This window comes from aff. Roholtiella sp. LEGE 12411, assembly GCF_015206995.1.
Lineage (GTDB): Bacteria > Cyanobacteriota > Cyanobacteriia > Cyanobacteriales > Nostocaceae > Komarekiella.
In genome coordinates, this window is sequence record NZ_JADEXR010000003.1 from 1 (window position 1) to 57,671 (window position 57,671).

Annotated in this window: 52 protein-coding genes, 1 tRNA gene and 2 pseudogenes (1 of these 55 running past the window's edge); 12 read left to right on the top strand and 43 right to left on the bottom strand. The window is 38.9% G+C overall.

What is annotated here, in order from left to right:
• Positions 1 to 155: pseudogene (locus IQ246_RS01255) on the top strand (photosystem II D2 protein (photosystem q(a) protein)); the annotation flags it as partial.
• Positions 139 to 1,530, top strand: coding sequence for a photosystem II reaction center protein CP43 (psbC, locus tag IQ246_RS01260; protein ID WP_193999376.1), 1,392 nt, complete (start codon positions 139 to 141; stop codon positions 1,528 to 1,530). The pseudogene IQ246_RS01255 and the gene psbC, both read left to right, overlap by 17 nt.
• 123 nt (positions 1,531 to 1,653) lie before the next feature.
• Here psbC and IQ246_RS01265 read toward each other — a convergent pair whose 3' ends face one another.
• Positions 1,654 to 2,508, bottom strand: a complete 855-nt coding sequence (locus IQ246_RS01265) for a DUF72 domain-containing protein (protein ID WP_193999377.1) — start codon at positions 2,506 to 2,508, stop codon at positions 1,654 to 1,656.
• Between the two features lie 199 nt (positions 2,509 to 2,707).
• Positions 2,708 to 2,905 (bottom strand): annotated as a pseudogene (locus tag IQ246_RS01270) (cyclic nucleotide-binding protein); the annotation flags it as partial.
• A gap of 920 nt (positions 2,906 to 3,825) precedes the next feature.
• On the opposite strand from IQ246_RS01270, the gene IQ246_RS01275 reads away from it, so the two are divergent.
• Positions 3,826 to 4,092 (top strand): hypothetical protein, encoded by a 267-nt coding sequence (locus IQ246_RS01275; RefSeq protein WP_193999378.1) that lies wholly within the window; start codon positions 3,826 to 3,828, stop codon positions 4,090 to 4,092.
• A gap of 671 nt (positions 4,093 to 4,763) precedes the next feature.
• On the opposite strand, the gene IQ246_RS01280 is transcribed toward IQ246_RS01275, so the two are convergent.
• Both IQ246_RS01280 and IQ246_RS01285 read right to left on the bottom strand, forming a co-directional pair.
• Positions 4,764 to 4,836, bottom strand: a tRNA-Arg gene (locus IQ246_RS01280).
• Positions 4,837 to 4,869: 33 nt separating this feature from the next.
• Positions 4,870 to 6,060 (bottom strand): murein hydrolase activator EnvC, encoded by a 1,191-nt coding sequence (locus IQ246_RS01285; RefSeq protein WP_193999379.1) that lies wholly within the window; start codon positions 6,058 to 6,060, stop codon positions 4,870 to 4,872.
• Positions 6,061 to 6,181: 121 nt separating this feature from the next.
• On the opposite strand from IQ246_RS01285, the gene IQ246_RS30090 reads away from it, so the two are divergent.
• Positions 6,182 to 6,379: a hypothetical protein gene (locus IQ246_RS30090; RefSeq protein ID WP_244141897.1), complete on the top strand. Its 198-nt coding sequence runs from the start codon at positions 6,182 to 6,184 to the stop codon at positions 6,377 to 6,379.
• On the opposite strand, the gene trmFO is transcribed toward IQ246_RS30090, so the two are convergent.
• From trmFO to IQ246_RS01450, 32 genes are all read right to left on the bottom strand, one after another.
• Positions 6,373 to 7,686, bottom strand: coding sequence for an FADH(2)-oxidizing methylenetetrahydrofolate--tRNA-(uracil(54)-C(5))-methyltransferase TrmFO (gene trmFO / locus IQ246_RS01295; RefSeq protein WP_193999380.1), 1,314 nt, complete (start codon positions 7,684 to 7,686; stop codon positions 6,373 to 6,375). The genes IQ246_RS30090 and trmFO overlap by 7 nt on opposite strands.
• Positions 7,687 to 7,826: 140 nt before the next feature.
• Positions 7,827 to 8,075, bottom strand: coding sequence for a Uma2 family endonuclease (locus IQ246_RS30095; protein ID WP_339379246.1), 249 nt, complete (start codon positions 8,073 to 8,075; stop codon positions 7,827 to 7,829).
• Positions 8,076 to 8,228: 153 nt separating this feature from the next.
• The gene (locus IQ246_RS01305; protein WP_193999381.1) at positions 8,229 to 8,837 is read right to left on the bottom strand and encodes a WcaF family extracellular polysaccharide biosynthesis acetyltransferase; all 609 of its coding nucleotides are present in this window, start codon (positions 8,835 to 8,837) and stop codon (positions 8,229 to 8,231) included.
• A gap of 104 nt (positions 8,838 to 8,941) precedes the next feature.
• On the bottom strand, positions 8,942 to 10,282 hold the full coding sequence (locus IQ246_RS01310) for an MBL fold metallo-hydrolase (protein ID WP_193999382.1): 1,341 nt from the start codon (positions 10,280 to 10,282) through the stop codon (positions 8,942 to 8,944).
• 41 nt (positions 10,283 to 10,323) lie between these two features.
• Positions 10,324 to 10,935, bottom strand: a complete 612-nt coding sequence (locus IQ246_RS01315; RefSeq protein WP_193999384.1) for a YdcF family protein — start codon at positions 10,933 to 10,935, stop codon at positions 10,324 to 10,326.
• Between the two features lie 107 nt (positions 10,936 to 11,042).
• Positions 11,043 to 12,005 (bottom strand): hypothetical protein, encoded by a 963-nt coding sequence (locus IQ246_RS01320; protein WP_193999386.1) that lies wholly within the window; start codon positions 12,003 to 12,005, stop codon positions 11,043 to 11,045.
• Positions 12,006 to 12,177: 172 nt separating this feature from the next.
• A complete protein-coding gene (locus IQ246_RS01325; RefSeq protein ID WP_193999388.1) occupies positions 12,178 to 12,948 on the bottom strand; it encodes a glycosyltransferase family 2 protein in 771 nt (256 codons plus the stop codon).
• A 25-nt stretch (positions 12,949 to 12,973) separates the two neighbouring features.
• Positions 12,974 to 13,624: a bifunctional 2-polyprenyl-6-hydroxyphenol methylase/3-demethylubiquinol 3-O-methyltransferase UbiG gene (locus IQ246_RS01330; protein ID WP_193999390.1), complete on the bottom strand. Its 651-nt coding sequence runs from the start codon at positions 13,622 to 13,624 to the stop codon at positions 12,974 to 12,976.
• 8 nt (positions 13,625 to 13,632) lie between these two features.
• Complete coding sequence (locus IQ246_RS01335; RefSeq protein ID WP_193999392.1) at positions 13,633 to 14,826, bottom strand: glycosyltransferase; 1,194 nt, start codon at positions 14,824 to 14,826, stop codon at positions 13,633 to 13,635.
• Positions 14,827 to 15,054: 228 nt separating this feature from the next.
• Positions 15,055 to 16,188, bottom strand: coding sequence for an O-antigen ligase family protein (locus IQ246_RS01340; protein WP_193999394.1), 1,134 nt, complete (start codon positions 16,186 to 16,188; stop codon positions 15,055 to 15,057).
• Positions 16,189 to 16,406: 218 nt separating this feature from the next.
• Complete coding sequence (locus tag IQ246_RS01345; protein WP_244141898.1) at positions 16,407 to 17,537, bottom strand: glycosyltransferase family 4 protein; 1,131 nt, start codon at positions 17,535 to 17,537, stop codon at positions 16,407 to 16,409.
• Positions 17,525 to 18,187: a methyltransferase domain-containing protein gene (locus tag IQ246_RS01350; RefSeq protein WP_193999396.1), complete on the bottom strand. Its 663-nt coding sequence runs from the start codon at positions 18,185 to 18,187 to the stop codon at positions 17,525 to 17,527. Before IQ246_RS01350 ends, IQ246_RS01345 begins: the two co-directional genes overlap by 13 nt.
• A complete protein-coding gene (locus tag IQ246_RS31155; RefSeq protein WP_193999397.1) occupies positions 18,187 to 19,314 on the bottom strand; it encodes a glycosyltransferase family 1 protein in 1,128 nt (375 codons plus the stop codon). The genes IQ246_RS01350 and IQ246_RS31155 overlap by 1 nt, the downstream gene beginning before the upstream one ends.
• 117 nt (positions 19,315 to 19,431) lie before the next feature.
• Positions 19,432 to 20,394: a hypothetical protein gene (locus IQ246_RS01360; RefSeq protein ID WP_193999399.1), complete on the bottom strand. Its 963-nt coding sequence runs from the start codon at positions 20,392 to 20,394 to the stop codon at positions 19,432 to 19,434.
• Positions 20,395 to 20,414: 20 nt separating this feature from the next.
• Complete coding sequence (locus IQ246_RS01365; protein WP_193999401.1) at positions 20,415 to 21,383, bottom strand: glycosyltransferase family 2 protein; 969 nt, start codon at positions 21,381 to 21,383, stop codon at positions 20,415 to 20,417.
• Positions 21,384 to 21,476: 93 nt separating this feature from the next.
• Positions 21,477 to 22,337, bottom strand: a complete 861-nt coding sequence (locus IQ246_RS01370) for a glycosyltransferase family 2 protein (RefSeq protein ID WP_193999403.1) — start codon at positions 22,335 to 22,337, stop codon at positions 21,477 to 21,479.
• Between the two features lie 87 nt (positions 22,338 to 22,424).
• Positions 22,425 to 23,390 (bottom strand): glycosyltransferase, encoded by a 966-nt coding sequence (locus IQ246_RS01375; protein WP_244141899.1) that lies wholly within the window; start codon positions 23,388 to 23,390, stop codon positions 22,425 to 22,427.
• Complete coding sequence (locus IQ246_RS01380; protein ID WP_193999405.1) at positions 23,362 to 24,060, bottom strand: class I SAM-dependent methyltransferase; 699 nt, start codon at positions 24,058 to 24,060, stop codon at positions 23,362 to 23,364. Before IQ246_RS01380 ends, IQ246_RS01375 begins: the two co-directional genes overlap by 29 nt.
• A gap of 46 nt (positions 24,061 to 24,106) precedes the next feature.
• Entirely contained in the window at positions 24,107 to 25,390 is a 1,284-nt protein-coding gene (locus tag IQ246_RS01385; RefSeq protein ID WP_193999407.1) for an ABC transporter ATP-binding protein, read from the bottom strand.
• Between the two features lie 156 nt (positions 25,391 to 25,546).
• The gene (wecB, locus tag IQ246_RS01390; RefSeq protein ID WP_193999408.1) at positions 25,547 to 26,614 is read right to left on the bottom strand and encodes a non-hydrolyzing UDP-N-acetylglucosamine 2-epimerase; all 1,068 of its coding nucleotides are present in this window, start codon (positions 26,612 to 26,614) and stop codon (positions 25,547 to 25,549) included.
• A complete protein-coding gene (locus tag IQ246_RS01395) occupies positions 26,611 to 27,411 on the bottom strand; it encodes a glycosyltransferase family 2 protein (protein WP_193999410.1) in 801 nt (266 codons plus the stop codon). The genes wecB and IQ246_RS01395 overlap by 4 nt, the downstream gene beginning before the upstream one ends.
• Before the next feature lie 210 nt (positions 27,412 to 27,621).
• Complete coding sequence (locus tag IQ246_RS01400; protein WP_193999412.1) at positions 27,622 to 28,617, bottom strand: hypothetical protein; 996 nt, start codon at positions 28,615 to 28,617, stop codon at positions 27,622 to 27,624.
• 147 nt (positions 28,618 to 28,764) lie between these two features.
• A complete protein-coding gene (locus IQ246_RS01405; RefSeq protein ID WP_208491962.1) occupies positions 28,765 to 31,776 on the bottom strand; it encodes a N,N-dimethylformamidase beta subunit family domain-containing protein in 3,012 nt (1,003 codons plus the stop codon).
• A 366-nt stretch (positions 31,777 to 32,142) separates the two neighbouring features.
• Positions 32,143 to 33,801, bottom strand: coding sequence for a glycosyltransferase family 39 protein (locus IQ246_RS01410; protein WP_193999416.1), 1,659 nt, complete (start codon positions 33,799 to 33,801; stop codon positions 32,143 to 32,145).
• A 269-nt stretch (positions 33,802 to 34,070) separates the two neighbouring features.
• Complete coding sequence (locus IQ246_RS01415; RefSeq protein ID WP_193999417.1) at positions 34,071 to 35,366, bottom strand: NAD(P)/FAD-dependent oxidoreductase; 1,296 nt, start codon at positions 35,364 to 35,366, stop codon at positions 34,071 to 34,073.
• Positions 35,367 to 35,469: 103 nt separating this feature from the next.
• Positions 35,470 to 36,453, bottom strand: a complete 984-nt coding sequence (locus tag IQ246_RS01420; RefSeq protein ID WP_193999419.1) for an NAD(P)-dependent oxidoreductase — start codon at positions 36,451 to 36,453, stop codon at positions 35,470 to 35,472.
• 63 nt (positions 36,454 to 36,516) lie between these two features.
• A complete protein-coding gene (locus IQ246_RS01425) occupies positions 36,517 to 36,873 on the bottom strand; it encodes a multidrug resistance protein (protein WP_193999421.1) in 357 nt (118 codons plus the stop codon).
• A 34-nt stretch (positions 36,874 to 36,907) separates the two neighbouring features.
• Positions 36,908 to 37,315: an EamA family transporter gene (locus IQ246_RS01430; protein ID WP_193999423.1), complete on the bottom strand. Its 408-nt coding sequence runs from the start codon at positions 37,313 to 37,315 to the stop codon at positions 36,908 to 36,910.
• A gap of 51 nt (positions 37,316 to 37,366) precedes the next feature.
• On the bottom strand, positions 37,367 to 38,677 hold the full coding sequence (locus IQ246_RS01435) for a nucleotide sugar dehydrogenase (RefSeq protein ID WP_208491958.1): 1,311 nt from the start codon (positions 38,675 to 38,677) through the stop codon (positions 37,367 to 37,369).
• Positions 38,678 to 38,896: 219 nt separating this feature from the next.
• Complete coding sequence (locus IQ246_RS01440; protein ID WP_193999425.1) at positions 38,897 to 39,739, bottom strand: ABC transporter permease; 843 nt, start codon at positions 39,737 to 39,739, stop codon at positions 38,897 to 38,899.
• Between the two features lie 30 nt (positions 39,740 to 39,769).
• Positions 39,770 to 40,198, bottom strand: a complete 429-nt coding sequence (locus IQ246_RS01445; RefSeq protein ID WP_193999427.1) for a hypothetical protein — start codon at positions 40,196 to 40,198, stop codon at positions 39,770 to 39,772.
• 824 nt (positions 40,199 to 41,022) lie between these two features.
• Positions 41,023 to 42,372: a glycosyltransferase family 4 protein gene (locus tag IQ246_RS01450; RefSeq protein WP_193999429.1), complete on the bottom strand. Its 1,350-nt coding sequence runs from the start codon at positions 42,370 to 42,372 to the stop codon at positions 41,023 to 41,025.
• A 1,580-nt stretch (positions 42,373 to 43,952) separates the two neighbouring features.
• Between IQ246_RS01450 and IQ246_RS01455 the strand changes: the two genes are divergently transcribed.
• Positions 43,953 to 46,118, top strand: a complete 2,166-nt coding sequence (locus IQ246_RS01455; protein WP_193999431.1) for a polysaccharide biosynthesis tyrosine autokinase — start codon at positions 43,953 to 43,955, stop codon at positions 46,116 to 46,118.
• Between the two features lie 566 nt (positions 46,119 to 46,684).
• Here the strand turns inward: IQ246_RS01455 and IQ246_RS01460 are convergent.
• The 3 genes from IQ246_RS01460 to tnpA are packed head-to-tail and all read right to left on the bottom strand — an operon-like array spanning position 46,685 to position 48,758.
• On the bottom strand, positions 46,685 to 46,930 hold the full coding sequence (locus tag IQ246_RS01460; protein ID WP_193999433.1) for a hypothetical protein: 246 nt from the start codon (positions 46,928 to 46,930) through the stop codon (positions 46,685 to 46,687).
• Between the two features lie 42 nt (positions 46,931 to 46,972).
• Entirely contained in the window at positions 46,973 to 48,370 is a 1,398-nt protein-coding gene (gene tnpB / locus IQ246_RS01465; RefSeq protein WP_208491959.1) for an IS200/IS605 family element RNA-guided endonuclease TnpB, read from the bottom strand.
• Positions 48,303 to 48,758, bottom strand: a complete 456-nt coding sequence (gene tnpA, locus IQ246_RS01475; RefSeq protein WP_193999435.1) for an IS200/IS605 family transposase — start codon at positions 48,756 to 48,758, stop codon at positions 48,303 to 48,305. The genes tnpB and tnpA overlap by 68 nt, the downstream gene beginning before the upstream one ends.
• 308 nt (positions 48,759 to 49,066) lie before the next feature.
• Here tnpA and IQ246_RS01480 point away from each other — a divergent pair, with 308 nt between their 5' ends.
• The gene (locus tag IQ246_RS01480; RefSeq protein WP_193999437.1) at positions 49,067 to 51,223 is read left to right on the top strand and encodes a Tex family protein; all 2,157 of its coding nucleotides are present in this window, start codon (positions 49,067 to 49,069) and stop codon (positions 51,221 to 51,223) included.
• A 19-nt stretch (positions 51,224 to 51,242) separates the two neighbouring features.
• Here IQ246_RS01480 and IQ246_RS01485 read toward each other — a convergent pair whose 3' ends face one another.
• Positions 51,243 to 52,496 (bottom strand): RNA-guided endonuclease TnpB family protein, encoded by a 1,254-nt coding sequence (locus IQ246_RS01485; RefSeq protein ID WP_193999439.1) that lies wholly within the window; start codon positions 52,494 to 52,496, stop codon positions 51,243 to 51,245.
• Positions 52,497 to 53,055: 559 nt separating this feature from the next.
• Here IQ246_RS01485 and IQ246_RS01490 point away from each other — a divergent pair.
• The 3 genes from IQ246_RS01490 to IQ246_RS01500 all read left to right on the top strand — a co-directional run bounded on the left by IQ246_RS01490 (position 53,056) and on the right by IQ246_RS01500 (position 54,454).
• Complete coding sequence (locus tag IQ246_RS01490) at positions 53,056 to 53,397, top strand: 2Fe-2S iron-sulfur cluster-binding protein (protein ID WP_193999441.1); 342 nt, start codon at positions 53,056 to 53,058, stop codon at positions 53,395 to 53,397.
• A gap of 309 nt (positions 53,398 to 53,706) precedes the next feature.
• Entirely contained in the window at positions 53,707 to 54,105 is a 399-nt protein-coding gene (locus IQ246_RS01495; RefSeq protein ID WP_193999443.1) for a phage holin family protein, read from the top strand.
• A gap of 157 nt (positions 54,106 to 54,262) precedes the next feature.
• On the top strand, positions 54,263 to 54,454 hold the full coding sequence (locus tag IQ246_RS01500; protein WP_193999445.1) for a YqaE/Pmp3 family membrane protein: 192 nt from the start codon (positions 54,263 to 54,265) through the stop codon (positions 54,452 to 54,454).
• A gap of 229 nt (positions 54,455 to 54,683) precedes the next feature.
• Here the strand turns inward: IQ246_RS01500 and IQ246_RS01505 are convergent, their stop codons facing one another.
• Positions 54,684 to 55,484 (bottom strand): histidine kinase, encoded by an 801-nt coding sequence (locus IQ246_RS01505; protein ID WP_193999447.1) that lies wholly within the window; start codon positions 55,482 to 55,484, stop codon positions 54,684 to 54,686.
• 312 nt (positions 55,485 to 55,796) lie between these two features.
• Here IQ246_RS01505 and IQ246_RS01510 point away from each other — a divergent pair, with 312 nt between their 5' ends.
• From IQ246_RS01510 to IQ246_RS01520, 3 genes are read left to right on the top strand one after another with little or no spacing between them, the layout of a single operon-like run.
• The gene (locus IQ246_RS01510; RefSeq protein ID WP_193999448.1) at positions 55,797 to 56,021 is read left to right on the top strand and encodes a hypothetical protein; all 225 of its coding nucleotides are present in this window, start codon (positions 55,797 to 55,799) and stop codon (positions 56,019 to 56,021) included.
• A 57-nt stretch (positions 56,022 to 56,078) separates the two neighbouring features.
• Positions 56,079 to 56,414, top strand: coding sequence for a cytochrome c6 PetJ (gene petJ / locus IQ246_RS01515; RefSeq protein ID WP_193999450.1), 336 nt, complete (start codon positions 56,079 to 56,081; stop codon positions 56,412 to 56,414).
• Positions 56,415 to 56,432: 18 nt separating this feature from the next.
• Entirely contained in the window at positions 56,433 to 57,452 is a 1,020-nt protein-coding gene (locus tag IQ246_RS01520) for an aldo/keto reductase (RefSeq protein ID WP_193999452.1), read from the top strand.
• On the opposite strand, the gene IQ246_RS01525 is transcribed toward IQ246_RS01520, so the two are convergent.
• Both IQ246_RS01525 and IQ246_RS01530 read right to left on the bottom strand, forming a co-directional pair.
• Complete coding sequence (locus IQ246_RS01525; RefSeq protein ID WP_193999454.1) at positions 57,418 to 57,591, bottom strand: hypothetical protein; 174 nt, start codon at positions 57,589 to 57,591, stop codon at positions 57,418 to 57,420. The genes IQ246_RS01520 and IQ246_RS01525 overlap by 35 nt on opposite strands.
• A gap of 62 nt (positions 57,592 to 57,653) precedes the next feature.
• Positions 57,654 to 57,671 carry the final stretch of a phosphotransacetylase family protein gene (locus IQ246_RS01530; protein ID WP_193999456.1) on the bottom strand. Its footprint extends 1,077 nt past the window's final position, so only the last 18 of its 1,095 coding nucleotides appear in the window; its start codon lies beyond the right edge, outside the window; the stop codon is at positions 57,654 to 57,656.

Sequence of the window (57,671 nt, forward strand, 5' to 3'; positions counted from 1 at the left end):
AATTGCGGGCGGCAGAAGACCCAGAGTTTGAAACCTTCTATACCAAAAACATTTTGCTGAATGAGGGCATCCGCGCTTGGATGGCTCCTCAAGATCAACCTCACGAACAATTTGTATTCCCTGAGGAGGTATTACCACGTGGTAACGCTCTCTAATAGACCAAATGTCTTAGACGGTGCTGGACGCGACCAAGAATCAACCGGTTTTGCCTGGTGGTCTGGTAACGCGCGTTTGATCAACCTATCTGGCAAATTGCTAGGTGCTCACGTTGCTCACGCTGGCTTGATTGTATTCTGGGCTGGAGCAATGACTTTGTTTGAAGTTGCTCACTTCATCCCTGAAAAGCCCATGTATGAGCAGGGCTTGATTTTGCTACCTCACCTTGCCACCTTAGGCTGGGGTGTTGGCCCTGGTGGTGAAGTCTTCGACACATTTCCTTATTTTGTTGTCGGTGTACTTCACCTGATTTCTTCAGCTGTGCTGGGTTTTGGTGGCATCTATCATGCTGTCCGTGGCCCAGAAACCTTAGAAGAATATTCTTCCTTCTTTGGTTATGACTGGAAAGACAAGAACAAGATGACCAACATCATCGGATTCCACCTGATCATCCTAGGATGCGGTGCGCTACTGTTGGTGCTGAAAGCAATGTTCTTTGGTGGGATCTATGACACCTGGGCACCAGGCGGTGGTGATGTTCGTATCATTACCAATCCCACACTGAACCCAGCAGTCATCTTTGGTTATCTAATCAAGTCTCCCTTTGGTGGCGAAGGCTGGATTGTCAGCGTCGATAACCTGGAAGATGTCATCGGCGGTCATATCTGGGTTGCCTTTGTCTGTATTGCTGGCGGTATCTGGCACATCTTTACCAAGCCTTTTGCTTGGGCACGTCGTGCGTTTATCTGGTCTGGTGAGGCTTATCTCTCCTACAGTTTAGGCGCTCTTTCCTTGATGGGCTTTATTGCCTCCATCATGGTTTGGTACAACAACACTGTTTACCCCAGCGAATTCTTTGGCCCTACAGGCCCTGAAGCTTCTCAAGCTCAAGCTCTGACTTTCTTGATTCGTGACCAACGTTTAGGTGCTAACGTTGGTTCTGCACAAGGCCCCACAGGCTTAGGTAAATACCTGATGCGCTCCCCCACTGGTGAAATCATTTTCGGTGGTGAAACCATGCGCTTCTGGGATTTCCGTGGCCCTTGGTTGGAGCCTCTGCGTGGACCTAACGGTCTTGACCTGGAAAAAATCAAGAATGATATTCAACCCTGGCAAGCTCGTCGTGCTGCTGAATACATGACCCATGCTCCTCTGGGTTCCTTGAACTCTGTAGGTGGCGTGGCTACCGAAATTAACTCTTTCAACTACGTGTCTCCTCGCGCTTGGTTATCGTGTTCACACTTCGTACTGGGATTCTTCTTCCTAGTTGGTCACTTGTGGCACGCTGGTCGGGCTAGAGCAGCAGCTGGTGGCTTCGAGAGAGGTATCAACCGTGAAACTGAGCCAGTGATGTTTATGAACGACCTCGACTAGGTTGTAAACTTTGTTTCATGATTAGCAATTAAATAGTTTAGAAGCTCTTGTGTCAAAGCAAGAGCTTTTTTTATTAACTGTAGTGAATTGCGGTGATTTTGATTGCTTAGCTGGTAAGTATTATCACCATAAGCTGAGCTGATTGGGGGGATGCTCAAGGTGATTCCAAGGTAAAGGCGGAACTGCCACATCGCTCTGTTCCAATAGCTGTTGGAAGTAATGCGCTGTGCTGGGCGATCGCTCTTCTGTAGGACAATGAACAAAGAAATAAATTCGCACTCCCGCTTGTAACCACTGCCGAATCTGCGTCACCCAATCTTCCATAAAAGGTTGATTGACTGACAAATTCGGATGAGAAATAAACCGAATTAGGCTGAAAGGCGCTGTCAAGCTGAATTGCAACGGTAATTTGGGTTTTCGCCTTTCTGATTGTAGCTGGGGTTCATCATCTCCAGTATAGATAGGGCGCGAGTCTAACAGCACTCGCCCTACGCCTAGCTTTTCTAACACCGCCGTTAAATTACTAGCATGGGGTTCTGTAAACCAGTCAAGATGCCGAACTTCTAGCGCTAAAGGTGTATCTGTACGCGACCAAGCTTTTAGAAAGGTGGTTAAATCGTCGAGCAATCCAGGTGCATAACTAGGTGGTAACTGGGCAAATATCGGGCCAAGACGATTTCCTAAAGGGCGCATCTGTTCTAAAAATTTTAAAGCAGCAGGGATATACGGTTGCAGCAACCCTTGATGGGTTATATCTCGCGGCAATTTCAAGCAAAATTCAAAGCCTGGTGGTGTTTCAGCAGCCCAACGAGTGACAGTTTCTTGGTTAGGCACTGCATAAAAAGTAGTGTTACCTTCTACAGTGGTGAAGCGACGGCTGTAGAGATGAAGAAACTCATTAGTACGAGTTCCTTGGGGATAGAGTTCACCTATCCAACCTTTATATGCCCAAACAGCACAACCAATAAAAAATTTCACAGCGGCCGAAAGTCTTGAGTTTTCATATTTAATTGTACAGTCAGGTTATGGGAATGAATGAGGTGGGCGATTTCTGTAACGGGCTACGCCTAAGCACTTTGCATCCTGCATTGAAAAGTATAGCTAGAAAATAATGAAGACCAGCGTTATGCTGAGCTTTATTGTTCTGATTAGTCTTGATTATGCTGGCTGAAGTGCTCTAAAGCATGTGCTCCACGCGACTCAAGCGTTCTGAGTAGCTTTTCATTACCTTTAGGGAAAACACGGGTGTTTCTTGAACAGCAAAGAGAAACCCTTGCTCATCTAAGAAGGCAAGTTTGCAGTGTGTCTTGGCAATAGCTGTATAAGTTCTATTTTTGACCCCTACAAGTACCCCAACACCAAAAATTTCGTTTGTCATATCCAAGGTTTAGTATGCCTAATAAATCTATTTTTACAGTCCTAATATCCTGAGACAAAGTAAAAAACTTAGCTACTGTAAGTTTCACATTTAAACGTAGTCTTGTATTAATTTATTCTTCAGCAAATAATTAATAGAAAAACTTCCAATTTCCAGACAGAAATCATTTAATTATGTCTGAAAAAAGCCCTTCTTCTATATAAAAATCTTACATATCGTCAGAAAATAAGCTTACTAATAAAGTAGAATTTAAGAGTCAAATTGATTAATGATTTAGAGAGTAAGGTAATGGCTAAAATAGTAATTCCCGACTTTCATCCTAATGATACAGATATATGTGATCTACCTCCAAGAAAAACAGATAATCTGTTAGGAGGTTATATTCACATATACACCATTAATGATGGTGGCGTGAATAACATATCAACTACATACGAAGGTGCTTACAACATCCACGATAACAGATTTTCTAGTATAGACTATTCAAGATCTATTCGCAATTGGATCTATCTATAGTTAATTACTGATACTTAACAGGTTGTATTGCTAAAACACATAGAGAGAGTTAAAGAAAGGCGATAAAGTTGACTGGATGATAGTTTTAACGCTTAAATTTTGGTGAAACTAGGCTAGTTTGTGAGGCTAAATTCGCATTAATGTAATAAATTAATTCATGTTAAAAATCCAAATAACAACAACCTAGATATAGCTAGATAAACTCACCTAAAAAACATTACGTTGATACAAAGATTAAGTTTGATTTTCGGCTTTCTGTAATCAGAACTTTGTGAGCGAATTGTCATCAGATATCACTCTCATTTAGAGAAAAAACAGATTATTCTATCAGTTAATTTGTCGGTAATTTTGCTCCACTAAAGTTACCAAACTGTTCATAACCTGACCTCAAAAATAAGACCATGGCTAAAATAGTTATTTCTGATTTACATCATCTTGATGCGAAGACATTTTTGCATGACTTGTTTTCAATACAAATTGATGCCACATTAGATAATTATCTTCTGCATTTATGGGGTGGCGATCCTGATCTTGAATTAACTAGCATTCAAGATGGTGTAGGTAATACATCATCTACATCTAATGGGCCATTCGGCTTTTATAACAACAAGATTCTTACAATAGATTTCTCACGATTAACTCTCAATTTGATCTTCTTGTTACCCTAGTTCTAAAAGTTTCATAGTTGAAAAGCCTGCATGAGCAGGCTTTGTTTGTATTTAGCTACTTATTATAAAATAATTAATTTTACAGAAAAATATTATTTAATAATGTCTAAAATATTATGCTTTTAGCCAAAACTTTTGCATTTTGCATGCTTAAATTTTAACTATAAATGTACAATTGAAGAGTCAAAACTACTTAAAATTTATAGGGTGAGATAATGGCTAATATAATAGTTTTTGATTTAGATGTTATTGATGTAAAAACATTTACACATAATCTGGCTCCGGTGCAAGCAGGAAATATATTGGGAGGTTATCCTCCTGTTCTTATAACTACTATTAATGACGATGGCATAAATAACATAGACCATACGTATGAAGGGCCATATAATATTCACGACAATAGGTTTTCCAGCGTAGACTATTCAAGATCTCTTCGCAATTGGATCGGATGATTAGTTACTGATAATTAATCTGGTTTTGTTGAAAAAACTTATATATAAAGTTTCTGATGAAGTAAGATGATATGCATTAAATTTGCATTTTTCTTAATTAAGGGGAGCTATGAGTCAAAACAAATAAGCCTCATGACCCCTGAATTTTGTTTAAACACGCAACTTGAATATTAATCAGCTTGGTAGAGTTTATACCTTGCTTGTCTATCTCTTGAAAAACGAGCGCGGAGGGATTTGAACCCCCGACCAACAGAACCGGAATCTGTTGCTCTATCCACTGAGCTACGCGCCCTTATCCCGTTAAACTATAGCACGCTTTTGTTCGCTATAGATAATCGGCGGGATTTACGGGTGTGCCATTCTGACGGACTTCAAAGTGGAGGTGGGGCCCAGTCGATAAACCTGTGGAGCCAACAGCAGCGATCGCTTGTCCTCTTTCCACTGTTTTCCCTTCGGAAACATACAACTCGCTGGTATGTCCATACAGTGTAGTAATACCTTTGCCGTGGTTGATAATTACAGCTCTGCCATAGCCACCATACCACCCAGCAAAAATCACTATTCCTGAATCAGCTGCCTGAATTGTACTACCATAACCAGCGGCGAAATCCAGACCTGAATGAAAGCGGCGATATCCCAGAACTGGGTGCATCCGCCAACCGAAAGGACTGCTAGTGGGTGCATTGCTCGGATATGCCAATACACCAGTTCCTCGAATGATCACACTTGTACGACTATTGGTCTTTGCTTGTGCTGCTGCTACCTTTTGTTGGATCAATACTTCCAAATTTTTGGAATCTTTGTCTAGCTGGTTTTGTGCTGCTTCCAAGGCGAGGCGATCGCCATTTAGGCGTTGAATTAGTTCTGACTGTGACTGCGCTTGCATTTGATAATCGGCTTTTTGTGCTAGTAATTGCTCACGAATCAATGCAATTTCGTTTTTTTGCTGTTCTACATCGGCTTTTTGTTTGTTGAGCAGATTTGCTTGCTCGTTGAGTTTTGCCAAAATTTGCTGGTCTGCCTGATACACTAATTTCAATTGATGACGGCGGCTGATAAAGTCACTGACAGTTTGACTTTGGAGCAGAACGGCCCATCCTATAGATGCTGGCGATCGCTGAAGATATCGCAATCGTGCGACTGTAGCTATCTGACGTTCCTGATATGAACTGTTTGCCGCAACTAAATCAGTTTCTAACTGCTGGAGGTGTTGGTTAGCGAGTCGTAATTGCAACTCGCTGTCTTGAATGTAGCTGTTTGTAGTTTGCACATTTTGCTTTAAACCAGTGAGGTGATTTTGGGCATCATTTTGCAGATTGGTTAAGCGATCGCGTTCCTTAACTACACTCTGACGCTGCTGGTTCATTTGCTGCTGCTGTCGCCGTAAGGTGTCAATTGACCCTGTAGATGTCGCATGTACTGGCAAGGGTAAAGCCAAATAAATACATAAAATGCAGCAAAATGCAATATATAGACAGCAAAAAATATTCTTTTTTTCTAAAAATGGCGCTCTCATAGTGTGAGCCTGACCAAAACGATGCTTCCAAACACTATGAGGATTATTCCCAAAATCCCACTCACTCCAACGTGCTATGTGTCAAATTAGTCTGCCAATTTGTAACACAAGGATTCCGGCTATGCCAGCATTGAGCAAGTATATTAATCAGTTCTATGAACGTACAGTTATAAGTGCCAATGGGGAACTCGATAGCGACAAGCTGGCTCTAGCTTTGAAGACGATTGCTGCGATCGCCTATACTCAGGAAGCTGCTAAACTAAAGACCCCAAAGATGAACAATTGTGTAGCGGTGTTCATCCTATTGGCTGATTACTGACTGGCTTTCCAGTTTGCTAAATCAGCCAAAGAGCGATCGCGATAGCGTCCGTAACGCTCCTGCTTACTTTTGATTTTCGCACCCAGTTCTGGAAAAACTCCAAAGTTGGGCGGCATCGGTTGGAAATGCTTGGGCGAAGCAGAACTGATAAACTCAAACAGCGCCCCCATCATCGTTGTTGGCGGTAAAATCAAAGGTTCTTTACCTAAAGCTAACCTTGCAGCATTCCTACCAGCTAAGCAGCCACCCGCAGCTGCTGCGGTGTAACCTTCAGTCCCAATTAACTGCCCAGCAGCTAACAGAGTTGGGCGCTGCTTAAATTGCAAGGTAGGATGCATTAGCTGAGGAGCATTGATAAAAGTGTTACGGTGCATCACGCCCAGTCGAACAAACTCAGCACTTTCCAAACCTGGAATTAGCTGGAATATTCGCTTTTGCTCACCCCAACGCAGATTAGTTTGGAATCCTACCATATTCCAAAGTTGACCTGCTTTGTCTTCTTGTCGCAGCTGCACTACGGCGTAAGTACGCTCCCCAGTTCGACTATCAGACAGTCCCACTGGTTTGAGAGGGCCGTAGCGCATCGTGTCTTCTCCGCGCTGTGCTAGTTCTTCAATGGGTAAACATGCTTCAAAAAATTTTGCTGTTTCCCGTTCAAAATCTTTGAGTTCTGTTTGTTCCGCTTTACATAATTCTTCTCGAAACCGCAAGTACTGCTCTTTATTCATTGGACAGTTGAGATAAGCGGCTTCACCTTTGTCATAGCGCGATGCCATAAAGGCAATATCGCGGTTAATCGATTCTCCTACGACAATTGGGCTAGCAGCATCGAAAAAGCTGAGATACTCCATCCCCGTCAAGCGGCGCAAATCTTCCGCCAAGTCAGGACTAGTTAATGGCCCAGTTGCCAACACTACAATTCCTTCAGGAATGGCCTGCACTTCACCCCTACGGAATTCAATTAAAGGATGACTAGACAAAGTTTGGGTCAAGTCTTGCCCAAATTGTCCCCTATCTACAGCTAGAGCACCACCAGCGGGAACGGCATGTTCATCAGCCTTAGAAATAACTATAGAACCAAGTTGGCGCAATTCTTCGTGTAATAATCCAGCAGCGCGATCGCTTGCCATTGCACCAAAGGAATTACTACACACTAATTCTGCCAAATGCTCTGTATGATGAGCAGGACTGAAGCGTTTTGGGCGCATTTCATACAGAATTACCGACACTCCAGCTTGAGCTATTTGCCACGCTGCTTCTGTTCCAGCTAATCCACCTCCAATTACTTGTATCGGTTGTTTATCCATAGTTAATTTTTTAATTACTGGTTTTGTTAAAGATAATTTACTGGAAATGTATGTATATCAACAATCATAAGATAATTCTTCGACGATAGATTTCAGTGAGTGGAATTTCTATGTTTAAACTATGCAGAAAAATCGCCCGCTCAAGGTGAGAGTGAACTTGCCAAGTCGCTGTTATACAAACGAAAATCGGTGTCTCTCAGTAAAAACCCCAGGTAAATTAAGAAGTTGCTAGCGATCGCACTATGAGATTCCGAACCTCCCGACATAGTAATAATCTCTCCGTTGCGGTATTCATGGCGTTCGGGGTTTATTTCTTCCATAGCCCGATACTCGTCCAATGTGAGGCGAGTTGTTATTACATCTGAGGAACTGGTTTGAGCAAAGACCACAATCAACCTCTCGAATAATTAGCTCTAAAATTATTATCCGCAACGAAAGGAACAATTGCTAATGATTCCAAATTACGACACGCGGTCACGACTTGATACTAAATGTGATGTTCCGTTTTGGATATAACCTTTCTCTAATTTTTCAAACAGCCTCTAAAACATATTCTTTTCAGAAGAAACATTTTCTAACTGTTCGATAGAGGGTATGTGAGTCAAGCTGCGTTGCTTAATTGCTATTGCCGGATTTCCCGCATATATTGTCATTGGTTGAAGTGATTTGCCAGTCACACTTCCCAGGCTAAGTACAGCACCTCTGCCAATAGTTATCCCTGGCCCTACAACTGCTTTTGCTCCTATCCAACTACTACATTCAATCCGAATCGCACCTAATTTCAGTCGAAATGTTGGATCACTCCAATCATGATTTCCTGTACATAAGTAAGCACCTTGAGAAATGCATACATTATCTTCAATATAAATTTCGGCTGCATTATCAAGCCACGCATCTTGACCAATCCAAACATGATTGCCTATGTGAAGACGCCACGGAAGCTTAATTTTTACTCCCGGTTTAATGAGAACTCCTTGCCCAACACTAGCTCCAAACCAACGCAAAACTAAAACTTTTAGATTGCGTCCAGTTTTTAGCCCATCAAGTAAGTGGTTCTGTATTAATGGCGACCCTATTGCATACCAGAGAAAGACTTTCCAGTAGGGAGCACCCAGAGTAAAAGAGCCTTTATTGTATTGGTCAAGGTACATTTGCTGAGGTTTTAAATAAAAGATTTTAGGTGTAGATTTTTATTCGCCAGCAATTTATATTGTATTCCTAATTATGGATACCTTACTAGAAATATTGTTGGATTTCAATTCGACCATGACCACTCTTTTGTTGTTGGCATAGGTATTTTTGGTGAAGTCACAAAAGTTTTACGAACTGTGGAGAGAAACCATCTAATTAAATGGGACACTGACTTATTGTGTTGATAGTCATTAATGGTTAAAAATATGAAGAATAAATAAATCATGATTGGTTTTACTTGACGATTGAGATTAATTTCAATAAACATTGTGATTGCCAAATCACCAAAATGGTCATTAAAGAGCGAGTCTTTGAGAGTTTGTGTTGGAATTTTCAACCAGAAGTTATTTTCTTGCAACTGCTCTAAGTCGCATTGAGAAACTCTGCCTGAGATAGGATTATAGACTAGATGGCAATTATTTGTAGATATACCAATTCCTTTAGGAAATAAAATGGCTAAAAACAAGCGTGTTGAGTTAAATTTTTTACTTAAATTACTAATATCTTCAGCATTAATAACCGCCTCTTTTTCTAACTCTTCTCTTTGGTGAATAAGTAGATATTTCTTATCTCCTTTGGCATTGTACTCACATTGAGGAATATAGCTAGTATGAAAAGAGTCTAAATCAACAGTGGAATATGAGGGTAAGAGTATTGCATCATTGTCCCAATACATTTGTAAATCGTTAAATGTCACTTTATATTCATTTGCCCATAGAGAATCACTCCTTAAAAATACAGCTTGACTAGCAAATGGCATAAAGATGTCAGCACCTAAAGCTTTGTTGATTTGATTAAGGTAGTTAACATAATCAACTTTATTCTTCATGTGTACTCGTTCTCCTTGTCTCATGAAAGCATTAACAATGCTGGCAGGAGAATAACTACTCAAAACAATAGTTTTTTTATTTGATAAATATTTTTTAACTTTGTGAATTTGGGCAATAATTTTGGAATTAGGCTTAGCATCATTCAAATTAATAATAAAAGCATTTGGAGTATCAATTAAGAGAATGCTATCATCATTCCATAAAGGAAAACTTAAAATTGATACATTGTCCGATATTGAATGCCATTGATTAGCAGTCATATTTTTTAGGTTATAGCTGTTATCTGAACCTAAAAAACTCGACATGCTAATATCTGGTAGATCTGGAAAAAGATACGTTGGTTTTTTACCTAGTTTGCGTATACTTGGTAGGTGAAAATGATCGGGGTGTTCGTGGGTTATATAAACATATTTTACTTGTAATAATTTCTCAATTTGATTTTCGTGTGGGTAGTTTTGTAACCACCAACTTCTCCAATAAGCTGAACCAGTAATCCAGGGGTCTGTAACTAATAAAGGTTGCTCATTATTATCTGTAAGTAATAGTCCAGCATGACCAAAAGTTTCAATCTTCATAATTGTTTCATTTAATTAAGTTTACTAATTTTTTAAATTACCTATCTTAAGCCAAAATGGTACTGAGAAAAGTAATGATTAAGAAAAGGTTGGAGTTTGGCTCCCGTACGACCTGTGAAAATCCACAGGATGGAGCGACCAATATCGCGAATAATTGGGCGTATAGATTCTTTTTTAGGTTGATTTGATGGTACAGATAGGGGGGTAAAAGCTATGCCTTGGCTACCAAGTACTAGAGTGGCGATCGCCTTTGCTCGTGGCATGTGATAATCGGAGGTAATCAGGTAAAGGTGTTGAAACTGTCGTTGTTTGAAGTCTGGGACGAGAGTAGTGAAGTTGGTAACTGTATCAACAGCACGGTAGTCAAGATGTAAGCGATCGCTTCGGATACCAGCTGCTTGAAAAATCGGACGTACCATGTAGGGAAATGAACCAGAAGAAACCCATATTTCTAGAGATGGATACCATCTGGCGAATTCAGCTGTGAATTCTTCTCGATCTATCCAAGCACCAAGAGTAAGGATAGCTTGAGGTTGAGGAGCTTGGTAATAAGCGATGGCTAAACGTAAAGGAATAATCAGCAGTAGGATGAGGATAAAACCTGTTATAGAAAAAATCCAATATCTTTGAAGTTGGCGATGAAACTGTTTCACAAATAAACTCATTCCTCAATTGATGAGAAGTAATCAGAAGTCAATAGCCAGAATTGCTCTCTAAAGACTTAATTGGTGGGTATTCCTGACTTATGGCTCCTGTAATCCTATTTATTACTACTCATCAATTGTAAAAGAGAAGGTTCTCGAAGATCATGTTGCATACCATAATCAGTTGTGCCAAATTCTATTTGTAACATCAGGCGATCTCGAATAATGGGAGTTTTACCTTTATGAAAACAAAATGTATCTTCTGCAAAACCAAAGCCTGCTTGTCCGCAAAGAGTTACTAATGATTCGCTACCATAATAACTGAGAATTTCGTCATCAGTTTTAGATTTAGGTAGTAGCAAATGTGATAATTTCTTTTTTTTGTGACTACCACGAATACAAATATGAGGCCCGCTATATAGATCAACATCTGTTAAGTAAAAGAAGAATTTCAAAAAACGATAATCATCTACATCGTAGTGAAACATTTGAAATGTTCGTTTTTTTTCTTGGCTTGTTGTCCCGTCGCTAGTAAAACTCCACCATAGCAAATTTGCGATATGTACAGGCTCTTGCTCTAAATATTTAGCCGCTATTGCCAATAATATCGGATCATTTTGTAGTTGATTAATAGCAGGACAAAGCACAGATGTGTTGAAATAACCAGCTAATGTCAACTTATTACCGTAATAGCTTTCTGCCAGGTTTTTCTGATGATAATAGAAGCCTAGTTTAGGTTTGCGATGGATATAACAAGGATTTGAGTAAGCAAATGAAACTATTTCTTCTACTATCTCTCTAGGTAGGTTAATCCCAAAATAAAATCCATCTTTTTTTAAGTGATCAACCACTAAGTCTGAGTTAACATCTGGAAACAAAGTCTGGCTTTCACTGACATAAAATTTATAGGGTTTATTTTTGAGGCTAGCTAAATATTTAATTACAGAACGCACTAAATTAAATCTAGCGATTTTACGCATTAATAACCATCGCGGGTTTTTTGTTAACCCTTTATAATTTTCATAACAAATATCATATAGTAAGGGGAATTTTAGATGAAGTAGGTTTAAGATTAACATGAATGTAATAGCCTTTTTGCAAAAAGGTCTGGTAGATGGTTTTAGAGGTTTTATTTAGATTAATGCTGCTCAAAAATTGAGCTAAATTTCCTAGAGATGGCATTGTTAATGTGAGTTCCTCTTGATCACGCTTGAGATAAAGCAATATTCAGTAGAAAGTAGTTTCGCGTTATTATCTATTTTCTAGTTTCTCTGTTTCAATCAGACGAATTGCCAGGATAACTTCTGCCAAGACACGTTGAAATGCATAGTACAAACCATGCCAGCCATCAAGAATACCGCCCTTAAGAATTAGGCAGTAGATTAAGATAATGAACGGAGCTAGAATTTTTTGTTTGCGAATGCGATCGCTCCAACTCAGTTCACTCACAGGAGTTTCCAGTAATTTCTTTACCTCAAGCACTGTATACCGTTCTTGTGCCCACAACCAACGGCTTAGAGGTTTGCGATCGTCGTGGTGGATATAGCCTGTTAGCGTGGCTGATTTACCTTGAACTTGTAGAAGCTGGGTATGCCCATCGTCAATGTAAATGGATTGGTCTTTCCTAAATAAAACTTGTCGGGGAGGAAGTATAGTACCCCCCAAAGGTTTACCAAATACACAATATTTGAATCTGGCAAAGTAGCCGTCTATTTGGGAATTTTCGGGTAATTCTTTAATTGCAGTAATTACCTCATTTGTGATTATGTAGTCAGCATCTAAAGATAGTACCCACTCAGAAGTAACTTGTTCTAAACCGTAGTTCCATTGTGTTGCATGAGTGTCAAATTTTCGTTGGAAGAGTTTAACTTGAGCATAAGATGTTAAGATTTCCAGGGTTTCATCAGTACTGTAGCTATCAATAACAATAATCTGCTTTGCCCAGGTGAGATTTTCAAGGGTACGCTCAATATTTGGTGCTTCGTTAAAAGTTAGTATTAAAGGAGTAATATTCTCTAACATGCATAACAATCCAATAACAACTAACTCAATTTCTCGTTACAAAACTAGAGCAAAGCATGGACTTCCATAAATAAGGAAATCTGCCTGCAAACTTGAAGTTAATTTGACCAAATCCTTCTTCCTGCAACAATTGAGAGAGAGTTGCTACAGAGAAAAACTTGACATGACCTCCATCCCAAAGGGCAGTATAGTGCTGATCTGTTTTTCCTAAAAGTGCCCTTACTAGATTTTTCCAATAGCCATTATAGGGAGTTGTAAGAATCAAACTTCCTCCTGGTTTGAGACATTTCTTAGCCGATCGCAGCAGTTCTCTAGGATAGAGTAAGTGTTCAATCACTTCAGCAGCAACAACTACGTCAAATGCACTTTCTAACTCCGTGTAAGCAGACAAGTCGTATATACTTGCTTGAATAAAGTGACATTCCAAAACATTTTGACGAGCAAACAAAGCTCCCGATGCTGAATCCTCAACTCCAACTACTTCATATCCTTGTTGGGCAATTTTTTGGCTGAGACTACCATTACCACAACCTAAATCTAGTATTTTTAGTTTCTCCGTCGATGTAATAGTCTGCTGAGATATCAACTCTAAAAGTGGAGATAATAAGTAGGCGTGGTGGTGTCCAGCAGCAGTATCTGTGTAAGAAAACTCGTACTGATTAGTAGGGATTTGCATGAGGGTTGTCACAAAAGAGTAGGAAAAGGTTTGTGTTGCAGAATGTTGGTATAAACATGTTGCATTTGTGAGACAATTTTTTTCCAGGTATATTTTTCCAAAATAAGTTGACGAGCACGATTACCCATATCTTTAGCTGCTTGAGGATCGCTTAGGTAAGCATCAAGAGCATTGGCGATCGCAAACACATCCAAATCTGGAACATAGCCCAGTTGGTGTTGTGAAACAACACTAGCTAGCGCCACACCAGGAGTCACTAAAACGGGAAGACCAACCGTTAAAGCTTCTAGGACTGCTACAGCAAAATTTTCCGAGTGAGAGGTGAGTGCAAACAGGTCAGAGCCTTGTATCAATATATCTTTGGTTTCACCTTCAACAAATCCCACAACATGTGTGCGATCGCAAAGTCCAGTAGAGATGAGTAAAGATTGAATTTGAGCTTCATAATCTGGAGTACCACTACCTGCAAGAATGAAAGTGAAACGGTGGTGAGTGAGTTTACTCAGTGCTGGGATGAGATAATCTAATCCTTTTTTATAATGCAACCGAGACAAGAATAAAATCACGGGTTCGTCTGCTGGGATGTTGAAGCGTTGTCGCAGACGAGAACGAGCATCGGGAATTAGCTTTGGTGGTGTGAGTCCAAGAGGTAACACAAAACTAGGCGCACTCAGTCCCAGTTGGGAAACTTCTTGCTGTTCCTGTTGGGAAGTAAAGTGGATAGCCTGACTGTGGTTGAGATTGGCTTGCTCGATCAACTTCAGGTAACTTTGCTTTTTGCGGGTACTTTGCTGCAAAGACCACTCGCACAGTAAACCATGCGGGCTAACGATATAGGGAAGATTTCTGTAGCGAGCGATCGCCATTGTCATGGTAGATGGATAAGAGAAGAGAGCGTGAACATGTACCAACTTATATGTAGAAATGTTGTGCCAGAGCCATTGTGTAAATTGCCCAGAAAAAGCGTATTCTCTAACAGATCTTGCTTTAGGTGAAAAGCGGTGAAAAAACCAGACAGGAACTTGCTTATACTCAATACACTTTTGCAAAGGTACATCAAGTAAGTCATTACCGTTGTCGTTGGTGGTAGCAATTTCAGCATCAATATTGTCGGCTCGCAACGCTTTGACCATATCTAAAACAGCCTGACTGGTACCACCCCTTACTTCAGGTACAGAGGGAATAACGTGGAGAACTCTCATAAAATAATAATTTCAGTATTAATCAGCTAGTTTTTTATTAATTAATAGAATCTTTAAATGAGACTAATCATATCTTTACAACTATCTAATATATCGAGAACAGAATAATATCGCAATTTTTATTACCTCTAAACAAACTAAATTAATTGTAATAATCCAACTTATATCAACGTAAGATGAATTGCGATATTATCAAAATAACTGTTATTCAAGATTTTTAAATAGAGTTTATTTCTGTGTTGTTAGCCATAACATATATTTATTTTGCATATCATTGACATCAAGTAAATATTTTCCCAGTGACAAATATATCATTAGTGACATAACAGGAAAAGTAAGATTTCCCAGAAAAAGCGCTTCTGTAAAGCTTCCTGATAAAAGACATGCCAAACCTGAAACAATCGTACTAGATTGCATGAAATAAATAGGTTTTTTAAGACTTAATTGATGAAGTGCAAGCATCATCTTCAAAGACCCTAGCCCCATTATTACTAAAGGTATAAACCCCAGCAATCCCGTACTCGCAGCAGCAGCTAACCACACATTCTCCCCAAATCCTAAACGATCTGCCTCAAGGGGACTGCCGAAAAGAGGGTTGTTAATAAAACCATTCCATTGGCCTGACCAGACTTGCTGACGCGTGTTTTCAGTTAAAATGAATCTGTTAGCTACTGGTAAATTAATATTTGCAAAATCTTGATTTAACAAGGGGAGTAAGATGGCTAATAAAATACCAATCAGCAATACTAAGCGTACTAAAGATCCTGCTCTTTGGCGATAGAAAAACAAAATAGAGGTGATCCCCATAATTGCACCAGTGCGTGAACCCGTTAAAAATAAAAAGTATCCAATTAAAACTAAACTACCTATCCAGAAAACTTTTATCAAATCCCATTTCTTGCGGTTTTCAATCAGAAACATAAAGCAAGGAACTGTACCTGCTAAAAGAGCAGCAGCATGTTGTGAGTTAGCAGTAGTTCCAATAAATCTTCCCTGAGCAAATGTAACTGCATGTATATCAACTAAACTTTGATAAGCGTTAGCAAAAGCAAAAATAACACCGACCATAGCGAGCGACCAGACGCCCAGTTGGAAATTATATTCATCCTGTAGCCAACGCGCCGGCCCTAATCTGACCATTAGCACTACTGACCCAAAGGTCAGGGCCGCTAGAAAGGCAAACTCCATGTTGCCATACAACAAAGTCTTGAGAAAAATTGCAGCCTGAACCGCCATCAGGTAATAAATCGGCTGTGGAATAAGTATCCGACGCCATCCATTTCGTGTCTGCATTCCTAACAGAAGAAGCAAAGCAAGTAGGACGATTGTTATGGGGCGGCCTGTGTCGCGCAACTGTTGCAAAGGAAAAACTAAAGGTGGCGGTTCTTTAATCCAAAAATCCTGATACTTTGCTAACGAAGAAGCATAACAGCAGGCTGAGAATAATAGCCAAGCTAAACGACGAGAGCGCTTAGCTTGATATAAAATTAGCAACCCAATGGCAATACCTATTAAGGCATAGGGGCCAATGATTAAATTAACAAGTTGATTGACAAAGCTGGAAGCCATACGTTAATGTTTCATGTCAGTTTTTCAGCAAGCAGATTGCTTGAATTTTGCCTGACTGTTTTGGTATGGCGTGCCTCGTGTATAAGTTCCCACCAACGGCGTGCCCAGATATTAGCGGCGTAAGGAGCTGCTAGTTGTTGCGATCGCTTTCCCCAAGTCGATAAATCACTATAGTGGTGGTGTAGGGTTAGCATTGCTTTTGTTAAAGCTTGCGGATCTTCTTTAGGTACGATCAAGCCATTGTACCAGGGGCGAATCACCTCAACTGCCGATCCACACACATCAGTACAAATAATTGGTAGACCAGCCGCCGCCGCCTCAACTAACGCCAGTGGCCAAGGGTCAAACCGACTAGGTAAAATAAAAGCTCCCGCTGATTGCCATACTGCTGGCATTTCCGTTGGCTGTAAAAAACCTCGATTCTCAATTCCCGGCTGTCCCTGGAGTTGTGATTCTAACACTCCTTGTCCACAGCATATCAATGTCCAGGGATTGGATATCTGGGAGTGATAAAGCTGATAAGCCTCCACTAGCACATCAACTGCCTTAACCTGAACATAGCGCCCGACAAATAAAAAGGAACGCGGCCATTGTGATTGGAGCCGTTTTTCCCACAGTGGTAGCCAAGCATCGTAATCAATACCATAAACCCCACGCATAATTTTTGGTGGTTTGATCCCCAAGCGTATGGCATACTGCCAGCTGCGTTCCCCAGCAACAACAACCCTATCCATACGCTGCAAATACGAACGCAATACCAACGGAGCTAAGCGCTGTTTCCAAGTACCCCACCAAGGGGTATCCATAGTCATAATGAAGGCTGTTTTACGAAATTCGGAGGCAAAAACCAACTGACGATAAGGTTTGTGTAACCAACCTGGGAAAACTATAACATCTGGAGATTCGTCTAACACCAAACGCTTGATCAGATCAGCATCCTGTCTTTCCTGCAAATCTAAAAGCTTACAGGGAATACCATACATTAGTTGATCAGAAAATGCAGTTTCAGTACGAGCCTGAAACGCAAGGACACAAACATCAATATTTGGCATCTGATGCAAGGCTCGCCAGCAGGCAGCCATGTAACCAGAGATGTCAGCCCAGCAGAAGACAATCTTTAGACTCATAGCTACTTTTGGCATTGAATACCAAGTTCATTTTCCCACCTTTCTGGATCCTCCAACTCACTGAAGGCAAGAATATCAGAATCTCCTATGTATGCTCGACGAATTTCTTGAAACCCAACATTTTTGAGTTCCAGTGACAGTGATTTATAGTCCCACATCCAGAGGTGTTGAGTGACAGTAACCCATTCCTTAAAAAAAGTAAACAAGCTACGTTGTCTATGTTCTTTTCCCAACCAGGTTACACGCATGAATTCTAACGCAGCTTCTGGAGAGGTAGATTTTACATACTGTTGAGCCATGTATTCCAAATCTGGTAAAACTAAGCGAAATATCCCACCAGGTTTGAGATACCGATAACAGTTTTTGAGAGACTGACGCAGTTGTTCTAAAGAAAGGTGTTCTAGTACATGTGAACAATACAAAAGATCAACACTACTGTCAGGGATAGGCAATCCTTGCACAATATCCCCGTATCTCACATTTGGCGGAAATTTTCCAAACGGCCCACCAGGAACAAACTTGCCAACAATGGGAAGCTTTTGCAAGCGCAATGCAATACTGGAATCGAAATTCAGCCATTGACTGGGAGCACAGAGTCCACAACCAAACTGGACAGATGCCTTCTGTGTGAAGGGGATGCTGGTTTTATTATTAATTGCTAGCATTATGCAAACTTTTTGAATGCAGATATTAAATCATCTATACAGCGCGACCAGGTATATTGCGCTGCATGTTTTTGTCCTAGTTGAATATATTTCTCGCGAAACTGTAGATTATTCTCAAGTTCTATTAAAACATCTACAATGGCATCTGTTGCCTCTGGATTAATCACAATCCCAGCATCTCCAACTACCTCTGGAAGAGAAGCTTTATTAGATACAATAGCTGGGACATTAGCAGCCATTGCTTCAAGTGCAGGGATGCCAAATCCTTCATAGGGAGAGAGGAATAGGAAAGAAGATGCTCCACGCAGCAAACGTGGTAGGTCTTCGTCTGAAACCATTCCTAGCAGCAACAAGTTTGAAATAGACTGAGCTGCTTTAACATAGTTAGCTTCTGAATTGCCAGCCACGACAATATGCAAGTTACTTTTACGCTGATCAAGAGCTTTAGCAACAGCTAAAACATTATCTCCTCCTTTTTTTCGACGCAAGCCGCCAATAACAAAAATATATGGTGCTTCTAAAGGGCGTTCCAGATCAGATGAATTGGTTAAAGCAATATCAAAAAAGCATTTTTCGACACCATTACCAACCACTACAATCTTCTGTGGCTCAGCATCTAATAAGTCCACCATCCGCTGCTTAGAAAATTCTGAAACAGTAAACACTACCCGACATTCAGACAAAGCACGCCGCACCCAATGTTCCCATTTATAGCGAAAAAATCTGTGTTGCCAAGTACGCGACCAGGGTAAATCGAGTTCAAACGCTTGAATATCATGAATAGTCACAGCAACCGGACACTTGGACACGGGGATGTAAGTTTCCATCGGTGCATATAACCAGTCTGTCTTATCTGGTAAATAATTATCGACACGTGGATAACCAAGAACTTTCCATGTACGCTCGGTAAGATTTTCTGGGGAGGGAAAAGTACGTATTGGTAGTTCACGTAGTGGACAGCTTCGGTCAAGCTTACCATCGCTCCCCAACCATTGCTTTGAGAACAGCAAATCTAAGTCTACCTCATTTCGTTCTGCAAGTCCGAGCAGAATTTGGTTCATGTGTCGCCCTATTCCTGTGCAAGGGAGGTAGGTACGAATGGGATGAATATAAGCAACTACGTTCACAAAAAATAGAATATAAATTCAGCTATATGACAGGTTTAATAATAACTGATGACTTGAGTTTATAGTAAAAGTTATTTAAAAAATTCTTAAAAACTATTTTATATTTTCAAATGTTATCTAGCTATATTTGTGATACCACATATTTACTATTCTATTACTTTTAAGACGTATGTAAAACCATAAAATGGGTTTTAGCAGTAAATCTAGTATCCGAATTTTTAATTTTAGATATAATGGCTCAGATTTTAAACGATATTTTAAGAATATATGACGACGAGGCATTATAGGACTTTCCTTAATTCCTGCCCAATGAAGTAAAATGATTTCCTTTTTGTGCTCAGACATTCCATAAGACCAAGTTTTATAAATTCCATTCTCACGATAGATACTTCCTGGCATAGGAGGCCAGGTCAAACGACTTAAGTGAGGTATTAAATCATGTATAGAAGCAGATTTTACATTACTAGAATGTATGAGATAATTCAGAAAAAATTGATCAGTATTACGAGCATTAAATTGAGAACGATTTTCTACTAAAAAACAACTCATTTGTTCTAAATATTCAACACTAAATAAATTTTTCCTAGATATCCATTTTCCTGAATTGAAACCTTGTGCTTTCTTTTCAATTACTAAGTTTTCTCTTAAATAACCAAGGTTGTACACTTGATCTAGGCCACCTTCAAAATGCAAGAAATCACAATTATAACTATCAAGAGCTTTAATTAAAGGCTCAAGATTATTCAAAACTACAATTCTGCTATCAAGATAAATAAATCTATCTAGCGGCCCCCAAAAGCTTGCAAAACGCCTAAACCAGTAAGGACTAGTAGTTGTATAACCAGTTTCTAGTTGCTTACCAATTATCTCTAGCCTTTTAAAAATAAAATCTTCTTCAAAAATATCGAAATTAAATTTTTTATCCAAAGACTTCAAATTACTATAATTATTATCAAAAGGAATTAAATATAACTTGAGATAAGGATTAAATTCACGAAAGCTTTCTAAAAAAGTAATAACCCAGTCATAAATTAAATCATTTGCTAGAAAATATGCTCCTAGATTTTTTTCTTCTCGCATTCACTGAACCTCGCTCAAGTTTATGACGTTGTTGAATTGAATAATCTATCAAAAGTACCTTGAAGACCACCTACACCTACCATACATAAATATAAATTGTACAAATACGCTGATTCATTTTTTCCCTGTTTAGCCAACATCATTGCAAATGCATACCTCAAAGAGAGATAGGAAAATCCTATTAGTGATCTAGAAGTATTAAATATAGTTAATTTTTCTTTAACGTACGCTCTAGACTTTCCAAATCCCAAGCCAGCAAATTTAAAAAAGTCAGAGTTGATTCTATTGGGATGCATCCAATGATATCCTAGTGCTTTAGGTACATAAATTGCTTTAAAATCGGCTTTCTTAGCTTGGATCAGGTATTCTATTTCATCTCCCCGATGAATTTTAATCTTTTTATTTTGAACGCTTGTATGCATAAGTCCAAGTTTCTCGTAAACATAGCGACGGAATGCTAAATTAGCAGTTAGAGGCCCAGGTAAATCAATTGAAACAAGCTCATTACCTAAGTCGTATGCAGAAAGCAGTATTTCTAGCTGGTGATTTAACCAATGTGGAGGTTCTATAGCTTCCCACAAAAGCAAAACGCGCCCACCAACAATATCTACAGAAAAATTTTCAAAAGCCTCAACTATTCCAAGTAGCCATCCTTTATCAAATTGAATATCGTCATCTACCATCGCGATAATTTCACCTTCAGCTTCCTGGAGACAACGATTTCTAGCAAGATTAGCTCCAGGTTCTATTTCATGAAAATATTTTAAGATGTAAGGAAATTTGTTTTGATAATCAGCTAATAAACTCAAAGTACTATCTGTACAAGCATTAGCAGTAACAATCAGTTCTAATGTAATATGGGAAGGTACATCAATCCGAGTCAAACTATCTAGACTTTTTTTGAGCAACCAATCACGATTGTGAGTTGGCATTAATATAGAAACTGAATTTATTCTATTTTTTGTTGCTATAGGTTCTTCAACTGACATAGCTTTTATATCTTCAGGAATATGGATTAAACAATCTGCTATTCTGAACTATCAGAGTAGTTTGTGTGTATAGCTCCTCAATAAAATCTTAACCTAACCAGTGCCGCGGTGTTTTCGTAAAGCTATTACCCATCCTTGAGGCAGCATTTGACGTATTTTTAAGATAAAAAATTTCCAGATGAAAAAATTATAGTATTCTCTCAAAAAATATCTATACCTTTTCAAAGGACTAGCAAGACGTTTACTAATACGCCATCGTTGTCTTGTGTAAGAGAGAATGTCTCTACCATCGCCGCCAGAAGCGTCAAATTTTGAAACAAGTATAGGAATTTCTTGAAATTTATAACCATCTGCATAGAGTCTGACTAAGAGATCATGATCTGCACACCAAGTAAGTGATGTATCAAACAAATACTGTACTTGTAATTTCTTCTTTACAAAAATACTTTGATGACAAGTAGGGATTTCACACCAAATCTCTGAAATATTGCGAGGTTTCCTCTGAAAAATTCGTGTTTGATATTTGTCAACAAAAATTGATTCAAACCCACCATAGACAACATCGACTGAGCTATCAAGGTATTGTGCAACCTGAGTTAGGGTATCTTCTGCAAAGAATTTATCGCCAGAATTCATAAAAATTATCCAATCTCCGGTAGCTGCTAAGGCTCCCTTATTCATCGCATCATAAATTCCAGAATCTTTTTCACTGACCCAACAAGATATCATGTTCTCATTTTTGTGCAGGAAATCAGCTGTGCCATCCTGTGAAGCCCCATCGATAACAATGTATTCTATGTTCTTATATATCTGAGAGGTAATACTATGAAATGTTTCACGTAAACCTTCAAGTCGATTGAAGGTCACTGTAATGATAGAAATGCTTGGTAAATTTTCGTCAAATGATTGCTGTTTGCCAAGCAGACGTAAGCCTCCATGAATTTGAGTTTTCATTAGCGACTATATTTATAATTGAGAATTGGTATAGAAAAATTATGAGTTAAATTACTACTGAAAAAGTACTGGAATGAGCAATTCTTCTTAAAGACTAACATCATTTTCCCAATTAGCAATCTCTTTAATAGCTAGCATTCTACCTCTTTGTCCAGCCTTATAAAAGCGACACGTTCTAGAACCATATCGCAGACGTAAAAATAGCAAATATATTTTGGATGATCTCCAAAATGCTTGAGGTAAGAGTGTACCGCGTAAATAGCCCAAGATATTTTGTGAGTAAGCCAATCCTTCTACTAGACGTAAGAGATAACTCTCTTCTAAACGTATTGAAGGTATCAAGTGGGTCATCTTCAAAGATGTAAACAGCCCTGTACCCAAGCTTATATCACAGGCTGTAAATGCCAAGTCTGAGTCGCCACAGGATGTCAGGAGTTTACCTTTGCGATCCAAACCTGTTCGCCTGTGGTCTTTAGAAACTAATTCAGAATACTTTTGGGCAACAACCTTACGAACACAAAGTCCTGCTCCAGAAGGAGTAGTATCATGCTGATTCGGCAAATTTGACCAACTATCTCGTTCAAATTCCCGAATTGCTAGATTTCCTAAATAAGGCTTTGTCCATGCTGGGGGTAGCTCCTCAAATTCAGGTCTAATTTGCCCACCCCAAGCACCTAAAAAAGGAAAATTCTTACTAATGTGCCACGTAACTTCTAGATAGTTAGCATCTAAAATATTATCATCATCTACAAACACCAATACTTCTGCTTGCGCTTCTCGAATTCCCCGTAGTCTAGCAGGTGTTAAACCTAGTTGTTCTTCACGAATATGACGAGCGTGAGGATGCCAATTCAGAGTAAGTTCTGAAGATAGAACTTTATTACTGGCGTTATCAACTAATAAAATCTCCCACAAATCTGTCGATAATGTTTGATATTGAAGTGCTTGTAAGACCCTATCAAGGTAGCTAAAACGAGGATTGTGAGTACAGATAATGACACTTAGCAGTATTTCCATGTCGTAATCAGTGTCTTTCAAATGCTGGGTGTTCAAATTCTAAGTAACCTTTTTTTACCTTACAGAGCCAAAGTAGATTATTTACTTGTCCCCCAAATTTCCATAAACCACTAGCAAGCGCTTCACCAATTGTTCTTGCAACTCCTTCAAAAGCAACGCAATCATGAAAAGCAAGTATTCCTCCTCCTACAATCCAGGGAGCAGTTTTTTCATAATCATTTTTGACGCCTAAATAACTGTGATCGCCGTCTAAAAAAACGAGATTGAATGGTTGGTCAACATCTGATATGGTCAAATCCTTGCTATTCTTGCGAATGGGCGTAATATAGTTTACCAATCCGCCAAGATTTTCTTGGAATTCAGAGAAAGTATCTCTTTTACCTTCTGGCATAGTTTGATTTTCCCAAGTATCAACACAAAATAAATGTCCACCTTGGGGAGCTAAAGCAGCTGCAATATAGCAACTAGAAGCACCTAAATATGAGCCAATCTCTAAAACTTTGACTGATTCTCCAAATTCTTGTGTCAAAGCATAAAGAGTATTCAATTCACGAGTAGTCATGTGTGTAGATATACTGTTTGCACGGCTACATCCTAGCTTAGCTAGCTCTTGAGATATCACAACATTTTGCAAGTTTGCCATCAGATTCTCTGAGCGCCATGCCAAGTGGTTTGATGCTCTATACAAAAAATTAGTAGTTTTCATCCTATTTTAAAAACATAAAAAATATACTTTTTGCTTTAGCCAATTTTTAGGTTGCCTCTACTTGCCAGTCACCCCGAATTAAGAGTGTTCCTGTGCCACTATGACCAGAAATTCCTGTGCGATAAAAATCGCCAGCGTCAACATCAATACAACCAATAAAATCTCTAGGCCAATCAGCTTCAATCCCATTGGCTAAAATTCTAACTGCAACAAAATATCTACCATTAGCATAGGGTAAATCTTTAATTTTGCATTTAAACTTACCTATCTCAGGAATGTCCGAAAATGTAGTGCCAACATAATCACTATAAAGTAGTGAAATTCTTTCTCCAGAAAGATTATGTAGAGAAAAACCAACACTAACATTTTTAATTAGTTTATCTCTAAGCATCCGATAGTGGAAAACAAGAACTAAGTCTTCTCCTGATGCTGCCGACATTAGAAGATTACCAAGGGAGTCTTCGAGAGAGAAGTTAGTAATTCTAATATCTCCTGTACCAGAACGGTTTAATTCTGAAATTTTGACATCTTTTGCTTGTGTTTCTAAATCTCTTAAATATAAATTAATTGCTGATTTTGTATCACCAATATATTGAATGCTGCCTAAATTTAACATAATAGTTTGTGAGCATAACTTTTCAATAGTAGACATCTGATGACTCACAAATAAAACGGTTCGCCCTTCTTTCCCAACATCATCCATTTTGCCTAAGCATTTTTTCTGAAATTGGATATCCCCTACTGCTAGCACTTCATCCACAATCAAAATCTCTGGTTCTAAGTGTGCCGCTACTGCGAACGCCAACCGCACATACATCCCTGAAGAGAAGCGTTTAACAGGAGTATCTAAAAATTTTTCTACTTCTGCAAAATCAACAATTTCATCAAACTTACGTTTAATCTCAACTTTGCTCATTCCTAAAATAGCACCGTTAAGATAAATATTTTCTCTACCCGTCAGCTCTGGATGAAAGCCTGTGCCTACTTCTAACAAGCTTGCGACTCGTCCTTTAATTGAAATTCTACCGCTCGTCGGTTCTGTAATTCGGCTTAGAATTTTCAATAAAGTTGATTTTCCTGCTCCGTTACGACCAATAATGCCAACTCTGTCTCCTTGCTTAATTTCAAAATAAATATCTTTTAAAGCCCAAAATTCTTCATGGTTTTGCTTAAACTTTCCTTTTTCATAATTGTTAAGCAATTTTTTACTTATCGACTTTGCTCCATTTGCAATTACATCCCTTAAAGCCTTGTATTTTCTCCCTTCATACTGATGATTTAGAATATATTTTTTGCTAATATTTTCAACTCTAATTACAGTGTCAGACACGCAGTCTTTCCTTTTTTTTTAAATTTACAATACTAATTTGATATGACAATCCAAAATAAGCTCTGGTTTTACTAAGTATACTGTATGCTGTTAAATGATGAAATTTTCCTTAATAACTACTCTTTTGATATGTGTTCGCAGCTATAGAAATAGCATTTAAGATGAAGCAAGGAACAGTTCTGCTATTTGGGTAGCAGCATCGCCATTACCATATAGTGTAGGAGCTTCTGTGGGCGGAGTAAAATTAGCGATCGCACTATGTAACGTCTCAGGTTGTACCAGATGGTTCCAGCCTACTTCCACGGTTTCTTTCCATTCTGTTTCATCACGCATTGTGAAGCATGGACGTCCCAGAATATAAGCTTCCTTTTGAATACCGCCAGAATCCGTAATTACAGCTTTACAGAAACTTTCCAACATCAAAATATCCAAATAACTAACGGGCGGAATAGCAATAATAGAATTCAGTGCAAAGTAGCGCTCTAGATCCATTGCTTGAATTTGAGCAGTTGTCCGAGGATGCATTGGAAACACAACCGGATAATCTAATGTGGCGAGACTTTCGATAATAGCACTAAGGCGATATTGCTCGTCTGTGTTACTAGGTCGATGTATTGTTGCTAAGTAAAACTTTTCTGGACGCAGTTGATATTTTGCCAAAATGTCAGAAGTCTGTTTCGCCTTTTGCTTATAAGTTAGGATTGCATCCATCATTACATCGCCAACGAGATGAACACCTTGAGAAACTCCTTCTTTTTGGAGGCATTGAACCGCTAGTGGCGTTGGTACTAAAAGAAGTTGAGCCAAATGATCTGTGACAACTCGATTTACTTCTTCGGGCATTTGCCGATTAAAACTTCGCAGCCCTGCTTCTATGTGAGCCAGCGGAATATGTAACTTTGCAGCGACTAAAGCACCTGCCAATGTAGAATTAGTATCTCCATAAACACATACCCAATCAGGAAGTTCTTGTTCAAGTAAAAGTTCCTCTATTTTCTCCATCATTCGACCTGTCATTGCCCCATGATTCAAACTATGAATGTTCAAGTGATGGTGAGGTACAGGTAAGGCTAAATCTTGGAAAAAAATATCAGACATTAAGGAATCAAAATGCTGACCTGTATGGATAAGAATTTCGTCAATTCCAGCATGTTTCAAAGCATTGCTGACTACAGATGCTTTAATAAATTGCGGTCTTGCTCCTAATATCGTAACGATTTTCATAAGTTATTTTTAGTGGTGTATTTATGTCGTTGTAACCAGACTTTTTTTGGTTTGAAAGCTTGTCGGAGAATTAGCCTAACAATGTACTTTATGTGACTCCAAATAACTCTTGTTACACGCAGCTTTGACTGCCCAAACTCTCGGCGACTCAATTTTGAAGGATATTCTGCAACTTTATATCCTTGTAACATTGCTTCTGCCACAATTTCTACTAGACCGAGAAATCCTGGATAATTGACTGGTATATTTTCCAAGACTTCCCGACGGTAAGCACGAAACATGCTGGTATATGTGTAGAGCTTTTGCGGTAAGACTATTTGATAAAGCTGAGACAAACCTTTACTGAGAAATAAACGCCAGCCAGGAACATTGTTTATTCCCCCTTGGGGATGATATGGTGAGCCTGTAACAATATCTACACCACCACGCATTAAATCCAAAAGACCCGCAAGATCTTGAGGATCGTAAGTGCAGTCACTATCTATAGTGCAGATAATATTACCTGTTGAGTATAGTACCCCAGTCTGTATAGCTGCCGAAAGTCCTCTGTTTGTTTGATGACTTAATATTTGAGCATGTTGTCCTAAGTGTTTCTGTAACTTCAAAAAGGTATCATCAGTACTACCATCGTCAACACAAATAACTTCAATTCTTCTAACAGAACGTAACTTCGCTAAAACAGGGAGCAATTTTTTCTTTAAGGGTTCAACACCTTCAGATTCATTAAAGCATGGAATGATAATGCTTACTGATTGTTTCTTCTGTGAGTTTTCATATTCTTGGGATTTTAAATTCATTTTTTTCAGCTTCTAAATTAAGGGAAGTTGTTGTTGGAATTAATGTTAAGTTTTATGAGCTTTCTTTCCTCATGAGAAAACTCACAAAATGTAGGAATTGAGATAGATTGATTTTCCGCTTTAGCATTTATAACCTCTCAAGAAATTTGAGAGGTTATAAATGCATCATTTAAAAACAGAATTTAGTTAATATTGTTTTACTGAATTCACCTAACGTGCGAAGCAAATTTTATTGACTGAAACTCCTCCTATCAGTTGCATTTTTCCTGTTTTTACGTCATTAATATCTATCTTGAATATAGAATTATTTTTCTCATTTTTCGGATTAGCAAGCGCAAATAGTTGACCAGATGGAGAAAACGTTAAACTCAGTAAGTCATTCACCAAAGGCTCGTTATTGTAATTTAATGGCATCACTTTGGTAATCAATAATCTACCAGTAAGGATCGATTTTTTTTGCGGATCGAGCTGTACTAAAGTTGTGCTATTATCGCGATCAAGAATGGTTGCATAAAATTTTCCATTTGGAGCTTGAGTAAGATTACTTAACCGTTGATCTGATGGTAAGTCTGGTAAACTCAATTCAGCGCCAGGTCTGATTCTGCCTGTTTTAAGATCGATTAATACTATCTCAAAAGGTGGAAGACCCCCATAGTGACTAATTACACTAATTAACTGGTTCTCTTTAGTTAATAACAGGTTTTCAACTGTACTATTTTTCGTAGTAAATCCAGATATTTTCAGACCTCTTTTAATCCCCATTGACAAAGATTTGGGACTTGAGGATTGAGATTCAACGAAGCTTAACCGATTGATATCGCCTTGTCGTGAGCTAACTACACAACAAATAATGAAACCACCCTTTGATACAGGGGTAACACTGGTTAAACGATTTCTCGGTGCAGACACGGCTTTCTGATCGATTTCAACACGTATACTTTGGTTTTCTACTGTTTTGGATACAAGCTTAACAGTCGAATTTACCTTAGCACTCAAGGGATTTAAAGCCGTGACAATCATTTCTCCAGTGGAGTTGCTTAAATTAATCAGGTCTGCCTTATCTGAAATAGCGTTGGTGGTACTACTTAAAACAGTGTTGCCGATGCTACCTAAATTAAAACCATAAATAACTGATTCGCTTTGTTGCGCCATAGTTTTACCTGCTAAATTAGCGATCGCAGTTGTCGCAGCACTAGCGATCGCCATCTGGCCAAATCTGCGGCGTTTGACTATTAAATTCATAACTCACAATCCTCTAATCAGTGGTTTTGTATCAAAAACTCTAGCCTTTGCTCAATAGTCAAAGGCACTATGTGAAGGCTGGCACTAACTTGCCAGCCTCTTTACATTTTTTCAAGGCACAATTATGTTTGCATCTGGTGTTTGGGGTTTAGCACCCATATCTGCTAGGACATTAACAGCAATCTGTTTAACACGAATATCTTCTCGTGGTGTCTGAATGTCATAGCTGTCTAGCCCCCACATCCATTGAATGGAGCCAGTGGCAAAAACCTTGGCACCACTAGCAGCAGTGTATCGGACTGCATTTGATATAAAGTAATTCGTTCCTGAAGGCAGATCTTGATCCGCTCCTACTGGCTCAACTGGCGATTCTGATAGAACGACTAATCCGTTTGGAGTAGAGCCATTGTTGATCACTGCATCCCATTCAAAACCTACCAACATACTTAAGGTGTCACCGTTGCTAAGATTTGTATTGGCGTAGTAAGGATCTGAACTATTAGTAACTACAAAATCATACCCGCCAAAGCGGTTACTTCTAGCGCCTGTGTACATTACTCCCAGCAGTGCGTTTTCCGGTTTATTATTCTGCGGGCTACGGAATTTGTTGGTTTGTGCTACAGGATCTTGCGACCAGTTTTCTTTGTAACATGCCATCACCCGATTAGGTTGACCACTATTCGAGTTCTCAAATCGCACTCGCCAAAAAGCTGTATTAGCTGTGAAAAATGCTATGTTAACTGGCTGACTCCCATCACGAGCTTGTTCAATATTAATACGCTCCTCTAATGACCAGTACTCGTCATGACCAACTGACAAGAACACTTTATGCTGCTGTAGTAACTGCGAGTTAGTATGAACATCGATATTAGTTACATAGGATACATCATAACTCTGCGATTCTAGCCACCGCACCATATTGTACTCGTATTGCAGCATGGTGTTGAATTCATCAGTAGCAATTAGGTTACTCGCTGCGGCAAATGGTACATCGTAGGAAACCTTTGATGCTGTTTGACCACCCAGGCTATTGTATCCGTACGTGCTATGATTGCTCATCTTGTTATAAGCCAAGAAGGTGGTAAAGCTACTCTGGAACAAGATGTTAGAGGTGCTAGCATCATGACGGACAACAAACCAAATATGTGCCTGTTTGCCACTTTGGTGGGTCAGCTTGGCAATGTACAAACCACTTACCCAGTCACTTCCCACTGCTAAGGTGTAGGAAGTTGTCCAATTACTACCATCGTAGAGACGGGTATTTGGATCTCTGAGTGTAAGCGCAGGTTGAGTGACTCCATTGAGCGTACCGCTGCTCAACATTAACCGCCCCCCTTGGCCTCCGTAGTAACCTAAACGGTAGACGTCAATGGTGAACGGTGTTCCCGCTTGTGCCACAGAAACTTTAAAGTCTATGCTGCCGCCCTTGTTGACACTAGTTGCCGTCGCATAGCCAGCAATTTCATTGATAGCTTGGTTAGTGAGTTTCCAATTTGTAGTGCCAGATCTTTGGTTTTCTAAATAAATGGCATTAGCATTTACCGGACTGGCTTTGGCGCTAAAAGTGACACTACCAATGCCAACAGCTGTGGCAGTAACAATAACAGCATTATTTGGGCCACTAGGTATAGCTCCTACAGTTAGGTTAGTACTTGCTTGACCATTGGCATCGGTGAGTACGCTGGTGGACGAAACTGAACCACCGCCAGTAGTCACTTCAAAGTTAACTGTGACTCCTGATTGTGAATTGCCACCAGAAGCTCTAACTTTCACTACTAATGGATTGGGTAAGGTAGTACCAACCGTAGCGCTTTGATTATCACCACTTACCTTGACGATACCACTGGCAACAAGGAATACTATGTCGCGGAAATAATTACTATTTTGGTAGGAACTAGTAGGGAAAGAATTGATACTACCGTACACACCATTAGACCCATCCGCAACTGAACTGAGATCCCCATTAGTAATAGAGCTTGCTAATCCACCGTAAGAAAGAACAAAATGAGAGTTAGCATTAACAGATACTACATAAGTAGTGCCGGAATTAATGGTTAGTGGTGCGTCTAAAAGCTGCTCTTGCCAACCTGATGCCGTTTCATTAGCGAAAGTAACAGTTGCCAAAGGAATGCCACCTGTTGCTGCCCAGATTTTGCCAATATGAGTACCAGTTTCGCTAGCCGCTTTCCAAAAACGGATTCCCGTAATTTGTCCTCCATTGGCGCTACGGAACTTCATCCCCAGTTCATAAGAGGTGCTGTCAGTAGCATCTGGATTAGTTGGCGCCTGATTTGTAAAAACGGTTTGATTATTGGTTTGTCCCGCAGGATTAGCAGTAGCAGTGAAGGTGAGGCTGCCGATACTAGATGCCGTTGCACTTACTGTGTTTGTAACAGGATTTATCGCTCCAGGTGTAGTTCCCAAAGTGAGTACAGTACTTGCTTGACCACTGGCATTAGTTACCGCGCTAGTTGGTGAAACTGAACCACCGCCGCTAGTAACTGCAAAGTTGACTGTGACTGCTGATTGAGCATTACCGGAAGCGTCTTTGACTTCCACAACCAAGGGATTAGATAAAGCAGTTCCCGCTGTACCTGTTTGATTATCGCCGCTGACTTTGGCGATCGTCGGTATACCATTGGCAGTAAAAACTAGGTCACGGAAATAGTTGCTGTTCCGAAAGGAATTGTTTGGGAAGTTATTAGGACTACCAAATGCTCCATTGTTGCCATCAGCAACGGAACTGAGAACACCATTAACAATTGGTGTTGCCAATTGATCGTAAGTCAGTGAGAAATAACTATTGCTATTGACACTAACAACGTAGGTTGTGTTGGCTTGAATGTTAACTGGAGTATTCAGAGCTTGCTGTTGCCATCCCGAAGCTGTCTCATTAGTAAAAGTAACTGTTGCTAATGGAGTGCCACCTGTTGCTGCCCAGATTTTACCAACATGGCTGCCAGTCTCACTAGGCGCTTTCCAATAGCGAATTGCAGTAATCTGTCCTGCACTGGTGCTGCGGAAATTCATCCCCAGTTCATAAGAAGTGCCACTATCACTGGCATTTGGATTACTCGGCACCTGATTAGTAAATACCGTTTGCTGTGTTTGAGCTTGAGCCATTAGCATTTCCTGCTCGGAAAAGTCATGTTGATTAGTCATAAGAATTTTCTGTTTTGTGACTGAGAATATGTTTTTTGAGTGACTCCTTATTCGCGTGATCCAACTTGGAAATCATTAATTTTTGAAAATTCTACAAAAGTTAACTAGCGGTAACTAAATTAAACATTTGGAATCAATACGAGAAGCTGACGATGTACTTTTGAACTAAAGCAACTGACTAGAGTTGGATGTAAAAAATAAGTACAATGTCTAACAATTTGTACAAAATTAATAGTTCTGGTAGTCGATTACGCGAATGATGAGAATGTTGGTTAACATTTGAGAAATTTCTTCTTTGCAATCCAGAGCAAAGAAATCAGCAACATATTAATTGCGAGAGTAAATACGAATAAAACCCTCACCTTCAGGAAAGACAGGAATAGGAAAGGTATGAGTCAATCGATGTTGCTGTGTAATCCAATTGCTAACAAGCGGGTTAAATTCAGCGTAGTTTTCATAACCCCACTCCCGAAAAAGCATGTCAACAAAAACAATTAATTCGGGAGGGTTTATCTTCATGCTGGCAAGGAAGTCTTGCTGAGCTTCAGAACCTAAGAGGGCTATTGGTTGAAAAGTAATTATTCGACTTGGTGAGCGAGTGGCTGTCATAAAAGATAGTATCGAGCCTTCAGGTAAAACTAGTACTGAGGTTGCTTTGGAAGAATTGATAGCTTGTATAGTTTGGTTGAAGCTGCTGGCAAGGGTTGCATTCCATGTGTAGAAAGTTCCATAAGATGAGTTAACTGCATAATGATACTGTGCTAGAGAGCCTAAGTTCATACTGCCACCGATGACCAGACAAACCAGTAAGTAACGCCACACTACTCCTCTAACCCGTTGAGTTAAATAGTAAAGCAGTGTGAAAAATAAGAGCACCACTGGCGTAGCATAAAGTCCGTAGAAGTTGATGTAAAATAGCCAGCGGGCGTTTAGTAAAAGCGAGAAAACTAGCAATGTCCATAGAAGTGGTGCATGTTTATATTGGGGTGATTGTGGTCGGTTAAGAGCAAACCATCCTACAAATACTGGTAAGCACCAAGACATATCTCTAAGAGGATGAAAAACAATATCGTTAATAGAGTGTAGAAAGTTAAAGTAGGGAATAAATTGGCATACCCATCCTAGAAAGCTCAAACTTATCCATGCAAGAGCAACACCCACCAAAATTTCTACAAAGAACCTGAATTTTTTGAAGTTGTGGATAAACTTAAGTTTTGAAATCCAATTAGCAGCTGCTACTGATAACAAAATTAATACTGAAGCGGCAAAAAAATGCCTAAAAGTAGCAAACCAATGACGAAGAGTTTTGGCTGGTGAAACCTGAAAGAGAGTGCTTTGCTTTAAAAAATCCGCTTTGGGGATTGGGAACAGAGATAAGTACAACTTTTCCCATGAAACTTGTTGAGCAAGTAAGGCAAGGGGTAAGAAAGTGCAGGCAGATGCTACTGCAAGCACAAGTAAACTACGTGTAACTCTGGTTCTGAAGTTTTGAGGAAAGTAGAGGTTAGCGCCGACTAACACTCCTCCCAGTGCGGCAACTCCATATTCTTGTTTGGCAAGCCCAGCTAATCCACAGGCGATCGCAGCTACTACTAGCCATTTAATCTGCCCTTTACATGTATAGTAATCAAGAAAAGTAACCGCTAATAAGCATAATACTGTTGCATAGACTGCCCCATAACTATAAGGCACTATAAAATTAAATAACCCCGGGCCTATGGCGCAGTAAAGCAACATGCAGATAGTAGAGAGTGCTGCCCAACGAGTATCAGTTAACCGCTTTGCCAAGCGATAAAACAGTAATGTCGTTACCAACCCTAAAACTAGTCCCACTACATAAAATACTTCTAAACGGTGTCCAAAAACCAATAGTGCCAGTGCATTGGCATAGTAGCCAAGTGGGCCATAGTAGGTTGATGCATCGCGATAAAGCAATTGTCCATCTACCAGACGAGCAGGTATTTCGACTTCGCGACTAAAATCCATGATTGGATTCGACACCTTGCCCCAATTGGCCCAAGCTAGTAAAGTAAAACAGGTAAGTACAGAAACTAACCAGGGATCAATATGTGAAAATATTTTTAGCTGAATTTTTTTAACTGTAGTCACGTCAGACTTAGCAGTATAAGGCATTTTTCTTTTTATCTTATTAGTTTATCTATAGTAATTATCTAAGGTTTCCTAACAATTTTCATGACGAAATTAAATAGCGATCGCACTGTCATAACTTAGATTATCCAGCTAGATTTTTTTAATTATAGAAATGATTTTTTCATGAATTCGTTCACATGATTGACAACTGTATTGTTATTAAGTGTGTCACTTACGAACTGTGAGTTATTAAGGATCAAAAAGTCTTCATGTTCGGTGATAATTTTTGGAACCAATCTTGAATAGTTTAAAACTTGTAGCGGTTGGATTTTAGTGGCGCGATTAATGTGTGCTACTACGATGTCGTCTGTATTGATATCTGGGAATATCAAACGTAGTCCTTGGAAAAACACCTTTCGTAATTCATCATCGGATTTTTCAAAAAGAGGGTCTTTAAAATGTATGTATTTTGGAAAATAGGTGATGTGTAGTCCTGCTGTTTCCTGCAAGGAAACTAAATTACTCATCCCAATTACTCCTGTAAAGGGAATACGTTGGTCTGCAAGATTCACTACGTAATAAGGAACTAATGCCTTACGGGTAATTAGTGCCATGCAAATGACACCTAAATATTCAACTTTATCGCTTGTACCTGCGATATTTACCAAATCTGGGGCAGTAATATGTTCCAGAAGATTGACTGGCCCAGTAAAAATTGCTTTATCAAAATGCTCTTTTACACCATTGTGCTCAATCCACATTCCACCCTCCGTACTAGGTGCAATGTATTCAACTGTCGCACCTGTGCAGATATTACCGCCAGCAGCGCTAATTAATTTTTCTAATTGATCAAAAACAGTTTTATAACCGCCCTCAACATAACCAAGTTGTTCTTTATGCAAAGATGAATCACGGGCTGAAAACAAGCGCTTGATATAAGCCCAAATAAAGACAGCTGAGACACGCTTGTAGTTTTCCCCAACTTTGGCTAACAGTAAAGGTTTCCAAAGCTTTTCGTATGTATTTCTGCCCGAAAGTTTCAAAAGCCAATCTTCAACAGGAATTTTTTCAAGTTTAAGCCAGTTTTTAATCCGTGAACCATACAACAGAGTGATTGCCAAGCGCAGCTTTCCGATAATAGTCAGCGGCGGAAAGAGTAGAAATTCTATAGTGTTACTAATCGAATACAGTTTCTGATCTATATAGCATCCTGTAAGAGTTGGACGCCAACGCAGCTTGTCCCCAAGTCCAATCTCCTTAATAAAATTGATTAAGTCAGTATCTGACGGTAGGATAACATGATAAAAACGATCCCAGACAAAGGGGCCGTAATCATAATGAGTGGTGAGTCCACCGAGTTGCTTGTTGCTCTCAAAGACAGTTATTTTATGACCTTGCTGCGAAAGACGATAAGCTAAAGCTAGCCCCATCATTCCGCCGCCGATAATCCCAATATTCATATATTTTAAAGTAGAGTAAAAACTCGATTTTTATTATTGATTTGTTATTATATAGCACGTTACTTGGATTTGTGACGCACTATCTTTCGCATTCAAGAAAGTTTTAGTATTTATAGATACCGAGACTACGATGCCATGCAATAGCGCGAGATAACCCTTCTTCTAATCCAACTTCAGCTTTAACATTAAGAATTTGCTCACAGCGGCTACTATCAGGTACGCGCCGTCTAACATCTTCATATTTGCCACCTGTAAAAGATTCATAGGGGATAAATTTTAATTTGAGTTCTTCAGGGGTGTTGCTTAACTTTTTTATTGTTTTAGCTAAATCGATGATGGTAATTTCATGATTACTACCAATATTGAAAATTTCTCCATTAGCTTCAGGTTTTGTAATCGCAGCATAAATACCCGCAACAGTATCGCTCACATAAGTAAAACTACGGGTTTGCAGTCCGTCACCATGAATAGTAATTTCTCCATCATTTAATACTTGTTCTATAAACACAGACTGCGGCCCACCCCACCAAGATAGGTGATGACGCGGCCCATAGGAACCAAAAAACCGCAGAAGTACAACTGGAATCCCATAGCTATCTTGATAAGCAAAAGCTAAATGTTCGTCGAATAGCTTAGATACTGCATAGCTCCAACGAGCTACTTTGGATGAGCCAATAACTGAATTATCGTCCTCGTTAAAAGGTAGTTTCGGGTTACGACCATATACATCAGAAGTAGAGGCGAGTACAGATTTACAATTTAGCTTTCGGGCTAACTCTAAAACATTTTCTGTACCCTGATAATTAATTTTTAGAGTATCAATAGCTTTTCCATAACGAGGAATTTTGAAAGCAGCAAGGTGTACAACACAATCGATGTTGTCCAAGTTATCAAATGTGGCTTTTTCTGTAACATCTTTCTGGAGAAATTGGAATGCTTTATTTGTTAAATGCCCAGCAATATTATCTAATTTTCCCATTGAGAGGTTATCAATACCAACCACATGATGGCCTGATGCTAAAAGCCTATCTAGCAAGTGTGAACCTAGAAAGCCTGCAACTCCCGTAACCAAAATTCTTTGAGACATAAGCTTGGAAAATCTTAGTAAAAAATCAAATTTTCAGAGTTAATTAACAATTGGTATATCCAATTATTTTTGTACAACAAGTACTACACCACTAATAATGATGACTATTCCCAACCACTGGCTAAATACAACCTTTTCACTCAGATAATGATGAGATGCCAGCGGCACCAAAGCAAATGTTAATCCTAGTGCTGGAAACGCCTGACTTAAAGGAATAGTCCGCAAGACAACAAGCCACAATATAGTCACAACTACATAGGAAATAAACCAAATCCAAAAATAGCGAGAAAGTAAAAGATCTCGCATAGACATACTTGTTCCTTTAGTAGTAGAAGCATTAAATGCATACTTCAGTGATAACTGTCCTGTTGTACCTAGTACAACCACAAGCATTAATATCAACCAAGGCATTATGTTCATTTTTAAATACCTTTTATGCGATTAACCATCAGTTTCAGCTAGCTCCTCCTTTAAGATGTCTGCGATTTTTAAATGGAATGGCTACCAAGAGAACTCCAATAAAAATCATAATCACTCCAACTACTCGAATCCAGGTAACTCTTTCATCAAAAAAATAGTATGAACCTAATAATATTCCGACGTAGTTTAAGCTAGTTAGAGGATAAGCAATACTCAGTTTGACAACTCGTAAAGCAAATATCCAATTAACTATCCCCAAACTATAAATAGTCAGAGCTAGAACTAATTGCTGAATAAATTGCCAAGTAAAGAATCCATCAAGTTGATTATTGCTCATGGTATGTTTCATCAGCAATTGTCCTACAATCCCGAATCCAATACTTACAAATAAACTTATATATGAGATAAATTGTAGCCGAGAAGGAGATGATTCAACTTTCATCACAAATTACCAAGCAATGTTCAAAAAAACTCATGGAAAACTTCAGGTTATTCAAGCACACACAGTATTTGCAGTTTTTAAACCTTTTGATGCCAAAATATTGCGTGTATCAATAATTAATGATGAATTATCTGCCACTAATTCGTAGTCAACATTATCATGGTTAGTGGCAATGAGTACGGCGTCAAAAGTTTGTAAATTTTCTTTGGTTAGTGGCAAAGATTTTAAGTTTATTTCTGGATAATGACGATGGTTTTCACAAGTTGGAGCATAGGGATCATGATATTCTACATGAGCACCTTGCTGCTTCAGAAGTTGAATAATTTTTAGAGAAGGACTTTCGCGTTGATCATCTACATTTTTCTTATAAGCAACTCCTAAAATTAGGATTCGAGAATTTTTTAAAGGCTTACATTGGTTATTAAGAGCGGATGACAACCTGTTTACCACATAGTTAGGCATTAAAGTATTAACTTCACCAGCCAATTCAATAAATTGAAGAGAGAGGTCATACTCTCTAGCTTTCCAAGTTAAATAAAATGGATCGATGGGAATGCAATGTCCCCCCCAGCCAGGCCCGGGATAAAATGCATGAAAGCCAAATGGTTTGGTTTTCGCTGCTTCAATTACTTCCCATATATCTATATCCATTTTTTGGAATAAAATCTTCAATTCATTTACAAGAGCGATATTAACAGCTCGGTAAATATTTTCTAAAATTTTAGTAGCTTCAGCAGTTTTGGTTGAAGAGACTGGAACGGTTTTGATAATAATCTGGTTGTATATAGCTTGAGCCAGTTCCAAGCATAGAGGTGTTGTTCCACCAACAACTTTTGGTACGTTGACTAGAGAAAAATCTTCATTAGCAGGGTCTTCACGTTCAGGAGAGTAAGCTAGTGAAAATTCTTGACCAACTACTAACCCATTTTTAGTAAGAATCGGGAGCATTATCTCTTCTGTAGTTCCGGGGTATGTCGTACTTTCTAAAACTACAAGTTGTCCGATTTTTAAGGAATTAGCAATTGCATAGGTAGTGTCAACCACATAAGTTAAATCAGGTTCTCTGTGGATGTTTAAAGGTGTGGGAACGCAAATAATGATGATATCTACTTCACCCAAACGAGACATATCATTAGTGACATTAATTAATTCATTTTTTAAATTTTCAGAAGGAATGTGCTTGATATATGAATGACCTTCCCGAATTCGATCAATTTTCTGTTGGTCTATATCAAAACCTAACACTGAAAAACCTTTTTTGGCAAAAGATACTAGGATTGGTAAACCTACATATCCCAGACCAATAATTCCTATTTTTGCTTCTTTGTTCTCGATTTTTTCCTTAAGATTTTTTAGTATCATAATTTAATGACCTCAAAGTAAAAAATTATAAAGGCAGTTAATTAAGTAATTCTAAGTTTAAAGTTTGTAAGGCTTTTGGACTTTACTCGAAAGTAGTCTTGAATTTTCAGCACTCAGGACTACTGTCTAATCTTAAAACTCTACGGTTCAACAATCTAGTTTCGGAATTAGGTTATGTCTGATGGCAACCTGCTTCTTGTTTACGCAATCTAATTTCGCCTAAATTACATCAGCAAAGGTTTTCTCCATTTTGCGAAAGTACCAGATGCCACTTACAAATGAGAGAGCCACTAATACTACTGATAGTGTGAATCCAGGCCAGTAGAGTGTTGACTCTCCACCTAAAATAGCCCAGCGGAAACCATCAATCACGCACACCATTGGGTTGACAGAATACAGTAAACGCCACTGCTCTGGCACAATGCTGCTACTAAAACCTACGGGTGATATGTATATACCAAATTGCACAAGAAAGGGCACAATGTAGCGAAAATCTCGATATTCTACATTTAACGCTGCCAGCCACAGCCCTATTCCTATAGAAGCGGCAAAGGCGATGCTTATGAATAATGGCAGCGTTAATATACGCCAACTGGGAACAAAATTATACCAAGCCATTAGTCCCAACAGAATCATGCCGGAAATCATGAAGTCTACAAAGCTGACAACTACAGCACTGACGGGTACGATTAGACGTGGAAAGTAGACTTTAGATATTAAGTTGGTATTGATAATTAGACTGTTGCTACACTCACTCAGGGCATTAGAAAAAAATTGCCAGGGTAGCAGACCGGCAAACACTAGAATTGGATATGGTGCGCCCCCTGAAGATAATTTCGCTAATTTGCCAAATACCAACGTCAGCACTAGCATCGTCAAGAACGGTCGGATTAATGCCCAGGAAATGCCAATCGCTGTTTGTTTGTATCGCACTAAAATATCACGCCAGGAAAGAAAATATAAAAGCTCACGATAGCGCCATAAATCTTTCCAATACTGCCGCTCTGTGCGGCCGGCTTCAATCACCAACTCTTGTTGGGAGGCAATGTCTTGATTATTCATAAGTATTAATTAAATGACTGCCTCTAACGCTTAACTCACAAACTTGAAATCTTTAATGCTTTGATGGCCAACAAGTTGTGCTTGTCTACGAGTAAACTCTCCAACAGAAGGATTTCCATTAGGAGCAATCACGCCTGTTACCTGTTGCCAAAGCTCTGGCGGTGCTACTGAAATTTCATAAGTGCCGTCATCGCACTTACAAATGTGATACCACTTTGTTTGCTGGCATTGCTCACACCAGAAAGCTTCTAACCACTTTCCCTTTATAGGAACTGCACTTTGGGTTACTACGAGCATCAACGCACTACGCCGATTTATGCCATGTTGCTGTAACTGCTCTGCTTTCTCGGCAAACATTTGATATTTTTGACTCATACTATCGAGATAGGAGCCATGAATTGGACAATAAATAGCACGACGTTTTGAACGTTTTCGATTTCGGTCACACCTTCTCTGCAATTCGACCTCCCGTATCAGTCAATAGAAAATAAAAAAGGAAGGTTACGTTAGGAGGGACTGAGATCGTAAAGACCATCGAAGCCCATCTCCTACAATTAACAATTAAATACTATTCAATTAGAGTACGCTGATTGACAAATATGGTTAAGTTAGAAATTTATCATTATGACCAACATTTTGATACTTTTATTAATAAATAGTTAGCTACTGTTTTGTTTGTCAATCTAACTCAAAGTATAACATATTTTAGTGAGCTTCATGTTTTCTTTATCTAAATCAACATGTTAACAAAATAAAACTTTTAGATATTGTTTATGGAAATTTGTACAACGTAATAAGATAGCTTTACGAATATTGTAAAACTTGTCAGTTTAGGCAATTACTAAGACTGTAGCTCTTTTGTAAACATTTCCTTTTGTTTTAATTAGGCATGAAGTATAACTCTATAGCTAAAGGTTTTTTCAACATAAATCTGATATTTCAACTTGAGCAAAATACAACATTTAAGCTTAAAGTTTTATATTCAAGCATTGAGAAAGTACTAGTGAAATCCAGTAAGGAATAAAAAATTCTACTGTTGCTTGCGAAGACTTTCTACAAATCCTTGGTTTTTGATAATTTAAAGCCTAAGCCTCTAAGGGTTACAAGCTAGCTACTTGAAATTATTCTGTTTACAGAAAGAGTAACTAAGTAAGACTTGAAAAGATAAATGGTGATGCTGACTCTTATTGAATCTATTTCAGAGAACTGAAGTAAAAGCCTAATTGTGCTGCTTGAACACATTTATCTATTCTTATTTTGTCAAACTTAAAGTTCTCGAAAGCTTATTTTGTCTGGCTCTGAGACATAGTTATTACATCATCAGGCAATATCGCTTGTTGTAAAACATCAAGGTATTGTTGAGAGATAATTTTAGGAGTGAAATGCGATCGCAGATACTGACGACCCGCCTTACCCATTCGTTCTCCTAGTTGTGGATCGCGACTGAGTAAGCGGATAAATTGAGCTAGAGCACGACTGTCTCCATTGTCAAATGTGCCGCCACAATTAGCTTCTGCAACTAATTGTCTTAAATATGAATCTTCTGAGCAAATCACTGCTACTGGTCGTCCAGATGCTAAAGCTGAGTAAAGCTTGCTAGGAACAACTAAACTCTCAGTAGATGCATCTACACTCACCAATGACAGGTCGCAAGCTGTTAGAGAATAGGGCAGCACATCTTTATCTTGATATGGTAAAAATGTGAAGTTTCTTAGTTCTAATTGGTTCACTTCTTGAATCAATTCATCCCGTTTAGCTCCACCCCCAATACATACAAAATGAATTGGCTCATCTTGCAGTTCCTTGGCAGCTTTTAGGATAGTTGACATATCATGACAGCGACCCATATTTCCAGAATAGAGGACGGTAAATTTTTTAACTAGATTATGCTGCCAAGCAAACCAGTTTTCTTGTTTGGCAATTGGCACAATCAATTCAGGATTTGCCCAACTGTGAATCACAGAAATCTTATCGGCTATCTGCGGACAATTTTCTATCACTTGCTTTTTCATTGCCGGGCTAAGAACTATAATACCTTTAGCTTTTAGCCAAATCTGTCTGTTGATGGCACGCCATAACCGCGCCAGCCAGTAGTGCTTTGAGATTACTCCTAAAGCGATCGCTATATCAGGATAAAGATCATAAAGTATGCAGACATAGGGAAGTCTGAACAATAGATAACCCAGATATCCTATAAGTGGCAAAAACGGTGGAGCTGTAGTTACCAATAATACATTTCTACGTCGCCAAGCTCGGAGTAGATAGAGTACAGCCCGCAAAGTATATAGAATACCATTGACGGCTTTGCCACGGATACGCCCTGGCCAGAGTTGAGCAGTACGCGATCGCTGAATTCGGATTCGACCTGCACGTTCAACTGCTGGAGCAGTATGAGATTGAAAAGCATATCCTGGCTGACTTGTAAAAACCTCAATATCTACCCCTTGCTGACCTAACTGTTTCACAAGTTCTTCAATCAACTGTCCCGTAGGAGCGTAGTCTGGGGGAAAGAACTGAGTAATTACAGACAATTTGATAGATTGCTGAGTTTTTAGAGAATACTCATTTTTAACGTCTAACCGAGTAGAAATGGATTGCAAAAGTTTTTGATTAATCCATTCATTGAGTCTCATCAGTTGTATCCTGCTGTAAAAATTTTGATAAAAATAACTTTGAACTGCTCAAGCCATTAATTTACATACAAATACTCACCTGAAGGAGTCAATAATTTTCAATCTGCTCCAGGCTTATCTATATAATCAACTCTTAGGCAAAAGTTTCAACAGGCTCACAGACTTATCTGCAAGCTATGCTAATGACAAGGTTGACTAATAATAATTTATACTCATTCAATTTTGTATACGCTAACTTCTTGTCTCAGACACAGGAACACAACGAGGGGCAAATACAATTAGGCATTAAAAAGCTGTAGACAGATTACTTAATCTGATAGTCAATTACTATACATGCTTATACGTAACTCTATACTAGTGTCCAAAAAGATATCTTAATGGCAGTAAACACTATTCTAAAGTGACGTTAGCTATTCGGAGTTTACGATGATTGAATCGGACTTGGGATGTTTTACATTGCTCAGTATTAGCTTGATTTAATTTTCTTTTGTTACATATAATTTTTGGCTAGAGAACTATGTTCAAAATTTATTGTTACATGTAATTATCTACTAGAATACCACGAGAAAAGAATGTTTCAAATCGACTGTTACACTTCATGAAAAATTTATCTATTGAAAATGCCCTTAAACAAAATCTTCACACAATAGATATTGTTTTTTATATAAATTTTTATTATGTAAAAATTTGTATACTTATTAAATATATTTAGTAATTTTTCAGTGTTTCTCGTAATTCAAGTGTAAATCTTGTCTATAAGAGTAACTATTTAGCCATTAGTAATATTAGTTTTCAATATCTCAAAACTTAGTAATGGTTTCGATATCCTACCCTGTAAAAAGCGCGGAAACTATATATTTAGACTCTACAGTGTTGACTATAAAGCCAAATGAAGATTTAATCCTAGTATATAAAATTAAGCATGTAGGTGTGAATAAACTTAAACGCTTATTATGAACGTTAGTGTTTTTTTAGAGGAGGCACTAGACACTTTTGCCTGAAAAGCAATTATTCTAGGTTATCTTTATTTACACCCACCTAATTATTCGAAATTGATTTATCAAAGATTAATTTAATAAGGTTATTGTTTTTTTGACTTGAATGATACTTTAATAAAATTGAAGTTTGAGTGGGACTTAGCTAAGGTATAACTCTTAAAAACGCTGTATAATTTAAAACATAAGTATAATTAACATTACTCGCTCAGCTAAGAGCTACAATCTAAAAGAGACTTCAGAACTGACAATGTTACAAAGTAACAACTGTGGATGGATTGATACCATACAGAGCCAGAATTTAAGAGTAGTGAATACTGAAAATAAAGGAGCAGATGAGTAGTAAGTTTCAATAGTACAGTTGAACTTTCAATCAAGGCTCTATTGATATTAGATTCAATAAGGTTAAGAACAGATGTACATCAAGTTTTGCTACAGTGACTTAAAATCATTGATGCACAAGGATTTTAAGTCACTTGTGACTCCGTAAGCTAATAATAAAACCAACTTCAGTTGCTGTCTCACCTTGAATTCTAAAGCTGTTATACAAATCCTGTCTGACTTATTACTAAGTATTAATCAATAATGGAGAATCATTCTTCTCAATTCTCAAGTGCCGATCGCACTAATAACTCTGTACCTCCATTTCTTCCGGCTCAACCTTTTCCGTGGACAGAAAGACAAACAGAGAACTGGAGTTTTCCAGAATTTTTGAGTATTGTACGGCGGCGATCGCTAGTCATTGCTGGGGTAACTATAGCTGTGATGGCCACTGTGATTGTCAGTTTGACGCTAAATCAGAAACAACCAGAATATGAAGCTAACTTTCATCTACTAGTGGAACCTGTAAATGATGATACCAATGCAGTCGATGTTGTCAAAGATGCTAACTTAGTCAAGCCTGGTCTAGATTACGAAAGCCAAATTCAGGTTCTTAAGAGTCCTGAACTGATGGGTAACATCGTTAAGCAGTTACGAGCCTCCTATCCAGACATCAGCTATAACTCTCTGCTCAAATCTCTGACTATTAGTCGGTTAGATGCAACCAAAATTATACAAGTTAGCTATCGAAGTAACGATCCAGAGCAAATTAAATTCGTACTAGACCGAATTGCTAAAGAATATTTAGACTACAGTCGGGAAAAGCGGCAAACCAAGTTACGTCAGGGAATTCGGTTTGTTGAAAGACAACTACCATTTACACAGAATCGAGTTGATCAGCTGCAAAAAGAACTGCAAATTTTCCGTCAAAAGTACGACTTTATCGATCCAGATACCCAGGTTGGACAAGTTACTAATCAAGTCAACACCTTGTCTGAGGAACGGCAAACAATTAATCAGCAATTAGCGCAAGCTCGCGCCAATTTAGCTACCCTACAGGGAAAAAACGGTCAGCTAGCAGTACTGAATAGTGCTCCCTTGTATCAGCAGTTAATTACGCAGGCACGACAATTAGACGTTCAAATTGCTACAGAGTCAACTCGTTTGCAAGATGATAACCCAACTCTCAAAACATTCAAGGAGAAACGAGAGAGCTTGCTGCCATTGATAAAACAAGAGGAGCAGCGCATTCTGGGTGTAAAATTTGCAGAAGTAGCAACTCAGCTTCAGACTTTAGAAGAGCAAAGCCAAGAGCTTGCCAAAGCAGAGCAAAAACTTGAACAACAGCGCAAACAATGGCCAATCCTAGCAAGACAATACACTGAACTACAGCGAAAGTTACAGGTGGCTACTGAGAGTCTAAATCGTTTTCTATCTACCCGCGAAAATCTACAAATTCAGATATCTCAGACAGAACTTGGTTGGCAATTACTTCAGGAACCAAGTAAGCCGGAAAACCCGATCTCTGATTTTGGGATAAAACGTTATTTGATACCAGGGCTGATTGCGAGTCTAGCTTTAGGTATCGGCATCGCCTTATTAATGGAAAAGCTAGATAATACCTACCATAATTTCTATGCCCTGAAGGAGAAAGTAAAACTGCCATTGTTAGGAAATATTCCCCTTGAAAAGCAAATTCAAAGTTATAAAGACTACACTTCCACGCCCAAAAATCCTGTAGTAAGAGTACCAAATTCTCTTTTTGAAGACATTCCTAGGTTAGCTGTTGTACCAGAGCAAGACTACAACAACTATTCGGAAAAATTTTTAGAAGCTTTACGGGTACTTTATACCAATATTCAACAGATTAGTTCTAATCGCCCGATTAACTCTGTAATCATTAGTTCAGCTATGCCTGGTGATGGTAAGTCTACACTTGCCTTCCATTTAGCTCAAATAGCTACAGCAATGGGACAACGAGTATTACTTGTGGATGCTGATTTGCGTCATCCCAAGATTCACACTCTATCAGGTTTAAATAACTTGTGGGGATTGAGTAATTTAATTTCAACTAATTTGCCAATAGGGGAAGTTATCCGCCAACTACCTTCTATGAGCCAATTATCTGTGATTACTGCTGGGACTATACCGCCTGATCCCACAAAGTTACTCTCCTCTGAAAAGATGAAGCGACTAACGGCAGATTTTCATAACAGCTTTGACTTAGTGATTTATGACACTCCCCCTTTGCTTGGACTAGCTGATGTTAGGTTCTTAGCACCTTACACAGATGGTATTTTACTGGTGGTGAGGATTGACAAAACAAATTCCTCGGTGCTAGAGCGAGCTTTAGATAACCTAAAGATTTCTCAAATGAAAGTCCTGGGTATGGTTAGTAATGGTCAGAAAAGCAACATCAACGACTACTAGGATTATTGTTAACTAAGTAGGGCTTGCTGAATAAGTCTCTCAAGCAAATGTAGAAGCCACACAGCTTACAAAATACTTGTTTCATCGCTCAGTTTCAGAATTTACCCAGCGATCGCTAACGATTGTGCAAGGGTTTTGAGACTTTAGATGTTATGACCTTGCACTTGTTTGTTGGAAAAAGGCTTAAAATCCTTATCTAGTCTATATTACAATTCTATTCAGCAAGCCCTAAGTAATGCTCGGCTAATATGCATCCAAGTTGTATATTTCAGTTGTCTAAAACTTTTTGTTGCTACTTAACTTTAGCAAAAGAGAGGCGATCGCCTTGCTTTGTCAGTACATAAATGATCTTTGGCAGATGCAGTATTTTTTATTACTTAAATCGCGATAATTATCACTGTACACACATTCCTATTATAAATGTAGTGACTGCTGTTTAATGTTTACCGCAATTTATCCCCTAGTAAATTGAGCTTCCTAACCAAGACCGCTTACTTACGCATAACTCAATCCCAGTAATTTAGGTTGGAGAAAAAGTTAGTTCGTAGTAGTCAGTATTATTTAGTTTATCTTGGTGGTTTTCCTGTAGCTTCAGTTTGTCTGTACTCATTCTTTCGCAAGAGTTTATTCGTACTGATGAGTACAACAATCAACAGCACAAGCTGGATCTGCCAAGGTGCTAACACCAAACTCAAAATCAAGCTGATAACTGCAAACACATCCGCAAGGTATGCAATTTCATCAGTACGCTTTTTAAATAGATAGCCAGTTACTAAAGCAGTACACAGTGGAATCAAAAAAAACAAAGGCATTTATAACAACCTCTGAACTAAAGTCCGAAGGGTTTTTGAACCTCACACGACTAGAAGTCGCGTGATTCCTGCTTCAACGATCTGTGCCTGGAGTAATCCAGGACTTACAAGTTCTCCACAGGCGTTTAGAGCCTCCGGGATACCCACGGCGGCTATTAATCTCAATCCCTCACCCAATATGTTCAAGGCTGCATTATTGTCTCTCAAGTTGTAACTACTACAACTAGGGCAAGACCATTCACGCAACTTTAAATCCTTGACTAGTGGATTGATAAAACCACAATGATTACAAGTTTGAGATGAGGGATAAAAAGTACCAACTTTCTGCACAAGTCTGTCGTGCCACAAAGCTTTATATTCCAACATTGTAATGAACTTAGTCCAACTAGCGTCTGAAATACTCAACGCTAATTTGTGGTTCTTCACCATGTTGGCGACTCGTAAATCTTCGATACAGATAATACTGTTTTCTTTGATTAATCGGGTTGACAGCTTATGCAGAAAGTCATCTCTCAAATTCGTAATCCGTTCGTAGGTATGAGCCAGCTTGATTTTCGCTTTGACTCTATTACTACTACCTTTTGCACTACGGGATAGTTCTTTGTGCGCTTTACGTAATTTCCTTTTTTGAGTTCGATAATATTTGGGATTATCTACAACTTCACCATCACTTGTAACAAGATAAGATTTGATCCCCAGGTCTAAACCAATATTTCGAGAGACTTGAGGGTGTTTCTCTATCTCTGTTTCACACAAAATACTAGCAATATATTTGCCTGATGAAGTGCGAGTTACGGTAACGTTTATAATCGTTCCACTAATATCCTGAGATTTATGAAACCTTACCCATCCACACTTTGGAAGCTTTAAACGATTTTCTATTACTTGAATATTGCCGTTAGTCAGATTAGTTTTGTAAGACTGCTTACACCCATGTTTCTTTTTGAATTTAGGAAAGCGGAAAGCCCTGTGCGGGGAGAAGTGCGGTCTTCTCCCAAGGGGAGACGCTAAAAGCGATGGGGTCTCCCCAAGAGGAGCAACTTCGGCGGGTTCCCCCCGTTGAAGGGACTTTTCAAGACACCCTACACCTTTTTTACCTTTAATTTTCTTGAAGTCAGTAAAAAAGTTTTTGTATGCTGTTTCTAAATTCTTGAGTGAATTTTGTAAGGCAAACTTATCCACTTCCTTCAACCATTCAATTTCTTTCTTGAGTATAGTTAGCTGTTGACTACAAGCGTTGTAGTTTAAGGTTTTCCCAACACTGGCATATAACTCTTTCTTCAGAGCCAAAAAGCGGTTGTACACATATCTGGCACAACCAATTGTCTTATTAATTAAGACTTCTTGATTGTGATTAGGGATGAGTGTAACTTTAAACGCTCTCTTGAAAAGTCCCCTCAACGGGGGGAACCCCCCCACGGGGCTTTTCGCTTTCTGCATTTTGGTTCTCTATGTACTTTTTTACTTGTGCTTCTGTATTTTCGCTAACTGTTGAAACAAAATAACTAGGATTCCACAGATGACCTCCCCATAGCTTTTTCTTAAGTTGGGGAAACTTTAAAAACAGTTTCCTGGCTGATATTCCTTTTAGCATTTTGACTATGTTGGGGATGGTGTGCTGAGGTGTTGCAGAGACTAAAACATGAACATGATCTTCTACTACCTCAAGACTCTCAACCTTAAACTTGTAAAGAATTGCCGTCTCAACTAAAACATCTTTCAAAAAATCAGCTATTTCATCTTTCAGCACCTTATGTCTATACTTGACACACCATACAATATGATACTCAATTGCATAAACATAACCTCTACCGTGTTTTACTTCCATAACTTATCTTACCATGTGCATGACCATAGTAAGAAAAAATATAGAAATATGGAGCGCCTAACTCATGACTGGAAGTCACGAGTGTGCGGCTTGCAGAAATCAAACAGATTTATACTGTTTGGAGAATCGTGGTTTATTTTACCTCCAAGAAGCTTTTAGCTACAATACTCCATTTGATATAACAGCATAATTATTTGAGATTACGCAATCATCTGGTAGATTAGCTTAAAACTTTAGGCTTGCGCCAAAAGAACGATTTAGCATATTACCTTTAGGAGTAGCATTTTCAACTTAAGATTAGACACCCGATGCTGAACATTCCTCAATTCCTAGCAACTGAACTAAATCTCAAACCCCATCAGGTGCAAAACGCGCTGGAACTTTTTGCGGAGGGTGCAACAATTCCGTTTATTGCACGTTACCGCAAAGAGCGCACCAATGAGATGAATGAAGTGCAATTGCGTGACTTGGCTGATAGATATACTTATTTAACAGAACTAGAAGAACGGAAATCGGTAATCTTAAACGCGATCGCCGAACAAGGTAAACTCACAGATGAACTCAAAGCAAAAATCATATCCTGTTTACAAAAAACTGAACTTGAGGATTTATACTTACCCTATCGACCAAAGCGGCGCACCCGCGCCACCATCGCCAGAGAAAAAGGACTCGAACCCCTGGCGGAATTCATTAAATCACTGAATGTAAAAAATCCTGTATTGGCTTCATTGAACGAGGAAGCAGCCAAGTATATTTCGGAGCAGGGAGTCAAAACAGCAGATGAAGCGCTCAAAGGCGCTGCTGACATCCTAGCGGAAGAAGTGGCAGAAAAAGCTGAATTACGCGCATATATCCGCGAATATCTCTTAGATGAAGGGGTATTCGTCTCCCGCTTCAAAGATGATTATCCCGAAGGTACAACCAAGTTCGAGATGTACCGTAACTATCAAATTCAGGTAAAAAATATTGCCCCTCACAATATGCTGGCGTTATGTCGGGGTGAAACGGAGAAAGTATTAAACTTTGAAATTACCTTCGATGAGGATGTAGTACTTTCGTATCTGGAATCGAAACAGATCAAAACTAAAGACTGTACAATTGGAGATTTTTATCAGGCGATGCTCAAAGATGCGTTCAACCGACTGATGAAAGCTTCCTTGACGGGGGAAGTAATTTCTGAGAAGAAAACCTATGCAGATATTGAATCAATCAAGACATTTGAAGCAAATCTGCGAGAATTGCTGCTATCTGCACCAGCAGGGATGAAACCAACCCTAGCGATAGATCCTGGCTTTAGAACTGGGTGTAAAGTTGCAGTACTCGATCAAACGGGGAAATTTTTGGAATATCAAGCAGTGTTTCCTCACCAAGCGGCTGAACAAAGATTGAAAGCTGCACAAACCATCAAAAATTTGATTGAGAAATACAAGATTGAATTAATTGCCATTGGTAATGGTACAGCATCCCGCGAGACAGAGGAATTTGTTTCCCAATTGCTGCAAACTACAGAACGTAAACCAATTAAAGTGATGGTGAATGAATCTGGCGCATCTATATATTCTGCTAGCAAAGTAGCATTAGAAGAGTTCCCCGATTTAGATGTTACCGTGCGCGGCGCTATTAGTATCGGTCGCAGATTGCAAGATCCCTTGGCGGAACTTGTGAAAATCGATCCCAAATCGATTGGCGTGGGACAATACCAGCACGATGTTGATCAGAAGTTGTTGAAGAAGAAGTTGGATGAAACTGTAGAAAGTTGTGTCAACTACGTTGGGGTGGATTTGAACACTGCTTCTAAGGAACTTTTGACTTCCGTCTCTGGGATTACAGCAACGGTTGCTAATAATATTGTTGCCTATCGTAACCAGCATGGAGCCTTTAAAAATCGCCGACAACTCTTGAAAGTTACGAAGTTGGGGCCAAAAGCCTTTGAACAAGCGGCGGGTTTTTTGCGGATTCGCGGTGGTGATAATCCGTTGGATAATACAGCAGTGCATCCAGAGAGTTATTCTGTAGTAGAGGCGATCGCATCAGATTTGAGTGTGCCATTAAATCAAGTCACACAAATTGCCGAAAAACTTCAAAAAACTAACCTGAAGAAATACGTTACCGATACCGTTGGAGAACCTACACTGCGGGACATTCTCAGCGAGCTAGAAAAACCAGGTAGAGATCCTCGTGCAGAGTTTAAGTATGCCACCTTCAAAGAAGGAATTAAAGAAATTAACGATTTGCAGGTGGGAATGGAATTAGAGGGAATCATCACCAATGTCGCCAACTTCGGCGCGTTTGTTGATATCGGTGTGCATCAAGATGGTTTGGTGCATATCTCCCAACTAGCAGACAGATTCGTAGATGATCCCAAAAAAGTTGTCAAAGTTGGACAAGTTGTCAAAGTACAGGTATTAGAAGTTAACGAGAAACTCAAGCGGATTAGTTTGTCGATGAAAGCAGTTAAACAATAACTTTTTGACACTCCCCGGTCTAAAGACACGGGGATTCTAACTTCAACCTAGTTACTTGCTCTACCAGGCTTTCGCCAAGTAGCGTAGAGGTTACTAGTCCATTAGCGTTACTTAGGGAATGCCCTTCCCTAGCTTCTTGAAAAGCTTTGGGCGCGGCAGAGCCACACCCTAAACTTTTCGCTCTTGCAAGATTTAGAATATTTATTGCTGCATTAGTATCTCTATGCAACTCACAACCACAACTACAAATGTGACTGCGAGTTGATAGGGATTTTTTGACAATTACACCGCAACTACTACACTTTTGGCTGGTGTATTGAGGTGGTACAGGTACGGCTAATTTGTCAAATTTAGCTGCAAAATATTCTATCCACTGCCTAAACAAGTACCAACTAGCGTCACTAATTGATTTTGCCAAGCAATGGTTTTTAACCATATTAGAAACTCTTAAATCTTCGTAGGCTACTAAATCGTTAGATTTGACTACGCAACGCGCTACTCTCTTAGCATGTTCTATACGTTGCCTACTTACTTTTAAGTGTTTTTTGGCGTAAAGTTTTCTAGCTTTTCTTCTACCGCTAGAACCTTTCACTTTTTTGTAAATGCGTCTTTGAGAATGCTTGATTTTTGATTCAGCTTTCCTCAAAAACTTTGGATTGGGTTGGTGATATCCGTTGCTGTCAGAATAGAAACTTTCAATCCCAACATCTAAGCCGATCTCGGCATCTGTTTTAGGTTGAATGTCTTTAAGATCAACACCAATACAAAACTGAGCGTAATAGCCATCAGCACGACGAATTAAACGTATCCGCTTAATATCTTTAACATTGTATGTTTGCAAGTCCCATTTCCCTAAAAGCTTTAATTCACCAATACCTTTTTTGTCAGTAAAAGTAATGCGTCTTTTAGTTGGATGTAACTTCCATCCTGATGTCTTATATTCAGCCGAACGACAATCTTTTTGAAATCTGGGAAAGCCTTTTTTGCCTGACTTCTGGGATTTACAGTTTGAATAGAACCTATTAATAGCTGACCAAGCTCTTTCGGTAGCAGATTGACAAGCCATTGAATTTAACTGTTCTACAAACATGAACTCTTTACGTAGTGCTGTAGAGTAATTATTCAAAGCAATTTGATTCACTTTTACTTCTATAGGAGCATCCATCCAATATCTGATAGCTTTATTTCTAATAAATTGAGTAGTCTTAATAGCTTCATCAATCGCTTGATATTGCTGTCGCTTACCTTTAACTTTGTACTCTAGTACCAACACTACTTAATCACCTCCTTATTTTATTTAACTTTCTATATGCTAACCTAAATGTGTTCACATCGTGTGTAAGTTATGGTAAAGAAAGATTTACATATACGTATAACAGAACGTAGAATTAATAAACTACGCTTATTAGCAGTGGAAAAAGATAAAACAATAACTCAAATTATTGAAGACTTAATAGATACTTTACCGGAACCACAAAAACATAACCTCACGGAAGGCTAAAGCCTTCTCAGGCGGCTTTCATCCCTTGCCTGAAGTACGGAATACGGCGCGGTGCGCCTGTTCCTCAAGGGTTTTCACCCTGCCGTTCTTATAAAGTTTGTAGTTAAGCTGATGCGCGTCTAGATCAAATATTCTCGCGCTTCGGCTGTCCAAGGTCAAGAGTCAAAAGTCCAAGCTAGTCTTTGAATGTGGACTTTTGACTCTTGACAACCTCAGCGCTAAATATACAAGTTTATTTGCGTAACAGCTTATTGCTTTAGCGAAGACAGCGCTGACTACAAGCCGTAAAATATCTTTAGGCTAATGATAATGACTTACTTAAAAACAGTTGATGGCAGTTTATCAAGTCCGACTCATCAATCCTGCACTTGAATTGGATCACACCATTCAAGTACCAGATGACCAATATATTCTTGACATAGCGGAAGAAGCTGGTATCCGTCTACCATCTGGGTGTAAGCAAGGTGAATGTTCTGCTTGTGTTACTAAACTGATTAGTGGTGAAGTTGATCAAAGTGAGCAAAAATTTCTGCGCTCAAATGAAATACAGGCTGGTTATGTTGTTAGTTGTGTCACCTACCCCTTGTCTGATTGCACTTTAGAAACTCATCAAGAACAAGTGTTGTATAAATCAGCTCTTTACTATAAACCTGAAGCCGGAAAAGCTGAGTAATTTACGCACTATTTTATGAAATTAATCTTAAAATTTGCTTGGTGCGTTCAACAAATGTGATGCACTCTTATGCCATTCTCAACAAGCGTAAGCTGGTGATTACTACCAAAAGTAGGTAATGACCTCCTTACAAAAATCGCAGCAATGACACTAGTGCAAAATATGAGTTTCAAAGACTGCATTTTTTCAATAATCGGCCAAATGGTAGAAGCAAATTCTATCTTCCAAGAGAGGTTAAAACCTAGCACATAGCTGAAGATGAGATAAGCACCTTACAAAGTAAATCTCTTTAGTTATTAGGTAAAAAGGATGTTGACACCATTTTTAACCGCCCTAGCTACAGCCTTGAGCCTGTTGATTGTTGATTTAGTTGTTCCGGGCGTTAACATTGCTAACTTTCCAGCAGCGATGATTGCTGCTTTAGTGGTTGGTTTGATTAACGGTTCCGTAAAGCCGGTTCTTTCTGCGTTGTCTCTACCACTAAACTTTCTATCGTTTGGAGCATTTTCGCTCGTCATCAACGGTTTATGTTTTTGGTTAGCAGCGGTGTTAGTTCCTGGGTTCTCAGTTAATGGAATTATTGGTTTTCTTCTCGGGCCAGTAATTCTAACTTTTGCTAACACATTTATTAACAACTACTTTGTTGAGAAAAATCTGTTAACCAGCGGTAGTGATGTAAAAACCCAAGGTGAATTACCCTCCAGATAAATATCAATGGGAGTAGAAACATCAAATATGTCTATATCCAGAAATGTCTCTACTCCAAATAAAATCTCCGAGTCAAGATAATTCATTAGATGGATTCTCTAATTCGGAATCTTCTAGAGAATGTAATTAAACAAAATCACAAAGTCGTAACAAAATCATGAAATTAGTTCGTTTTCTTCTAGGTTTGGTAGTGCCTCCTTTAGGCGTTTTTCTCACAGTTGGAGTAGGCCCAACGTTAATTATTAACGTTGTACTCACCCTTTTGGGTTGGCTTCCTGGTAGTATTCATGCAGTTTGGGTAATTGCCAAACATGAAGAGCAACTTGATAGACAGCCAGGGACTTACTAATAATCAATGTTTATTTGGGTAATGGTTGCTTTTGCTAAAACCATTACCCATCTATAATTTTTATGGTTACAGTGTAAGCTCTTAAATTTAGTTCAAAATCTATTCTCAAATAAAATAGGGTGGGGATTACCCACCCTACTTTTTATGCTATGTGATAAGTTAGCTTTGTGAACCTTGTGTGCATTCGTCTTGACAAATACCATGTCGGGTTACTTCTTTTAGATGCAGTCTACTTACGAACAATATCATGCTCTTTAGCAGCAGGTTCTTTTTCTTTGAACAAGTCAGCTGCTATAAGCAGTAACTCTCTCAAAGTTTGTTTGATCTGGCGCTCTTTTTTCGCGATAGATGTACCAGCTTCACCAAGTTTATCTTCTACCTGCGATCGCTTTTGTTCTACTTGGGCAGCCATATTTTCTGCTTGTGGACGAGCTTGATCATACCAGTTTTTAGCCTCGTCTAGATAACCTTTTACTTCTGCGGAGCGTCCGCCATAACGTGCGGCTAAATTAGCTTGGACAATGGCTAGTTGCGCTTGCAGTTGAGCATAGCGTTTCTTTAACAATCCGACTTCTTCACTGTTTTTGATGGAATTGACAGCAGAGTCTATTGCAGTTTTTGTACCATCAGTTCTTTCTTTCCCTGTCTCCTCAATCTCTGCCAAAATTATATCAACCTCTTGCTGGAGTTGTTCTTCTTCACCATCTAACTGAGCTTGTAGCCTCTTGAGATCTGTTTGAGTCTTAACAATAGCTTCGTGTCTTTTAGTATTAACCCCTTCCAACGCACCTTCAATGGAAGCTGTCACTTCTTCTTTCAGTTCGGTACCTTTTTCTTGAAAATTTTCAATTACAACAGATACAGCATCTTTAACAAGTCCACGAAGTTCAGTTGAACCTTCTTTAAACTCAGAGGCTACCTGAGAAACTGCGGCTTTAACAATTTCTCGAATTCTCTCAGTTCTTAACTGTCCGGTTTCTTTGGCTTGTTGCAGATCTGCTTGAATTTGTTGTTTGATATTGTTAGCCATCTTCAACTCTTTGGATTTAACTAATTGGGATAAAATTTTCTAGACATGATGCTATATACATATTATGGCGTAGGCTCTTTTAACCAGGCACTTCCTTTAGATAGAAAATTTCTGCAATTTAGCTCAGTCTTATTTATGCTTGTCTGTTACAGCCAATATCCTACAGCAGTTTTTTAATCCATTGAATACAAGTCATTGTAGGGGCAACATATTATGTCCCTACACTTGTGAGCAATTTAATTTTTAAACACTACTGTATGTTGCCCCTTTGTGAGATGATTAATATTTACTACTATTAATTGAGAGTAAAATATGTGGCGAGTAAACATTACTTGTTCCGGCGATGCTTGGAAGCGTTATGCTATTGACTTTAAGACAACGGCAGATAAGTACCAAGGCGAATTGATTAGTTCCAAAAAAATGCCTGATGGTACGCGGATTATGGCATATAAAATTGAGGATGTTAGCGACGCGGAAGCTTTTCAGGAAGATTGTGTCAAATTTGATGGATTTACAACTGACTTTGAATCTTTGTAGTATTGGTTCTGAAACTTAATTTATGTAAACTGCTAATACAGAATTAGGATAAGCTAAGTGAAAAAATTACTCACATTGTTATTAGTCACATTTTTGTTATTGACAAGTACTTTTGTTTTGTCTGCTAGTGCAGCTAATACAGCTAACGGCACACAAATTTTCAGTGCTCATTGTGCTGGTTGTCATATTAATGGCGGTAACATTATCAGACGAGGTAAGAATCTCAAAAAACAAGCGCTTAAAAAATATGGTATGGATTCAATAGAGGCAGTTAAATCCATTGTAACTAATGGTAAAAATAATATGTCAGCCTATAAAGATCGTCTCTCTGAACAAGAAATTCAAGATGTTGCGGCTTACGTTCTCGAACAAGCTGAAAAAAACTGGCATTAAACAATTAATAATTAAAATATGAACTTACCAATAACCAGCCGTCTTCAATTTACACCCGATTTAAACGTTTGCCGGATTTTAAATGGAATGTGGCAAGTATCTGGTGGACACGGACGTATTGACCCAAAAGCCGCTATTCAAGCTATGTTTAAATATCTAGATGCAGGCTTTAGCACTTGGGATTTAGCAGACCATTACGGCCCCGCCGAAGACTTGATTGGTGAATTCCGTCGTCAACTAATTGCTACACGTGGAAAAGAGGTTTTATCTAACTTACAAGCCTTTACAAAATGGGTTCCTCGTCCTGGAAAAATGACGAAAAAATTGGTCGAGGAAAATATTAATATCTCCTTAAGAAGAATGGATGTAGAATCCTTGGACTTGATGCAATTCCACTGGTGGGAATATCAGGATAAAAATTATCTGGATGCGCTCAAGTATATGGTGGAACTTCAAACTGAGGGAAAAATTAAGCATTTAGCTTTGACTAACTTTGATACTGAACACCTAAAAATTATTACGGAAGCTGGTGTAAAAATTGTTTCTAACCAAGTGCAATTCTCTCTAGTGGATCGCCGTCCGGAAGTAAACATGACTCAATTTTGTCAACAGCAGGATATAAAACTTTTTACTTACGGCACAGTTTGCGGCGGCTTGTTATCAGAAAAGTATTTGGGAAAACCCGAACCGCGAGGTTCGGAATTGGCTACCGTTAGCTTGCGAAAATACAAGAATATGGTCGATGCTTGGGGCGGTTGGCAATTATTTCAAGAATTGCTTGCTATTCTCAAAGAAATTGCTGATAAGCATCAAGTTAGCATCTCTAATGTGGGAGTGCGTTACATCTTAGATCAGCCAAGTGTCGGAGGTGTGATAGTTGGTGCAAGACTCGGTGTATCTGAACATATCGAAGATAACGCCAAAGTATTTAGTTTTAGTCTAGATGATGACGATCGCGATCGCATCAATGCAGTATCTCGCCAATCACGCGATTTATATCAGATTATTGGCGATTGTGGCGACGAATATCGGCGATGACAATTAAGGTTTCTGAACTTGGGTGATAATACGGTGAAGGTTGTTGCAAACTACTGCTCCAACTCAGCACGTTCCAGCTATGGGGCGAAGGGAGACAGCACACCGTCGCCTGGGAGGTGACAGCGTGCCAACTTCTCACCACCAATAAAGCCTTTGAACTGATAACTGAGCATGGATGCTCTTAATTGTTTAGTTATCAGACTAAGGTAAGGCTGCTGC

Coding starts and splice junctions, on each gene's coding strand:
- IQ246_RS01275 (WP_193999378.1), top strand. CDS start 3,826: ATGGCTAAAATAGTTATTTCTGATTTACATCATCTTGATGCGAAGACA.
- IQ246_RS01285 (WP_193999379.1), bottom strand. CDS start 6,060: ATGAGAGCGCCATTTTTAGAAAAAAAGAATATTTTTTGCTGTCTATAT.
- IQ246_RS30090 (WP_244141897.1), top strand. CDS start 6,182: ATGCCAGCATTGAGCAAGTATATTAATCAGTTCTATGAACGTACAGTT.
- trmFO (WP_193999380.1), bottom strand. CDS start 7,686: ATGGATAAACAACCGATACAAGTAATTGGAGGTGGATTAGCTGGAACA.
- IQ246_RS01305 (WP_193999381.1), bottom strand. CDS start 8,837: ATGTACCTTGACCAATACAATAAAGGCTCTTTTACTCTGGGTGCTCCC.
- IQ246_RS01310 (WP_193999382.1), bottom strand. CDS start 10,282: ATGAAGATTGAAACTTTTGGTCATGCTGGACTATTACTTACAGATAAT.
- IQ246_RS01320 (WP_193999386.1), bottom strand. CDS start 12,005: ATGTTAATCTTAAACCTACTTCATCTAAAATTCCCCTTACTATATGAT.
- IQ246_RS01325 (WP_193999388.1), bottom strand. CDS start 12,948: ATGTTAGAGAATATTACTCCTTTAATACTAACTTTTAACGAAGCACCA.
- IQ246_RS01330 (WP_193999390.1), bottom strand. CDS start 13,624: ATGCAAATCCCTACTAATCAGTACGAGTTTTCTTACACAGATACTGCT.
- IQ246_RS01335 (WP_193999392.1), bottom strand. CDS start 14,826: ATGAGAGTTCTCCACGTTATTCCCTCTGTACCTGAAGTAAGGGGTGGT.
- IQ246_RS01345 (WP_244141898.1), bottom strand. CDS start 17,537: ATGCCAAAAGTAGCTATGAGTCTAAAGATTGTCTTCTGCTGGGCTGAC.
- IQ246_RS01350 (WP_193999396.1), bottom strand. CDS start 18,187: ATGCTAGCAATTAATAATAAAACCAGCATCCCCTTCACACAGAAGGCA.
- IQ246_RS01360 (WP_193999399.1), bottom strand. CDS start 20,394: ATGCGAGAAGAAAAAAATCTAGGAGCATATTTTCTAGCAAATGATTTA.
- IQ246_RS01365 (WP_193999401.1), bottom strand. CDS start 21,383: ATGTCAGTTGAAGAACCTATAGCAACAAAAAATAGAATAAATTCAGTT.
- IQ246_RS01370 (WP_193999403.1), bottom strand. CDS start 22,337: ATGAAAACTCAAATTCATGGAGGCTTACGTCTGCTTGGCAAACAGCAA.
- IQ246_RS01380 (WP_193999405.1), bottom strand. CDS start 24,060: ATGAAAACTACTAATTTTTTGTATAGAGCATCAAACCACTTGGCATGG.
- wecB (WP_193999408.1), bottom strand. CDS start 26,614: ATGAAAATCGTTACGATATTAGGAGCAAGACCGCAATTTATTAAAGCA.
- IQ246_RS01395 (WP_193999410.1), bottom strand. CDS start 27,411: ATGAATTTAAAATCCCAAGAATATGAAAACTCACAGAAGAAACAATCA.
- IQ246_RS01400 (WP_193999412.1), bottom strand. CDS start 28,617: ATGGCGATCGCTAGTGCTGCGACAACTGCGATCGCTAATTTAGCAGGT.
- IQ246_RS01405 (WP_208491962.1), bottom strand. CDS start 31,776: ATGGCTCAAGCTCAAACACAGCAAACGGTATTTACTAATCAGGTGCCG.
- IQ246_RS01410 (WP_193999416.1), bottom strand. CDS start 33,801: ATGGATTTTAGTCGCGAAGTCGAAATACCTGCTCGTCTGGTAGATGGA.
- IQ246_RS01415 (WP_193999417.1), bottom strand. CDS start 35,366: ATGAATATTGGGATTATCGGCGGCGGAATGATGGGGCTAGCTTTAGCT.
- IQ246_RS01420 (WP_193999419.1), bottom strand. CDS start 36,453: ATGTCTCAAAGAATTTTGGTTACGGGAGTTGCAGGCTTTCTAGGTTCA.
- IQ246_RS01425 (WP_193999421.1), bottom strand. CDS start 36,873: ATGAACATAATGCCTTGGTTGATATTAATGCTTGTGGTTGTACTAGGT.
- IQ246_RS01430 (WP_193999423.1), bottom strand. CDS start 37,315: ATGAAAGTTGAATCATCTCCTTCTCGGCTACAATTTATCTCATATATA.
- IQ246_RS01435 (WP_208491958.1), bottom strand. CDS start 38,677: ATGATACTAAAAAATCTTAAGGAAAAAATCGAGAACAAAGAAGCAAAA.
- IQ246_RS01440 (WP_193999425.1), bottom strand. CDS start 39,739: ATGAATAATCAAGACATTGCCTCCCAACAAGAGTTGGTGATTGAAGCC.
- IQ246_RS01450 (WP_193999429.1), bottom strand. CDS start 42,372: ATGAGACTCAATGAATGGATTAATCAAAAACTTTTGCAATCCATTTCT.
- IQ246_RS01455 (WP_193999431.1), top strand. CDS start 43,953: ATGGAGAATCATTCTTCTCAATTCTCAAGTGCCGATCGCACTAATAAC.
- IQ246_RS01460 (WP_193999433.1), bottom strand. CDS start 46,930: ATGCCTTTGTTTTTTTTGATTCCACTGTGTACTGCTTTAGTAACTGGC.
- tnpB (WP_208491959.1), bottom strand. CDS start 48,370: ATGCAGAAAGCGAAAAGCCCCGTGGGGGGGTTCCCCCCGTTGAGGGGA.
- tnpA (WP_193999435.1), bottom strand. CDS start 48,758: ATGGAAGTAAAACACGGTAGAGGTTATGTTTATGCAATTGAGTATCAT.
- IQ246_RS01480 (WP_193999437.1), top strand. CDS start 49,067: ATGCTGAACATTCCTCAATTCCTAGCAACTGAACTAAATCTCAAACCC.
- IQ246_RS01490 (WP_193999441.1), top strand. CDS start 53,056: ATGGCAGTTTATCAAGTCCGACTCATCAATCCTGCACTTGAATTGGAT.
- IQ246_RS01495 (WP_193999443.1), top strand. CDS start 53,707: ATGTTGACACCATTTTTAACCGCCCTAGCTACAGCCTTGAGCCTGTTG.
- IQ246_RS01500 (WP_193999445.1), top strand. CDS start 54,263: ATGAAATTAGTTCGTTTTCTTCTAGGTTTGGTAGTGCCTCCTTTAGGC.
- IQ246_RS01505 (WP_193999447.1), bottom strand. CDS start 55,484: ATGGCTAACAATATCAAACAACAAATTCAAGCAGATCTGCAACAAGCC.
- IQ246_RS01510 (WP_193999448.1), top strand. CDS start 55,797: ATGTGGCGAGTAAACATTACTTGTTCCGGCGATGCTTGGAAGCGTTAT.
- IQ246_RS01520 (WP_193999452.1), top strand. CDS start 56,433: ATGAACTTACCAATAACCAGCCGTCTTCAATTTACACCCGATTTAAAC.